50 protein-coding genes and 1 tRNA gene (1 of these 51 running past the window's edge) are annotated in these 56,864 nt (G+C 63.9%); 28 read left to right on the top strand and 23 right to left on the bottom strand.

Translation table 11 applies throughout. The features are described 5' to 3' along the window. Positions 1-462: 462 nt before the first annotated feature. A complete protein-coding gene (locus tag TSA1_RS15005; protein WP_100177034.1) occupies positions 463-1,248 on the bottom strand; it encodes an SDR family NAD(P)-dependent oxidoreductase in 786 nt (261 codons plus the stop codon). Positions 1,249-1,382: 134 nt separating this feature from the next. Here TSA1_RS15005 and TSA1_RS15000 point away from each other — a divergent pair, with 134 nt between their 5' ends. Next, positions 1,383-2,081, top strand: a complete 699-nt coding sequence (locus TSA1_RS15000) for a histidine phosphatase family protein (RefSeq protein ID WP_174718911.1) — start codon at positions 1,383-1,385, stop codon at positions 2,079-2,081. Between the two features lie 70 nt (positions 2,082-2,151). Further along, on the top strand, positions 2,152-2,919 hold the full coding sequence (locus TSA1_RS14995) for an SDR family NAD(P)-dependent oxidoreductase (RefSeq protein ID WP_100177032.1): 768 nt from the start codon (positions 2,152-2,154) through the stop codon (positions 2,917-2,919). A gap of 154 nt (positions 2,920-3,073) precedes the next feature. On the opposite strand, the gene TSA1_RS14990 is transcribed toward TSA1_RS14995, so the two are convergent. Beyond that, the gene (locus TSA1_RS14990; RefSeq protein ID WP_100177031.1) at positions 3,074-4,309 is read right to left on the bottom strand and encodes a serine hydrolase domain-containing protein; all 1,236 of its coding nucleotides are present in this window, start codon (positions 4,307-4,309) and stop codon (positions 3,074-3,076) included. Between the two features lie 152 nt (positions 4,310-4,461). On the opposite strand from TSA1_RS14990, the gene TSA1_RS14985 reads away from it, so the two are divergent. After that, positions 4,462-4,537: transfer RNA gene (locus tag TSA1_RS14985), tRNA-Trp, on the top strand. A gap of 137 nt (positions 4,538-4,674) precedes the next feature. Here TSA1_RS14985 and TSA1_RS14980 read toward each other — a convergent pair. The 3 genes from TSA1_RS14980 to TSA1_RS14970 form a co-directional block, all read right to left on the bottom strand. Continuing rightward, a complete protein-coding gene (locus TSA1_RS14980) occupies positions 4,675-5,436 on the bottom strand; it encodes a glycosyltransferase family 2 protein (RefSeq protein ID WP_100177030.1) in 762 nt (253 codons plus the stop codon). 144 nt (positions 5,437-5,580) lie between these two features. Then, positions 5,581-6,090, bottom strand: coding sequence for a hypothetical protein (locus TSA1_RS14975; protein WP_100177029.1), 510 nt, complete (start codon positions 6,088-6,090; stop codon positions 5,581-5,583). A gap of 9 nt (positions 6,091-6,099) precedes the next feature. After that, positions 6,100-6,606, bottom strand: a complete 507-nt coding sequence (locus tag TSA1_RS14970; RefSeq protein ID WP_100177028.1) for a hypothetical protein — start codon at positions 6,604-6,606, stop codon at positions 6,100-6,102. Positions 6,607-6,761: 155 nt separating this feature from the next. On the opposite strand from TSA1_RS14970, the gene TSA1_RS14965 reads away from it, so the two are divergent. After that, positions 6,762-8,423: a hypothetical protein gene (locus tag TSA1_RS14965; RefSeq protein WP_100177027.1), complete on the top strand. Its 1,662-nt coding sequence runs from the start codon at positions 6,762-6,764 to the stop codon at positions 8,421-8,423. Here TSA1_RS14965 and TSA1_RS14960 read toward each other — a convergent pair. From TSA1_RS14960 to TSA1_RS14875, 18 genes are all read right to left on the bottom strand, one after another. Continuing rightward, positions 8,413-9,447 (bottom strand): Gfo/Idh/MocA family protein, encoded by a 1,035-nt coding sequence (locus tag TSA1_RS14960; protein ID WP_100177026.1) that lies wholly within the window; start codon positions 9,445-9,447, stop codon positions 8,413-8,415. The two genes, TSA1_RS14965 and TSA1_RS14960, sit on opposite strands and share 11 nt — an antisense overlap. A 13-nt stretch (positions 9,448-9,460) precedes the next feature. Next, entirely contained in the window at positions 9,461-10,654 is a 1,194-nt protein-coding gene (locus tag TSA1_RS14955; RefSeq protein ID WP_100177025.1) for a class I SAM-dependent methyltransferase, read from the bottom strand. Further along, positions 10,647-11,864: a class I SAM-dependent methyltransferase gene (locus TSA1_RS14950; RefSeq protein WP_100177024.1), complete on the bottom strand. Its 1,218-nt coding sequence runs from the start codon at positions 11,862-11,864 to the stop codon at positions 10,647-10,649. Before TSA1_RS14950 ends, TSA1_RS14955 begins: the two co-directional genes overlap by 8 nt. Positions 11,865-12,074: 210 nt before the next feature. Continuing rightward, on the bottom strand, positions 12,075-14,363 hold the full coding sequence (locus TSA1_RS14945) for a hypothetical protein (RefSeq protein WP_245448259.1): 2,289 nt from the start codon (positions 14,361-14,363) through the stop codon (positions 12,075-12,077). A gap of 28 nt (positions 14,364-14,391) precedes the next feature. Beyond that, complete coding sequence (locus tag TSA1_RS14940) at positions 14,392-15,396, bottom strand: lysylphosphatidylglycerol synthase transmembrane domain-containing protein (RefSeq protein ID WP_245448257.1); 1,005 nt, start codon at positions 15,394-15,396, stop codon at positions 14,392-14,394. A gap of 36 nt (positions 15,397-15,432) precedes the next feature. Beyond that, positions 15,433-16,011 (bottom strand): WbuC family cupin fold metalloprotein, encoded by a 579-nt coding sequence (locus TSA1_RS14935; protein WP_100177022.1) that lies wholly within the window; start codon positions 16,009-16,011, stop codon positions 15,433-15,435. Beyond that, entirely contained in the window at positions 15,989-16,654 is a 666-nt protein-coding gene (locus TSA1_RS14930; RefSeq protein ID WP_100177021.1) for a class I SAM-dependent methyltransferase, read from the bottom strand. The genes TSA1_RS14935 and TSA1_RS14930 overlap by 23 nt, the downstream gene beginning before the upstream one ends. A 25-nt stretch (positions 16,655-16,679) precedes the next feature. After that, positions 16,680-17,072 (bottom strand): LIC12192 family sporadic carbohydrate cluster protein, encoded by a 393-nt coding sequence (locus TSA1_RS14925; RefSeq protein ID WP_100177020.1) that lies wholly within the window; start codon positions 17,070-17,072, stop codon positions 16,680-16,682. After that, complete coding sequence (locus TSA1_RS14920) at positions 17,065-17,871, bottom strand: sporadic carbohydrate cluster 2OG-Fe(II) oxygenase (RefSeq protein WP_100177019.1); 807 nt, start codon at positions 17,869-17,871, stop codon at positions 17,065-17,067. The genes TSA1_RS14925 and TSA1_RS14920 overlap by 8 nt, the downstream gene beginning before the upstream one ends. Then, entirely contained in the window at positions 17,868-18,986 is a 1,119-nt protein-coding gene (locus TSA1_RS14915) for a DegT/DnrJ/EryC1/StrS family aminotransferase (protein WP_100177018.1), read from the bottom strand. Before TSA1_RS14915 ends, TSA1_RS14920 begins: the two co-directional genes overlap by 4 nt. Next, the gene (locus tag TSA1_RS14910; protein ID WP_100177017.1) at positions 18,976-20,082 is read right to left on the bottom strand and encodes a DegT/DnrJ/EryC1/StrS family aminotransferase; all 1,107 of its coding nucleotides are present in this window, start codon (positions 20,080-20,082) and stop codon (positions 18,976-18,978) included. The genes TSA1_RS14915 and TSA1_RS14910 overlap by 11 nt, the downstream gene beginning before the upstream one ends. Before the next feature lie 8 nt (positions 20,083-20,090). Then, complete coding sequence (locus TSA1_RS14905) at positions 20,091-21,050, bottom strand: transketolase family protein (RefSeq protein ID WP_100177016.1); 960 nt, start codon at positions 21,048-21,050, stop codon at positions 20,091-20,093. 10 nt (positions 21,051-21,060) lie between these two features. Then, on the bottom strand, positions 21,061-21,909 hold the full coding sequence (locus tag TSA1_RS14900; protein WP_100177015.1) for a transketolase: 849 nt from the start codon (positions 21,907-21,909) through the stop codon (positions 21,061-21,063). Continuing rightward, the gene (locus TSA1_RS14895; protein ID WP_174718910.1) at positions 21,884-22,921 is read right to left on the bottom strand and encodes an aminoglycoside phosphotransferase family protein; all 1,038 of its coding nucleotides are present in this window, start codon (positions 22,919-22,921) and stop codon (positions 21,884-21,886) included. Before TSA1_RS14895 ends, TSA1_RS14900 begins: the two co-directional genes overlap by 26 nt. Beyond that, entirely contained in the window at positions 22,918-23,529 is a 612-nt protein-coding gene (locus TSA1_RS14890) for an HAD family hydrolase (protein WP_245448255.1), read from the bottom strand. Before TSA1_RS14890 ends, TSA1_RS14895 begins: the two co-directional genes overlap by 4 nt. Positions 23,530-23,534: 5 nt before the next feature. Further along, the gene (locus tag TSA1_RS14885) at positions 23,535-24,536 is read right to left on the bottom strand and encodes an NAD-dependent epimerase/dehydratase family protein (protein ID WP_100177013.1); all 1,002 of its coding nucleotides are present in this window, start codon (positions 24,534-24,536) and stop codon (positions 23,535-23,537) included. Between the two features lie 29 nt (positions 24,537-24,565). Beyond that, positions 24,566-26,131 (bottom strand): PfkB family carbohydrate kinase, encoded by a 1,566-nt coding sequence (locus TSA1_RS14880; protein WP_100177012.1) that lies wholly within the window; start codon positions 26,129-26,131, stop codon positions 24,566-24,568. A gap of 84 nt (positions 26,132-26,215) precedes the next feature. Continuing rightward, positions 26,216-27,232, bottom strand: coding sequence for an SDR family oxidoreductase (locus TSA1_RS14875; protein ID WP_100181129.1), 1,017 nt, complete (start codon positions 27,230-27,232; stop codon positions 26,216-26,218). Positions 27,233-27,397: 165 nt separating this feature from the next. Here TSA1_RS14875 and TSA1_RS14870 point away from each other — a divergent pair, with 165 nt between their 5' ends. The 24 genes from TSA1_RS14870 to rpsS all read left to right on the top strand — a co-directional run. Further along, positions 27,398-27,985, top strand: a complete 588-nt coding sequence (locus tag TSA1_RS14870; protein WP_245448253.1) for an SIS domain-containing protein — start codon at positions 27,398-27,400, stop codon at positions 27,983-27,985. 12 nt (positions 27,986-27,997) lie between these two features. Beyond that, positions 27,998-29,017: a lysylphosphatidylglycerol synthase transmembrane domain-containing protein gene (locus tag TSA1_RS14865; protein WP_100177010.1), complete on the top strand. Its 1,020-nt coding sequence runs from the start codon at positions 27,998-28,000 to the stop codon at positions 29,015-29,017. A gap of 85 nt (positions 29,018-29,102) precedes the next feature. After that, a complete protein-coding gene (locus TSA1_RS14860) occupies positions 29,103-30,371 on the top strand; it encodes a class I SAM-dependent methyltransferase (protein WP_100177009.1) in 1,269 nt (422 codons plus the stop codon). A gap of 356 nt (positions 30,372-30,727) precedes the next feature. Next, the gene (gene secE / locus TSA1_RS14855) at positions 30,728-30,919 is read left to right on the top strand and encodes a preprotein translocase subunit SecE (protein WP_026202711.1); all 192 of its coding nucleotides are present in this window, start codon (positions 30,728-30,730) and stop codon (positions 30,917-30,919) included. Further along, a complete protein-coding gene (gene nusG, locus TSA1_RS14850; protein ID WP_007602985.1) occupies positions 30,919-31,473 on the top strand; it encodes a transcription termination/antitermination protein NusG in 555 nt (184 codons plus the stop codon). The genes secE and nusG overlap by 1 nt, the downstream gene beginning before the upstream one ends. A 225-nt stretch (positions 31,474-31,698) precedes the next feature. Further along, a complete protein-coding gene (gene rplK / locus TSA1_RS14845; RefSeq protein ID WP_008136439.1) occupies positions 31,699-32,127 on the top strand; it encodes a 50S ribosomal protein L11 in 429 nt (142 codons plus the stop codon). 6 nt (positions 32,128-32,133) lie between these two features. After that, positions 32,134-32,826, top strand: coding sequence for a 50S ribosomal protein L1 (gene rplA / locus TSA1_RS14840; protein ID WP_097658732.1), 693 nt, complete (start codon positions 32,134-32,136; stop codon positions 32,824-32,826). 91 nt (positions 32,827-32,917) lie between these two features. After that, positions 32,918-33,871 carry a 2-hydroxyacid dehydrogenase gene (locus tag TSA1_RS14835; protein ID WP_100177008.1) on the top strand — a complete coding sequence of 318 codons (954 nt, stop codon included), beginning with the start codon at positions 32,918-32,920 and terminating at the stop codon, positions 33,869-33,871. A 587-nt stretch (positions 33,872-34,458) separates the two neighbouring features. Next, the gene (gene rplJ, locus TSA1_RS14830) at positions 34,459-34,977 is read left to right on the top strand and encodes a 50S ribosomal protein L10 (RefSeq protein ID WP_025037001.1); all 519 of its coding nucleotides are present in this window, start codon (positions 34,459-34,461) and stop codon (positions 34,975-34,977) included. Positions 34,978-35,031: 54 nt separating this feature from the next. Then, on the top strand, positions 35,032-35,409 hold the full coding sequence (rplL, locus tag TSA1_RS14825; RefSeq protein ID WP_100177007.1) for a 50S ribosomal protein L7/L12: 378 nt from the start codon (positions 35,032-35,034) through the stop codon (positions 35,407-35,409). A 472-nt stretch (positions 35,410-35,881) separates the two neighbouring features. After that, positions 35,882-40,000 (top strand): DNA-directed RNA polymerase subunit beta, encoded by a 4,119-nt coding sequence (gene rpoB, locus TSA1_RS14820; RefSeq protein WP_100177006.1) that lies wholly within the window; start codon positions 35,882-35,884, stop codon positions 39,998-40,000. 128 nt (positions 40,001-40,128) lie between these two features. Further along, entirely contained in the window at positions 40,129-44,325 is a 4,197-nt protein-coding gene (rpoC, locus tag TSA1_RS14815; protein WP_100177005.1) for a DNA-directed RNA polymerase subunit beta', read from the top strand. 193 nt (positions 44,326-44,518) lie between these two features. Further along, positions 44,519-46,579 (top strand): FAD-dependent oxidoreductase, encoded by a 2,061-nt coding sequence (locus TSA1_RS14810; protein WP_100177004.1) that lies wholly within the window; start codon positions 44,519-44,521, stop codon positions 46,577-46,579. A gap of 133 nt (positions 46,580-46,712) precedes the next feature. Beyond that, on the top strand, positions 46,713-48,761 hold the full coding sequence (locus TSA1_RS14805) for an ABC transporter ATP-binding protein (protein WP_100177003.1): 2,049 nt from the start codon (positions 46,713-46,715) through the stop codon (positions 48,759-48,761). Between the two features lie 879 nt (positions 48,762-49,640). Beyond that, positions 49,641-50,012, top strand: coding sequence for a 30S ribosomal protein S12 (gene rpsL, locus TSA1_RS14800; protein WP_007603006.1), 372 nt, complete (start codon positions 49,641-49,643; stop codon positions 50,010-50,012). A 15-nt stretch (positions 50,013-50,027) separates the two neighbouring features. Then, positions 50,028-50,498: a 30S ribosomal protein S7 gene (rpsG, locus tag TSA1_RS14795; protein WP_008136420.1), complete on the top strand. Its 471-nt coding sequence runs from the start codon at positions 50,028-50,030 to the stop codon at positions 50,496-50,498. A gap of 30 nt (positions 50,499-50,528) precedes the next feature. After that, positions 50,529-52,601 (top strand): elongation factor G, encoded by a 2,073-nt coding sequence (gene fusA / locus TSA1_RS14790; RefSeq protein WP_100177002.1) that lies wholly within the window; start codon positions 50,529-50,531, stop codon positions 52,599-52,601. A gap of 40 nt (positions 52,602-52,641) precedes the next feature. Beyond that, positions 52,642-53,832, top strand: a complete 1,191-nt coding sequence (gene tuf, locus TSA1_RS14785) for an elongation factor Tu (RefSeq protein WP_100177001.1) — start codon at positions 52,642-52,644, stop codon at positions 53,830-53,832. 83 nt (positions 53,833-53,915) lie between these two features. After that, positions 53,916-54,224: a 30S ribosomal protein S10 gene (gene rpsJ / locus TSA1_RS14780; protein ID WP_002712302.1), complete on the top strand. Its 309-nt coding sequence runs from the start codon at positions 53,916-53,918 to the stop codon at positions 54,222-54,224. A gap of 51 nt (positions 54,225-54,275) precedes the next feature. Continuing rightward, positions 54,276-54,989 carry a 50S ribosomal protein L3 gene (gene rplC, locus TSA1_RS14775; protein WP_027564407.1) on the top strand — a complete coding sequence of 238 codons (714 nt, stop codon included), beginning with the start codon at positions 54,276-54,278 and terminating at the stop codon, positions 54,987-54,989. A 1-nt stretch (position 54,990) separates the two neighbouring features. Beyond that, positions 54,991-55,611 carry a 50S ribosomal protein L4 gene (gene rplD / locus TSA1_RS14770; RefSeq protein WP_018647243.1) on the top strand — a complete coding sequence of 207 codons (621 nt, stop codon included), beginning with the start codon at positions 54,991-54,993 and terminating at the stop codon, positions 55,609-55,611. Beyond that, on the top strand, positions 55,608-55,910 hold the full coding sequence (locus TSA1_RS14765; RefSeq protein WP_007603019.1) for a 50S ribosomal protein L23: 303 nt from the start codon (positions 55,608-55,610) through the stop codon (positions 55,908-55,910). The genes rplD and TSA1_RS14765 overlap by 4 nt, the downstream gene beginning before the upstream one ends. 12 nt (positions 55,911-55,922) lie before the next feature. After that, complete coding sequence (rplB, locus tag TSA1_RS14760; protein WP_100177000.1) at positions 55,923-56,756, top strand: 50S ribosomal protein L2; 834 nt, start codon at positions 55,923-55,925, stop codon at positions 56,754-56,756. Between the two features lie 12 nt (positions 56,757-56,768). After that, positions 56,769-56,864: the beginning of a 30S ribosomal protein S19 gene (gene rpsS / locus TSA1_RS14755; protein WP_008136357.1), read on the top strand. 183 nt of this gene lie beyond the right edge of the window; 96 of the gene's 279 nt are visible here — the first part of the coding sequence; its start codon is at positions 56,769-56,771; its stop codon lies off the right edge, out of view.

Genomic DNA, 56,864 nt, shown 5'->3' with positions numbered 1-56,864 from the left:
GTGATGTGTATTGCTCAACCGGGCAAGCGCGTCAGCCATCCGCAAGGCGACGGGGGCAATAGTGCAACGCTCCCCGGGGAGATCACGACATAAGTCGTAAAGCCACTGCGCAGGGAAGGCCGGGATGTCCTGGCTACACCTGTATGCCGCTGTGCAGCTTCTCGTCACGCAGGATTCGCACAGTGGACCGCGGGTGCCAGCCGGCACCCGGTCTTCCCTGCGCCCTCTCCATTCAAGAGGGCGAAGAGACCAAGCAAAACTCGGGCGAGATGCGCCGCGAGGCTGATCAATCATGTGTATCGATGAACAACGGTCTCGTGCCCCGGACGCAGCGCAGCGCCTCTTTAGCGGTGCGCTGCAGAGCCGGGGCCCATGCGGCAACGCGTGCTGTGGCCCTGCTGGGTCCCGGCTCTGCGCAGCAGCGTAAGAACGCTGCAGCGCGTCCGGGACACGAGATTGCTGCTACACCGGCTTGCCCGTATACGGCATCGACGCCGTCAGGCCGCCATCAACCGGGAAGGCCTGCCCATTCACATACGAGGCTTCGTCGCTCGCCAAGAACAATCCCATCGCCGCGAGCTCGTGCGGCTGTCCGGGGCGCTTCAGCGGATTGAGCTGGCCGATCTTGTCCTGGGTGCCGCGCTCCTTGGCGCGGTCGAAGATCGGCTTTGTCATGCCGGTCTCGATCAGGCCCGGGCACACTGCGTTGATGCGCACGCCGGTGCCGGTGAGCGAATACGCGGTGGTCTGCACCAGGCTGATCACGCCGGCCTTGCTCGCGGCATAGGGATGTCCGCTGGCACCGGCCTTGAGGCCCGCGACGGAGGCGGTCAGCACGATGGCGCCGGACTGCTGCTTCACCATGTGGGGCATCGCGTGCTTCACCGCGAGGAACGGCCCGATCAGATTGATGCGCAAGATCTCCTGCCAATGTTCCACGGTCTGCTCGGGAATTGGAACAAGGCCGCCGGAGATGCCGGCATTGGCCCAGATCACGTCGAGCCGGCCATGTGTTGCGACGGCCTTCTCGATCACGGCGATGACGTCCTTTTCGGAGCCCGCATCGGCGATCATGGCTTCCGCGACGCCGCCGGCTTTTTTGATCTCTTCGACCGTCTCCTTCACCGCCTCGGTGCGATCGACCGCGATCAGCCTTGCGCCCTCCCTGGTGAACAGCAGCGCAGCCGCACGGCCGATGCCGCTGCCGGCGCCGGTGATGATGACGGATTTGCCTTGCAGACGGCCCATGCGTTTCTCCCTGTGGTGCCTCGCGCGACGCTTGCCGCGCGACGGAATTTCAAACAAGATTTCAAACGGTAAAGTGTCTTGAGACACGTTGCCTCCTGACGTACAGCGACATCAAACGGGATGGAAGGGTTTCGATGGCAGGCGCAGACAAGCCCAATGTGGTCACGACGCGGTGGTGGTGGGTCCGTCACGCGCCTGTGCGCAACGACGGCGGCAACATCTACGGGCAGAGCGATCTCGCCTGCGACACCAGCGACACCTACGTGTTCAATGCCGTTGCCAAGGTGCTGCCACGCAAGGCGGTCTGGTATTCGAGCAATCTGATGCGCACGCACCAGACCGCGGAAGCGATCTGGGCGGCCGGCTACCCGAAGCCTGCGTCGATGCCATGGGAAGCAGATCTCGCCGAGCAGAATCTCGGGAAGTGGCAGGGCATGAACCGCGCCGCATTCATCGCGAGCCGCCCCGTCGGCTCGAGCTGGTTTGCCGACATCAACGAGCCCGCGCCCGGCGGCGAAAGCTTCATGGATCTCTACAACCGCACGCGCCGCACCATCGAGCGCATCAACGGCGAGGCTGGTGGGCAGGACATCATCGCGGTCGCGCATGGCGGCACCATCAAGGCGGCGATCGGCCTCGCGCTCGACGGCCAGATCGAGCGGGCGCTGTCCTTCGACATCGACAATTGCTCGATCACGCGGCTCGATTATTTCGCAAGCCCTGAGCGCTCGGTCTGGCGGTTGCCGATGGTGAATCAGCAGCCCTGGATCGCGGACGATGCGCACGCGGCGATGCATCAGCTGGCCGGTCCGGAAGTCAAGAAGCTCGCCTGAGTAGCTCGCCATTCCGCGTTCGATGCTCTGCATCGCTCCGGAACATTAAAGATCAATCTGGGAGGAACACATGACCTTGTTCGACATGAAGGGGAAAGTCGCCGTCATCACGGGATCGACGCGCGGTATCGGGCTTGCGATCGCCGAGCGCATGGCCGAGCACGGCGCCAAGGTCGTGATCTCCTCGCGCAAGGCCGACGTCTGCGAGCAGGTCGCCAAGGGCATCAACGACAAGTTCGGCAAGGGCACCGCGGTCGCGATCGCCGCGAACATCTCCTCGAAGGAGAACCTGCAAAATCTCGTCGACGAGAGCAACCGCGCCTTCGGCAAGATCGACGTGCTGGTCTGCAACGCCGCCTCGAACCCGTATTACGGCCCGCTCGCCGGCATCTCCGACGATCAGTTCCGGAAGATCCTGGACAACAACATCGTCGCCAACAACTGGCTGATCTCGATGGTGGTGCCGCAGATGATCGAGCGCAAGGACGGCTCCATCATCATCGTCTCCTCGATCGGCGGCCTCAAGGGCTCGACCATCCTCGGCGCCTACGCGATCTCGAAGGCCGCCGACATGCAGCTCGCGCGCAACCTGGCTTGCGAATACGGCAAGCACAACATCCGCGTGAACTGCATCGCGCCCGGCCTGATCAAGACCGACTTTGCCAAGGCGCTGTGGGACAATCCGGAGAATCTGAAGGCCTCGACCGCGCGCTCGCCGCTCTTGCGCATCGGTATCCCCGACGAGATCGCAGGCGCGGCCGTGTTCCTGGGCTCGAAGGCCGGCGACTTCATGACCGGCCAGACCATGGTGATCGACGGCGGCGCGACGATCAGTTGATGGTCGCTCTCGTGTCCCGGACGCGGCGCAGCACGAAGTGCTGCTCCGCAGAGCCGGGACCCAGAAGGCCAAGCACGAGATCGTAGAGATATGGGTCCCGGCTCAGCGCCGCACCGCTACGCGCTGCGTCGCGTCCGGGGCACGAGAGCGGAGACTACTCCACCGCCGCGTAAACCAGATCCCGCACCAGGGTCCGCGTGTAGTCGCGCTGGCCCGGGCCCTGGCTCATGAACACCGCGAACAGATCCTCCTTCGGATCGATCCAGAAGAACGTGCCGGCGATGCCGCTCCAGAAATACTGGCCGACGCTGCCGGGGAAGGGCGCGATGCCGGCCTCGCGGCGCACGGCGAAGCCGAGACCGAAGCCGTGGCCGGGCGCGAGCAGGGTGCCGTTGATCTGAACCTGCGGCCCGAGATGATCGGATGCCATCAGCTCCAGCGTCTTGCGGCCGATGATCCTGTTGCCGTCGAGCGTGCCGCCGTTGCGCAGCATCAGGCAGAAGCGGGCATAGTCCATCGTCGTCGAAACGAGACCGCCGCCGCCGGACTCCATCACCGGCTGCTCGAGCATGTTGAACAGCGCGACCTTGTCGCCGGTCCAGGGATCGGCCGCGAACGGCTCGGCGAGCCTGCCCGCGTTGGCCTCGCTGGTCGAGAAGCCGGTCTCGGCCATCTGCAACGGTGCGAGCACGCGCTCGGTGAGGAACGTGCCGAGCGACTTGCCGCTGACGACTTCGATGATGCGGCCGAGGATGTCGGTGGAGCGGCTGTAGTTGAACTCCGCGCCGGGCTGGCAGACCAGCGGGAAGCTCGCCACCAATGCGGCATGCTCGGCATTGGTGATCTTACGGCTGCGGACGCGGGAGTCCTGGTAGAGCTTGTGCACGGGGCCGTCGCCCTGATGCTCGTAGGTGAGCCCCGAGGTGTGGCGGAGCAGGTCCTGCACGGTCATCGGCCGCGACGGCGGCACCAGGTCCAGCTTGCCGTCCTTCACGATTCCGACCTGCTGGGTCGCAAATTCCGGGATGAATTTTGCGACGGCGTCGCTGAGCAGGAGGTGGCCGTCCTCGACCAGCGCCATGATGGCGACCGAGACGATCGGCTTGGTCATCGAGAAGATCCGGAAGATCGAATCCCGCGTCATCGGCGCGTCGGCCGCCGGGCTCTGCTTGCCGAGCGCCTCGAACCAGCCGACCTGGCCGCCTCTTGCCACCAGCACGGTGGCGCCGGGAATGGTTCCCTTGTCGATCTCGCGCTTGAAGGCGTCCGACATGGCCTGAAGCCGCGGCCGCGACAGCCCGAGCGTCTCCGGGCGGGCCTCCGGCAGTGGTGGGGTGGACGGCGCGATCGTGGCCTGTGGGGCGGCTGGAGCGGTCGCTGTGGCGGTCATGGGCACTCCCTGTTGTTTTTGATTGTCGGCGACGGACTGTGGCCCAGAAACCCCGGTACAAACAAGCGAAGCGGGCGCGGTTCACCCTTGCAATCCGGCCGCCCCCTGTGCTTGAAAGCGGCCTGATCCGAAGCGGCGACGCAAGGGTCTGTAGGAGTGTAGCTCAATTGGTAGAGCACCGGTCTCCAAAACCGGGGGTCGCAGGTTCGAGCCCTGCCACTCCTGCCAGTAAAATCAACCACTTAAGTCAGATGCTGGCAGGATAGGGACGGGGCGTCCCGCGGACGAATCGCCACGCGTGGGCCATCTCACCAAGTGTGAGCCTATCCGCTCCAAGTCCGGGGTCGGCAGAGGCCGGGCGGCGCCTAGCGCGCCGGAGCCCGCTCCGCATCGTCGGGAATCTGGCTGAGATCGACGTGCCGGATGGGAACGCGGCGCAGCAGCGAGACGATGGTGCCGCCGAGCTCGAAATAGGTGCGCAGCCGCAGCGCACGGGAGGAGCCCTTCAGCTCCGCATTCAGGCTCACGGGCACCTGGACATAGGTGAGGCCGAGCTGGAGCAGGGAGATCAGGGCGCAGATCTGATAGCCATAGCCGTCGGCCTTGACCGCGATCTGGCGCAGCCATTTCACGGGGTAGACGATCATGCTGTGGTAGTCGGACAGCCAGAAGCCGAACAGGCAGTTCAGGATGAACCGCAGCGAGTGCGACTGCAACGAGCGGTTGACCGAGCGGTCCGACTGGTTGTCGCGATAGGTAATGACGAGATCCGCGGCGCCCGCCGCCTTGAACATCCGGGCAATACCCTCGTTCTGAAAGGCGTGATCGCCGGGAATGAGCGTGATGGCATCGAATTTCGCGCGCGAGAGGGCGTATTCGAAGCCGGCGCCGACACCGCGCCGCTCGGGGTTATGGTGCACGATGATGCGGGGCTCGCTGGCCGCGAACTCGTCCATGATCGCGCCGGTGGCATCGGTGCTGCCGTCGTCGATCAGGAAAATCTCGAAGTCGTCGAGCAGCTCGCGGGCGAGCGGCAGCACGCCGTCGATGGTGTCGGCGATCTTGTCCTGCTCGTTCAGTGCAGGGATGACGATCGTAAGCCGTTTTGCCGCCCTGGAAGGTGTCATTTCATGCCGCCCGCTGCAGGCCACTCTTTTACTGGTGGAACCCTGGCGCAACTCTAGGTCATCCGGGCTGAGCGAACAATAAGGGCCCCGCAGATATGCCCTGCACAACCAGCAGGAAACCGGCGATCTGTGTGTTTCCAGCAACTAGTCGGAGGAAAAATCGTAAAGACTGGTGTCGCCGATGCCGAAGGCGCGGCGCAACTGTCCGACGCGGCCTGCCATGGTCCGGCCCGCCGCTGTCGCGGCGAAGTGCGATCCGACCGGCTCGACCAGGCCGCTGTCGACCAGGCTTCCAATTCGTCCCTGGAACAGAGCTGGAACCTGCCGTTCGACGATGTCGGAAAGCGGAGCCTTCCGCTCGGACCGGCCGACGAGGCCAAGCAGAATGTCCAGCGAGACCGATTTGTACACAGCGCCAAAAGCGAAGACATAGCCCATGACGAAAAATCCGAAAATCGAAGCTGCGTCCCAATACTGAAATTGCGCGACGACCAAAACCCCGAGCATCACGCCGAGACCATGGGTGATGATCGCGGCGATCGCGAGCAGGGTCACGGGTGCAACGGTCCATCCGCGCGCGCGGGCCATCAGCTGCAAGGCGGGCGACAGCAGGGCGAAGGTGACGGCGGCGAGGAATCCGACAACGAAGGACATCGTGACCGCTCACCCGAGGCCGGTCGACAGACGAACGAATTTGACGAGACGCGCGACCGCCACGCCCTTCGTCGTCGGAGCCAGCTTGCCGTCTGCGATGGTCAACATCCCCGCGCCGACCAGGAGTTTCAGGCGATTGTGCGTGAATGTGCCGAGATCGCCGCCCTGCATGTAGGCCACGGCCCATTGCTCCAGGGTGAGGGGACGCCCGGCCTTGTCGAGGGCCGTGAGCAGCGTCAGGGTGAAGCCCCAGGCCAGCAGGCTGAACAGGATGTAGAAAAACATCATCGCCGTCGCCAGCAGGAACAGGCCGCCAATGACGTCGTCGAGATGGCGTTGACCGGGAAGCGCGATGCAGGCGATCGCGTAGAGGGTCATGAGGCTGGCGCAGGCGAGCCGGTAGCGGCGACCGGATCCGCCGGTGGCGGCGATACGCGCGTAGCACAGCAACAGCAGCGGCAGCACAGCGCTGAGACCAATCGCAGCGGCTTGCGCGGGGCCCGGTAGCATGTTCATTGCGGAAAATCGTCCCGGACGCCTCTCAGGCCCAGCCAGTGCAGGAGTCTATAGGAGGTCGCATTTTTCCGGTCAAGGGAGCCCGTCATGGGCGCTCTTGCGGACCTCAACCGGGCGTGCAAATCCTTGTCGGCGATGCCGTTCCTCCCTCCGAGATGTCTCCATTGCTGCGTGCGATCATCGTCCTCCTCGTCGTGCTGTTGGCTGCGCACGCACCGATGCTCCTCAACGACGGTCTCTTCATGGACGACTGGCTCGTGCTCAAGCCGCGTCCGGACTATTTCATCGACATCGATTTCCTGCTGAACGGCGCCGGTCATCCGATATTCTACAGCTACGACACGTTCGCGAACTGGACCGGTGCCCCGATCGCCGTGATGGTATCGCTCGCGGTTGCCGGAATTGTCCTTGGGGCAATATCGTTCGCGCTGACCGCAACGCGTCTCGGTCTGCTCGACCGCGCCGAGGCGGTCGGTTTGGCGCTGATCGTCTGGACCTATCCCGGCTACCAGCTCTGGGCGGGCAAGGCGAACGCGGTCTACGTCTTCAGCTTCGGACTGTTGTTCATCGGTGCCTGGCTATTGACGCTGGCCTTCGCCGCAAGCGGCCTGCAGCGCGTGCTGCTTCGCGTGGCCTGCGCCCTCGTGTTCCTGCTGAGCTTTGCGCTCAACTCGACGATCGTGCTCTATGCCTTCGTGATGCTCGGTCTGTTCGTTGCGATATGGCGGGGCGGCGACGCGTCGGACGGCTTCGTTCGCCGCACATGGCTCGCATCCTGGCGCTGTGCCCTCGGCTATCCGGAGTTGGTGCTGCTGCCTCTGATCTACTGGGGCTCGCTCAACATCTGGTTCAAGCGGATCGGCGTCTATGCACAGCATTATGACGCGCATTTCCCGACCTTGCGGGAGCTGGCTGGGGGATGGCAGGCATTCTTCGCCGCGGCTTACCGGGACGTCCTGGCCCATGCGGTGCGCGCGGCGATCACCGTCCCGACGATCTTCATTTTGGCGGCGGTGCTCGTCGGCATCGTCTTGCTGCTGCTGCGTTCCGACACCAAGCCGACCACGTCCAGGCTCGGGATCCTCGCGCCGCTCGCGCTCGCCGCAATCTTGTTTCTCGCATTGTCGTCGCCCTATCTGATCGCCGGCCTGCGGCCGTCGTCCACGCATTTCTACGAGAGCCGTCACCTGCTGATGTTCGGCGTGCCGTCGGCACTGGCGCTTCTCGCATTCAAGCGGCAGGCCGAACGCTGGACCGCTCCCGGCGTCGCCTTTGCGGTCGTGTTCGGAGCGGGCCTCATCCTGTCGATCGGCATGCTGTGGAGCGACTACGTCTTCATGCAGGCGAGAACGTTGAAGCAGGAGGCCCTGGAGCGCAATCTTGCCGGCCGGGTCCAGCCGGCAGCGACGGTCTACGCGCTCGACGACGGTTTCTTCGATTATCCGTCGCGGCATGTGCCGTTCGGTCTCGCCGAGGTCACCGGCATGCTGCGCCTCGCCTGGGGCAATCAGCCGTTCTTCGGATTTGCGCTGCGCGCCGAGCGGCCCGACATCCTGCGGAGAATGGACGAGGCGCGGAAGGCGCCGGGGAGTGCATTCCATCATTTCGATCCGACGGGGCCGCAGGCGACGATCTCGTTTCAGCCGGGACCCGGGGCCGCACCGAACCAGACCCTGGTGCGGAAGTACTACGCGTGCCGGCTGCTGGCGCGCTGCGATGTTGCAGAGTTCCTGGCTCAGCTTGCGCAGGTGACGATCAAGCTCGGACCGATCGCGGGCGTCCTGCCGATCGAAAAGGATGCAGCGCCTAGCCGCTAACCCGCCGTTGCCAGACGGCTTCCGCCAGCGCGATGTCGGTGACCGAATCCGCGCCGGAGGCCAGCGGGGCGCCTCGCGCGGTGACATCGGACACGAAGGCATCGGCCTGGCGCCGGAATGCCCAGCTCGTTTCACCGGTCAGGCGTGTGCTTTGACCATCGTGCTCGACAATGACCTCCGCCTCCTGCTCGGCAAAGGGGGGAGGCAATTCCAGCGTCACCGCGCCGCGCTCGAAGTCGATCGTCAGTCCCTCGCGCCAGGCACCGTCCGATCCGCTCACGAGATCCAGCGCGCAGGCGATGCCGTCGAAGTCGAGGATGATGCGCCCGGCACCCGAAGCCTCGATCTCGCTTTCGGCGACCGTCGGCGACGATCCCAGCAAATAGCGCGACAGATTGATGATGTGGCTGAAGACGTTCAGAAAGTTATCGTAGCCGGGACGCATCTCGCGCGGCATCCAGTCGGGACCATCCTGCCAGAGCTCGAGCCCGTCCGGACGCGCTTCGCCGGTCATCACGAAATTGTCCTGCGCGCGGCCCGTGTCGCCGCCGAAGCACCAGCCTCTTGCCCGGACGATGCGTCCGAGCGACTGGTCTTCGCGCAAGCGTGTCAGCACCTCCAGCGCCCGCGCCACACCGGCATCGTGACGCTTCATGTAGCCGATGCTGTAGACGAGGTCTTGCTGCCGCGCGGCGTCGACCAGCAATGCGGCCTGGGCCGTCGTGTAGGCCATCGGCTTTTCCGAGAGCACGTGCCGGCCGCTCTTCAGTGCGTCCAGCACGATCGGGCCGGTGGCACGGCGCTTGGTCACGACGACGACGGCGGACACCGCGCTGTCTGCCAGCAGCTCCCGGTGCGTGCCGTAAACCTTGGGAATGCCGAATTTCTGCGCCGCGGCGGCAGCCAAGTCCGGCCGGAGATCGGCGATCGCGACGACGCGGCAGGCGGGATTGGCAGCGAAATTGGCGAGGTGGCACATCTGGCCGACCATGCCCGTTCCGATGATGCCAATGCCTGGCCTCACTGGCTATGATCCCTCAGCGCTTCCGGACGACGAGGAAATGCGCCGGCTGTCCCCACGTGTTGATGAAGGCCGCATCCGACTGGGTGAGAGCGGTGACCGCGGCCGCGTCCCGCTGACCGATCGCGGCAAAGATGCGATGGAAACTGTCGAGCGTGGCGATGATGGCGTCGATGTCGGCAGCATCGTCGGCGAGAATGTCCGTGGACCGGATCGTCTCGCGCAGCGACGCGAGGCCCGCGATCACGCGCGGCAGGCTCTCGCCGAAGGGATTGTCGATCATGCCATCGACGTCGAGAACCAGCGCTTCGATCGATGCCGAGATCGCCTGGACTGCATCGGCCTTGCCGACGAGATAAAGCTTTCGACCGCCGAGGAAGCTCAGGCGGCTGCGGTCGAGATGGCGTGCGGCGCGCCGCAGCTTGTCGTCACCGGATAGCACCTTCTTGTGCCAGTAGATGTCCAGGCTGTCGCGGTAGGCGGGCCACGCCGAATGGACGTCGAAACCCTGGTCATGCGCCGCCGTGCACAACGCGGTTGCGTCGAGGAAGTAGCGATACCGGACGAACGGATTTTCCAGCACGTCCATCAGCCAGGATTCGAAACTGCGGGTGTGCGGAATGCTGTTCCACTTTGGCTCGAACAGCGCCTTCGCGTTGTCGAGCGGGGCGCGACCGGTCAAGGCCTTGCCGGCTGCATGGATCGCCTTGAGTGTGAGCTCGAAGAAGCCGCCATAGCGCTCGTAGTAGGACACGACGGCGTAACCGTCCTGATTGAGCAGGCGCTGGAAGATGCCGAGCCATTTTTCGCTCGGCTGCACGGTGTAGATGAAGCCCTCGGCATCGATGATGTCGAAGCGGCGATCGCTGCGGAAGCCCTCGACATCGGCCAAAGCGAGCTCGCGCAGACGCTGAGTGAGGCTGAAATGCGCGAAGTAGGCTTCGATCTTCGGGTGTGCGAGCCGGTTCGGCTCGGCGAGCGTCATGTTCGCCCCCCAGCCGGCAAACACCAGCGCGTTCTCGCCGGAATCGGGGCCGAACTCGAGCACCTCGGCATCGCGGAACAGCCTGGGCGGCAACACCAGCTTGTCCGAAAACAACTCGCGCCGCTGGCCGGCGTAGGCCTCGAGCTCGGCGGACGACTTGAAATTGCCGAACGTCGGCAGAACGTCCTGACGTTCGTAATAGTTGAAGAGCTTGTCCTCAGCCATGCCGCGACCTTAGCGACGCCTCGAGGCGATCGAGCTCGCTCCAGATATCGTTTGGCGCGAAGATCGAAACGATCTCGAGCGGACGCTTCACGCTCTCGCGCAGCCGGCTGGAGACCTTGGCCTCGTTCTCTTCGTTCACTGCCAGGAGACAGACGAGCGGCCCGGACTTGCCGGCGAGATCCTCTGGCGCGCGGATCGGAATGCCGGTGCCGGGCAGGAACAGCCCCTGGCGCTCCTTCTGGTCATCGACCGAGAGGTCGACGAGATCCGCGAGCTCATGGGCGTTGGTGAAGGTGCAGGCGCGGCAGCCGGCGCCGTAGATGGCGATCTCGGCACCGTTGGCGCGGGCCTTTGCCAGAACAGGCCGCAAGCGCGCGCCGTACTCACGCGCGCGCTGACCGAATTTCTCGCCGACGCCGGACGGCGCAGGTGGCGCCGTCACGGCGCCCTTGGCACGGCGGGCTGCGATCGCGAGGGTCCCGCCGCTGAAATTGTATTTCTTCACCGACACGGCCTCGAAGCCGTGGCGCGCCAGCAGCGCGAGCAGGGTCGGCTCGGTGAAATAGCTGACGTGCTCTTCCCAGAGGACGGAGAGGTCTCCCACCGCCGAGCCCGGGGCGAAATCGGGCACGTCGATGAACAGCAGTCCGTCGTCACTGAGCGCGATCTTCACGCAGTCGAAGAAGTTCTCGAAATCGACGATGTGCTCCAGCACCTGGCGCGATATGACGAGGTCGAACTTGCCGGACTGAGCGACAGCATCGTGGGCCATCTCCGGGCTCAGCATGTCGGCATAGACCTTGATGCCGCGCTCGCGGGCGATCTTGCCCGAGACCGGATTGGGCTCGACGCCGACCATGACCTTGGTGCCGCGCTCGCGCAGCTTGTCCATGAACAGGCCGTCGTTGCATCCGATCTCGAACACGGACTGATGCTTGGAGAATTTCGCGATGGTGTCGAGCTCGTCCGCCTGATGCGGCTCCGGCTTCCAGCTGCTGAAATTGTAGTTGAATTGCCGGTACAGAATCTCGGGATCGATCGGCTTGACGATCTGAGGCAGGCCGCAATCGCCGCAGGCCAGTACGTCGAACGGATAGCGTTCCTCCTGCTCGTTTCGGCTATGCCGAAGTCGATGCGCAATCGGCATCAGTCCGAGGTCGATGACCGGACGCAGGTTGGTCGAGTGGCAAAGGCGGCAATGGTCGGTCACGGTTTCAGCTCTTTGCAGGAAAACAGGGGAACGTCGGCGCCCCGAGGCGATACGCGGCGCAGTTGAAGCCTATATAGCCCCGCAGGCCGTGCCACAATTCTTAAGTTGGCCCGGGCAGGCCATTCACAAGCCTGGCGCCACTCTCGAGCTGGTACCCCTTGGCCTTCGTTTGGGCTCTTGCTTCCCGACATGCGCGGAACCGGCTAGGACCTAGTGACAGGTCATGAGCTGATCGAGGGCCGTGATGTCCGCTCGCTGGCCGTTGGGAGACAGGCGGTGCTTCACCACCTCGAACGGCTCGATCCCATAGGCCTGGCGATAGATGTCTTTCGATCTCGTCCGTAGCGCAGATATCCCGGCCTCGGCTTCGGGGCTCAGCGGCTGTCCGCCGTCCCTCCACGTCAACAGCCAGTAGTTCGGGGTCTCGCTATGCAAAGCGAACCGTTTCTCCAGCTCAGCGCTCTGAAAGACGTCGGAGAAGCCGTTGAGCCAGAAATCGCAATTCTGCTTCTGAACATAGAACAGCTTGACGCCAAGTGATCGAAGGGTGGCCTCGGCCGTATCGGCAGTCCCAAGTGCGATGTTCTTGAAATTGCGCGCGACGTCGCTCTGATAGGTATGGATGATCTTGCCGCGCGTGAGCAGCGGCGAGAAATAGCAGGGCACCATCGCGCGGTATCCGTTCAGCGCGAGAATCCGATCGGAGCCCGTGGATTGCTGCAGCTCGTCACAGCGCTGCCAGTTCAGGCTGACCCGGGGCATCTGGATGAGAGAGCGCCCGCCTGCAAAGGCGATGGCTCCGTCATCCCTGAAGCTCTGCCAGGGAAACCAGATCGTCATCCAGGCGCAAGCGGCAAGCAGCGCCAGGATAGCGACATTGGGTGCAAAGCGCCCGGCGAATATGGCCGGGACCAGCCGCCGCACGATGACCAGCCCCCAGCAGGCGATCGCGGCGGCCGCGAGCGGGAACAGCGCGTTGACGTGAATGGATAGCCTGATCAGGCTCGGAATGTTCAGCGTCATGTCCAGCAGCCGCACGCTGGCGACGTAGGCGATAACGATGAAGACGCCGGCGATACTGGGCAGGGGGCGCGATTTCGTGACGCTGGCGCGATCCGGAAACAACTTCGAATCGAGGAAAGAGATCGCGCAAGTCGTCGCCGCGATGAGAGCTGCAACCAGCACGACGGATTTGGCCTGCCTGATGAAGGCGACCACTCCCGACTTGCTGAGGAAATCGCTGACCTCCAGCGACTGCGCCAGCACGAAGAAATCAAGAATATCCAGGCTGCCGAACTGCGAGAAGCGCTCGACCGATGCGATCTTTCGAAAGAGCGAGTACGGGTTGGTCGCGGGGATTCCGAGATAGAGATAGTTGATGGAGAAGGCCAGGATGCACCCGGCAACCGCTCCACACCCGAGCAACAGGCTGGTGACGAGGCCGGATCGGTCGCGCTGAAGAACCTTGGTGAATACGCCCAGCGACGAAATCAGGAACACGAACGCCGCATAGAGCGGATAGGAGGCGGCGACGGCAAGGCCGCAAATGCCGGCGGCCAGCCGGTCGCGGGCTTGGGACGATCGAATGACGACCAGCAGGAAATAGACGAAGAATGCCGCCGTCTGCAGATGGTACTTGCCGAACTCCATGATGTAGAGGCCAGCCTTGACGCTCGGCATCGTGCGGGGCCAAGCAAGCCCGAGGATCGCCACGCCGAGCGCAATCGGTATCGCCGCGTCTTCCCAGCGGCGTCCGAGCGCCTGCAACGGCAGAACGAGGCGGGCGAGCTCGAAAATCACCGCGCCGATGCCGACGAAGTAGAGAAACGAAACGATCTGGGCGACATGGGGCGGCAGGAACGTCGCCATCAACAGATGCAGCCCGTTGCCATGGCCGATCTCGAAGTCGGAGAAGATGGGGTTGTCAGGCGCCAGCCAGATGCTGTGATTTCTCGCGACTTCTGCAAGATACGGGGCGTAGAGCTGCTGGACGTCGGTCGAGATGACGTCGGGTATGACCGCACGGTCGAGGAACACCGTCGCCAGTAGCCAAAGCCCCATCAGCGATGTTGCGACCAACGGCAGGGTCACCGCGGACTTCTGCGGCGTGCCGAAGCTGCGGCTATCCCACAGCAGCACCACGGTCGCACATCCGAGAACGATTTGCGGGTACAGGATCGAAAGTGCGCCGAAGCCAAATCCCGTCAGGATGAGCGCGGCTGCGCCGACAAAGAACTCGTCGACGCGCTGAGTGGGCTCGTGCTTGATGAGCGAGAACGTCAGGCGTCCGGTCGCCATGATGAGCCAGCCGAGATACGGCGTCAGGACGATCCAGGCGAGGACGTAAAATCGCGTCGTCCAACCGCCATCGAACAGCAGCGCACGGTAGGTCCCGGTTCGATTCACGAACCAGATGGAAAGCGCCGCGGGCACGAAGATGAGGACACGCGGCCACCACGTCTCGATGATGGCACGCAGACGCATCTCGCCGGCCGTCATCGTTTGATCTTGTCCAGAGGTGCTCATGCTAAACCGGCGCTGCATCCGTTCGTTCGGCGATGGCCCGCGCCTGGTCGGGGGTGAAGCCGGCGCGCTCGGGCGCGATCAGCCATACCAGCCCGCCGAACAGGCCGACGATCAGGCCGCCGAGGCCCAGCAAGACCGATATCGCGAGCGCCTTGTCGGATGCAATTCCAGCCAGACCAAGCGCGCCGACCATGGCGCCTTCGCGCACGCCCCAGCCTCCGATCGAGATCGGGACCGCGGAAGACAGGATGACGAGCGGAATCAGCACGAAGGCGCCGAGTGGGGAGAGTGGCGCTTGCAGTCCGACCGCAAGGACATAGCAGGTCGTGACGGTGATCAGGTGAACGACAATGGCCGATCCGATCAACGTGGCTCGCCCCTTCACCGCCAGCAACGGGGCTCTGACCAGGATCACGAATTGCACGACTTTGGCCGGCACGGCCGAGAGCAAGCGCGGTGGCCACCAATCCAGCGTCATGAGCGCGATTGCACCGAGGCACGCAGCGGCCAGAATGGTCACGATCGCGAAAAGGAGCGAGCTGTCCCGGACGAGAGGCAGCAGGAACGGCATTCCTGAGAGGACGATGAGGCCGAGGGCCAGCAGGGCCAAAAAGCGATCGGCCACGATGCTGCCGATCGTTTGCGACCATTGCACGCCCTGACGCCGCAGCATCCAGATCCGGACCGCATCGCCGCCCGCGGGCAATACCTGATTGAAAAAGGTGCTGACGATGAGAATGCGCCAGCCGGGCAGCCAACCGAGTGGCACGTTCATGGCGCGGAGGATCAGGATCCAGCGGTGGCAGAGGACGAAGGTCTGGGCGAACAGCAGCAGCACCGCAAGTGCCAGCACGCTCGGATCGACGGCAAGCAGATCCGTTTTCAGGGACGACAGGTCCTGGCTACGCAACAGCAACACCAGAATCCCGATCGACACCGCGAACTTGACCAGGGTAACCATTGCTTTTGCTGGCGGCTTCATCGGCTGGTGTTCGTCCTCGATCATTCACGGGTGGGATCGTCGAGCAGCGATAGGGGAAGTCTACGGTGTCGCCAGATGCTCCGCGGCGAGCGCGCCAGTCCTCGTGACGTAGTTCTGGACCTCGGCGGCGTCGCTGCCGTCCGGAGCCCAGTCGGGGAATGCCGTGCGCGAGGGATCGAACGGGCCGGCGGTGGTTTCGTGGAACACCAGCCACTCCGACGTGATCAGGATGGAATGAAAGACCTTCTCCGGCATGCGGTAGTAGCACCGCTTGCCCTGGCCGTAGGGCGCCATCTCGAGCACCTCGCGAATACGGCCGTCGTCCTCGAAGATCACGACCTGCGCAGTGCCCTCGATCACGTGGAACGATTCAGGTTTGCCGAGATGCTTGTGGGGGCGGACATAGGCCTCGCGGTGATGCACGATCAGCATCTCGTGCAGGCCGGACGAGGGATCGGGGTGCGTGCACAGCCGGCTGCGCAGGCGCGGGTTGCCGGCGGCGATGCGCTTCAGCTCCGCGATCGTGGCGTCATCCGCCGTGACGATGGGATCGTCGGAATAATAGACTTCCGGATTTTGCGCCCGCAGCGACGTCGTCCGGTGCGGGCCCGTCGCCTCATTCGAAGAAGATGAACCCATGGTCGCCCCGATAGCCGCATTTGTCGTAGATCCACGCCCAGGTTTCCGGGCCGTGGAAGCTCAGGCAGGTGAGCTGCCAGTAGAGGAGGTTCGCCTTCTCGCGCTCGTTGCGAAAGGATTCCACCATCAGATATTTCGAGGCACCGCGTCCGACGCGCTCGATCTCAGGCACCGCGCGGAACACGTCCTCGAGAGGAAGGTTGTGCAGCACACCGAGCGACACCACGAGGTCGAAGCTGTGATCGGGGTAGGGCAGCTTCACGGCGCTGCCGACCTCGAGCTGCGGCCGCACCTCCTCCTTGGCATTGGCGATGCCGTAGTCGGAGATGTCGATGCCGGCGATCGTGAGGTCGGGGACGAGCTGGGTGAACTCGTAGAGCAAATAGCCCTTGCCGCAGCCGACGTCGAGCACGCTCATGCCGGGCTTGATGCCGTAGCGGTCGATCAGGGTCTGGGCGAGGGGACGCCAGCGTCCGTCATAGCGATAGCCGCCATAGCCGTAGCGCCGGTCGCCATCCCAGTAGTCGCGCCCCCATTGCCGCGCGACGGTAGCGGATTCCGCCTTGTCGTGCTCGACCACGCGCTGAACGTAGTTCCGCCTGGTCGAGGCGTGCATCGATTGGAGCAGGTTGATCTCGCTCATGGGGCTCAACCGGTCCGCGGCATCGTCAAAGGATCGTCGCGTATTTGTTGACCAGCAGGATGTCTTCGATCGCCTGGATGTCTTTCGGCGACGACAGCGTGATTTCCTCGACGGCCGCGTGCAGGTCGCAGCCCTCGCGCAACACGCGGTCGTAGATCTCCCGTCGCCGTGCCTCGTCGGGCGGCAGCATGAAGATGCTGTAGAGGATCATGCCATTCAGGCGAGGCAGCTCGTCCAGGATGTCCTCGAGCACCATGTAGCTGCCGGGCATGATGTGCTCGACGGCGCTGAGCAGAAATTGCAGATTCTTCCGCCGCGCGTAGTCGCGGATCACGATGTTCTGGACATGCTGCGGGGTGCGGCTGCCGTTCAGCGGCCGCGCGCCGATATAGCCGCGATGGCCGGCTCGCTCAGCCATGGAAGCCTCCCGGCAGCTTGTATTGCATGCCGACCCGAGTCGCCGGACGCAGCAGGATCGGTTCGAAGAACTCGCCGAAGCGCTTGTCCGCGTAGGGCGACATGATGCTCTTGAACCGGCAGTTCATGCTCCAGCGCGTGCCGGGCTCTTCGTTGACGCGATTGCCGTGCATCAGGGTCTGGTTGAACAGCATCACGTGACCATAGGGAATCTCGATGAAGGTCGCGTGCGGCTTGATGGTGTTGTAGAGTTCCTCGGCGCTGCGCAGGTTCGCCATCCGGTCCTGCATCTCGCCGTTCAGCGACGGCGGCAGCAGATACATCGCCTTGGTGTGATGGACGTCCACCAGCGGCACCCACACCACGACCTCGAACGGCGAGTCGCCCGACCACACGTCGGAATGGGTGGCGAGCAGCGAGGAGCTGTCGCCGGGCATCTGGATGCTGAGATTGACGCGGCGCTGCATGCAGAGCTCGTTGCCGACGATGGTCTCGATCGTCGAGCGCGCGAGGCGGAAATAGGTCGGCCGGAACCACGCTTCGGCGTTGAGGCCGTTGAAGACGTGCAGCCGCAGGCCGTTGAGATCGTCGACGCTCACGCGGGTATGGATGCTGTCAAGCATCGCATAGGGATCGTTGCTGTGCGGCAGCTTGAGATAGTCCGCCGCGAGCTCGGCGGCGCGCCGCTGGATGCGGTCGAGGCCTGCGCGATCGTCGGCCGGCGTGGTGACGAAGCCGTTGTCGATAAAGCGCTGCGCCAGCGCCTGCTCATCGGCCTGAAGGAAGTCGGTATCCGTCATGCAAAATACTCCCGGGCGGTCGCGCAGATATGGCTGATGTCTGCGGCCGACAGGAACTGGTTGATGGGAAGCGTGAGGATCTGGTCCGCCTGCCGTTCCGTCACCGGGAACGCGCCGCGGCCCTGGCCGAGATGCGCCGCCGCCGGCTGCAGGTGGATCGGGACCGGATAGTGAATGGCGGTCTCGATGCCCTTGTCGGCAAGATATTTCTGGAAGTCGTTGCGGCGGTCGGTCTGCACCACGAAAGTGTGGAAGGTGTTGAACTCGATGTTGCGGCAGGGCGGAATGAACAGAGGGAGCCCGGCGAGCTCGGCGCGGTATTGCGCGGCGTTGCGTCGCCGGCGTTCGATCACCGAGGGCAAATGACGCAGGCGAATGCGCAGCACCTCGGCCTGCAGCGTGTCCAGCCGTGAGACGATGCCCCATTCCTGGACGTCGCTGCGGTTGATCAGACCGTGATTGCGCAGCCGGCGGATGCGGGCAGCCATCTCGGCGTCGGCGGTGACAAGGAAGCCGGCATCGCCCGCGGCGTTGAGATTTTTCAAGGGATGGGCGGAGAAGCAGCCGAACGTGCCGATGGTGCCGCTCATGCGGCCGTCATAGGTCGAGCCGATCGCCTGGGCGCTGTCCTCGATCACGGCGAGCGCATGCTTTTCCGCGATCGCCATCAGCGGGGTCATGTCGGCCATGCGCCCGGTCAGATGCACCGGCATGATCGCCTTGGTGCGCGGTGTGACGGCGGCCTCGACCGCGGCGGGGTCGATGTTCTGGTCGGGCAGCACGTCCGCAAAGACGGGCGTGGCGCCGACCGCGATGATCGCGGCGGTCGATGCCACGAACGAATTCGGCGGGGTGATCACCTCGTCGCCGGGACCGATGTCGAGCGCCCGCAAGGCGAGGATCAACGCGTCGGTGCCGGAATTCAGCGTCACGACATGGGGCGAGCCGAGATAGGCGGACAGCTCCTCCTCGAGCTTTCCGACCGCCGCGCCGCCGATGAAGTCGCCGCGCTGGAACACGCCCTCGACCGCCTGCATGATCTCGGCGCGCTCTTCCTCGAATTGCGCGGGAAGATTGACGTAACCGATGCGTCGGCGGCCGGTGTCAGCGTCCATGGCAGAACTTCCTGACGGTCTCGATGACGCGATCCTGCTGGGCGCGCGTCAGATGCTGGTCGACGGGGAAGCTGATGACTTCCTTGGCGTGGCGATCGGTGACCGGGAAGGTGCCGGGCGCGTAGCCGAGATGCTTGAGGCCTTCCTGCTGATACAGCGGGATCGGATAGTGGATCTTGGCCTCGATGCCGTTGTCCAGGCAGTATTTGTAGAGCTCGTCGCGGCGTTCGGCGAACACCATGTAGAGATGGTAGACGTGCTTCACGTTGGGTCGGCGCGGCGGGACGCGCAGGCCGGGAAGGCCGGCAAGGCCCGCGTCGTAATAGGCCGCGTTCTCGATCCGGCGCCGCGTGATCTCGCTGGTCTGGCCGATCAGCCAGTTGCCGACGACCGCCTGTAGCGAGTCGAGCCGCGAATTGCAGCCGAGGATGGAGATCTCGTCGCGGTTCTTCATGCCGTGGTTGCGGATCAGGCGGAGCTTCTCGTTCATGCCGTCGTCATTGGTGACGACCACGCCGGCATCGCCCCAGACGTTGAGGTTCTTGAGCGGATGCAGCGAGAAGCCGGCCGCGATGCCATGGGTGCCGGAGCGCTTGCCGGAAAACTCCGACAGGATGCCCTGGCAGGCGTCCTCGACCACGGGCAAATTGTGGCGCTGCGCGATCGGCATCAGCTTGCCCATGTCGGTGACCTCGCCGGTCAGCTGGACCGGCATGATCGCCTTGGTCTTCTTGGTGATGGCGGCTTCGACGTGGTCGACATTCATGCAGAAGGAATCGTCGCAGTCGACCAGCACGGGCGTTGCGCCGGTTTCCGCGATCGCGCCGACGGTGGCGATGAAGGTGTTGGCGGCGGTGATGACCTCGTCGCCGTGACCGATGCCGAGCGCCTTGAGCGGCAGCTTCAGCGCATCGGTGCCGGATCCGACGCCGATGGCGTGACGCACGCCGATCAGTTCGGCGAAGCGCTTCTCGAATTCGGCGACGGGCTTGCCAAGGGTGAAGTCACCGGTTGCAACCAGCCTGCCGATCTCGGCCAGGATCGGCGCGGGGTCGGAGAATTGCTCGAGCAGATAGGAATATCGAACGTCGTACATGTGACCCGTCAGGTGGAATGGAGTTGAGGAGAGGGAGTGGGCGAGGCGGCAAGCGTGCGCTCGATCGAGGTCGCGATGGCGCCGGCGGAAAGGCCGTGCTTCTTCAGCAGCGAGTCCTGCGAGCCGTAATTGTGCATGAAGCGGTCCGGCAGCGACAGCCGCAGCATCGCGGGCAGGCCCGAGCCGAGCTTGTCGATCAGCGTCTCGGCGACCGCGCTGCCGAGGCCGCCGGAGGGCACGTGCTCCTCCAGCGTCGCCAGCAGCTTGACGCCGCGGATCGCCTGCAGCAGCGCTTCGGTGTCGAGCGGCTTCACCGTGTGCATGTGCAGGATGCCGGCGCGAATGCCTTGCGCGGCCAAGAGGTCGGCTGCGGCCAGCGCCCGCTGCAGCATGATGCCGGTGGTCACCATGAGGACGTCGCCCGGGGGGCGCATCAGGATGGCCTTGCCGATCTCGAAGCCGTGCTCGGCCTTGGAGACGATGGCGTCGCCGCCCTTGCCGAGCCGAATGTAGATCGGGCCCTTCCAGTCCAGCGTGCGCTCCATCATGCGCGCCGCCTCGTCGGCGTCGCAGGGGCAGATCACCGTCATGTTCGGCAGTGCCCGCATGATGGCGATGTCTTCGATCGCCTGATGGGTGGGGCCAAGCGGCGCGTAGACGAGCCCGCCGCCATTGGCGATCAGCCGCACCGGCAGATTGTGCAGGCAGAGATCGACGGCGACCTGCTCGTAGCAGCGGCGGGTGAGGAAGGTCGCGATGGTGTTGACGTAGGGCACGAAGCCCTCCATCGCGAGCCCGGCCGACATGCCGATGATGTGGGCTTCCGAAATGCCCTCGATCAGATGGCGCTTGGGAAACTCCTTGCTCATCGCGCGCAGGGTGCCGGCGCCGGGATCGGAGCCGATGTAGAGCACTCGCTCGTCGCGCGCGGCGAGCTTGTGGACCATGTTCATCGCTGTGTTGCGCATGGGGAGCCGATCAAAAATCGCCGACGGCGACGCGGATGGCGTCGAGCTCGCTGTCGGACAGCTTGTTCTTGTGATGCCAATCCGCGTTGGATTCCGCAGCCGGCAGACCCTTGCCCTTGACGGTATGGCAGATCACCGCGGTGGGTTTGCCCGGAACGGCCGGGACCTGCTTCAGCACGGTGCGCAGGGCGCTGACGTCGTGGCCGTTGACCTCCTGCACGGCGAAGCCGAAGCTGCGCCATTTATCCGCGAGCGGCTCCAGCGGCAGCACGTAGTCGGTGGGCCCGTAGCTCTGCAGCTTGTTGTAGTCGATCATCGCGACGAGGTTGTCCAGGCCGTGCTTCGCCGCGCCCATCGCAGCCTCCCACACCGATCCCTCGTTGATCTCGCCGTCGCCGAGCAGGACGAAGGTCCGGTAGCTGCGGTCGCGCATGCGGGCGGCGAGCGCAAGGCCGACGCCGATCGACAGGCCGTGTCCGAGCGCGCCGGTCGAGGCCTCGACGCCCGGCACCATGCCGTATTCGGGATGTCCGCCCAAAATGCTGTCAGAGCCGCAGAAGCCGTCCAGCTCCGACAGCGGGAAGAAGCCGCGATCGGCGAGCAGCGCGTAGAGCGCGAGACAACCGTGTCCCTTGCTGAGGATGGCGCGGTCGCGATGGGGATCTTGCGGGTTCTGCGGGTCGATCCGCAGCACGTCGTCGTAGAGCACGCGGACCATCTCGATCAGCGACAAGGCGGGACCGACATGGCCGCGTCCGGCCGAGCGGACAGAACCGAGGACCAGGCGGCGCAAGTAAAGACTGCGCTCGTCCAGCGTGCAGGTGAGGGCGGCTTCAGCGTGGGGTGAGATCTGGATCACGTTGGCAAATCGTTTGATGGAGCCGGCGGGCTTTGTCGAGCTGGCCGGCAAGGCGGACCGTCAGATCGCCACCTTGCGCAGCCAGGGCGCGCCGGGAGCGGCTTTCCGGCAAATAAGCATTCAGGACAATCAGGCACCAAATCGCCCCGAACACAGGATACAGTACGTCCCGGCGGATCGCAAACGCGTCATCCCTAGCCGCGAAGGCTTGCGTGAGGCGTTCGATGAGGCGATTCGCGCTTGTTGCGGGCAGATCGCTGCCGGGGTGGATCGCGGTATCGGACAGCAGTTTGACCGGATCGTCCCAGCCGAAATATTCGAAGTCGATGAAGCGCAGCCGGCCGTCTTCGCCGCGCAGCGCGTTGTGCAGTCCGAAGTCGGACGGGCTCAATGCGCGATGTGCGGGCAAGAGGTCCGCGGCGGGATTCAGCCCCAGTTCCACATAGCGCTGGCGGAGCCGCCGAACTGCGGCGGCAGTGCTGGGAACCAGGCTGCCATCGATGAACGCACGCAGGTCCGGATGATCGCCCGAGGCCCGCCGCAATCCGTCGAGGCGCTGCTCATACTGGGCGATAGCTTCCTCGGGCGAAAAGATGCTGGCCGATGCGTTCCGCAAAGTCTGCGCGCCTTCGGCATCGCGCAGCTTCTGCAATTCGATCAGGAAATCGGCGAGCTGGTCGGCATCGCCGTCCTGGGGATGCAGTACCGCCGCTTCGCCGTCGAACCATTGATACAGCGCGCAGAACGCATCCGCGTCCTTCGCGATCGGCTGCGGCGTCGACAGGATGCCGTGGCGCGACAGAAACGACAGCGCGTCATATTCCTGCCCGAGGCGATCGCGCCCGTCGGAGGGATAGTGCTTGAGGGCGAGGGGCGGGCCCTCCGCCATCTCCAGACGAAACACCCTGTTGTTGCCGCCGGACCGCGCCGGTTGGGCGGCCGCGACCCGTGCTCCGGCCAGGCGGCTGCCGATCGAGATCGCATCCTGCGCGCTCAGGTCCGGCTCGCTCATGGCGCGAACACTCCGCGGCTTATATCGGCCCAGGTCGCGAGCGGCTCGCAATGAACGGGATGAGGGGGCCGCGATTGCGTGAACAGGATCGATCGCGTCGCCTTCGGAAAATGCGGCTGCTCGAAGACGTCGACGAGATCGTCGATGAAGATATCGAGATCGAGGCTCGCGAGCCGCTCGACCTTGGCGGCCATCGTGTCCTCGAAATAGACGTTGCCCGCGGCGACGGCCGCATCCGCGGCGTCGATCAGGCCGGCTCCCCGCAGCCAGCCGCGCGCGGCTTCGCGCAGGTCGGTGTGGTCGGGATCCTGGTGGCCGAACTGCGTCTTGTGGCTGACGATGTAGACGCTCGCGCCGGCCTTGCGGCAGCTTGCGAGAAACTCGCGCACGCCAGGATAGATCTCGGCGCCGCCGATGCCTTTGCCGTAGACGAAGCCTTGCAGCCCCTGCCAGGCCAGCTCGCCGCCGGGGCGGGATCGCAGGAAATCCCGAACGTCGGTCTTCAGCCCCGCCCAGCCCTCGGGCACCAGCCCACGCTGGTGCGCGACGGCGGCGAAGACCCTGTCGTAGCAGATGATCGTGTTGTCGAAATCGATGCCGATCCGCACGCCGCTCACTTCAGGCTGATGTTCTGCATCATCTTGATGTTGAAGTACCGGGGATCGTTCAGCGAGTTCGGCAGGCGGCCGGCCTTGAAGGCGTCCACGAGGCCGGAGACGGCCTGCTCGATCGTGTGCGTCGGCGCAAATCCGAGCTCGCGGCGGATCTTCTCCGAGGAGACGTGGTAGGAGCGGAGATCGTCGGTCGGCTCGACGGCGACCTCGACGTTGTTGCCGACCACCGACTTGACGATGTCGGCGATCTTCATCAGCGCGTGGTTTTCGTAGCCGATGTTGTAGGTCTTGCCGTCGATCTTGGCGTCGTCCTGCTGGAGCAGGAACAGATAGGCCGCCGACATGTCCTGGATGTGCAGGTTCGGCCGCTTCTGCGTTCCGCCGAACACACGGATGCGGCCGGTGTTGACCGCGAGGTTGGTCAGGATGTTGACGACGACGTCGAGCCGCTGCCGCGGAGCGTAGCCGCAGACCGTGGCGGGACGAACCGTGCAGGTGACGAAGCCGGAGGCGGCCTCGTCGGCGAGATCGGTCTCGCACATCGCCTTGTACTTCGAATAGTCCGTGAGCGGTTCGCAGGACAGCTCCTCGGTCACCTCGGCCTCGTCCTTGATGCCGTAGACGCTCGACGAGGAGGCGTAGATGAAGCGCTTGATGCCCGCCTTCTTGGCGGCGCGCACCATCGGGCGGAAGCAGTCGTAGTTGATGGACTTGCCGAGCCCCGGATCCAGCTCGAACGAGGGGTCGTTGGAGATGCAGGCGAGGTGGATCACCGCGTTGTTGCCGCGCAGCGCCTCGTTGATCGCGGCCTCATCGCGGATGTCGCCCTTGATCAGGCGAAGATTGGGATTGTCGCGGACGGCGTTGAAGACGTCCTCGCCGTACATGAAGAGGTCGAGCACGGTGACCTTGTGGCCCGCCGCCAGCAATTGCGGAACCAGCACGCTGCCGACATAGCCGGCGCCACCGGTGACCATCACGTTCCATTTCTGATCAATCACTGTCGTTCTCCAGATTTTTTCGGTCGCGCTTACTTCAACAACGCGGTGACAAACTTGACCAGCGGCGCCTTCTCGACCGAGCTGCGGTGACCGACGATGCCGACCTTGATCGCGCCCGCCGCGTTGCCGATGAAGGCGACGTCCTCGATGTTGCCGCCGGCCGCCACCAGCGGCGCCGTGATCGTCAGGAAGGCGTCGCCGGCGCCGACCGTGTCGACCACTGTCTTGGTGAAGGCGGGCACGCGCGCGACGCCGGTCTTCGACGAGAAGGGGTAGCAGCCGAACGAGCCGTGCGTGATGATCATGTTGTCGCAATCGATCTTGCGATGCAGGCCGTCCTCGATCACCGAGGCTATGTCGTTGAACTTGTCGGTGGCGGCGAGCCGCGCTTCCGGCGCGTCGATGCAGATGTAGTCGGCCTTTGGATACTTCGTGATCAGATTGTAGCCGTGGTTGCCGCTGTTGCTCTGGGCGTTGACCGCCAGGAACTTGGAGTTCGCGATCAGCGTCTCGATCGTGCTGGACGCGATCATGCCGTGACCGAAATCGGTGACGATGACGACGTCCGCGCCGCGCACGCGCTCGGCGGTGACGCGGTCGATCTCCTTGCGCGTGGTCTCCTCGAGCGGCGTGTCGTCCATCGTGTAGACTTCGAACAGCTTGTGCAGATAGCCCATCTCGACGTACCGCAATTTTCGGGTGGTCGGGCGGCCCTGGATGCGGATCGGCGTCAGCGTGACGTTCGGGCGGACATGCGCGCGGATGAACTCCTCGGGGTAGTCGTTGCCGCCGAGCGTCGTGACGATCTCGACCGACTTGCAGAAGCTCGCGACGTGGTTGGCCGCGGCGATCACGCCGCCGGCAAACTGCTCGCCGTTCTTGAGCAGGGTCGCGACGATGTTCTCCTTGGACGCCTTTCCGAGCGCCGTGACGTACTGGTATTCGTCGATGATGGTGTCGCCGACCAGCACGACGTGCATGTCCTGGATCTTGTCGATCAGCTTCAGCAGGCGGTCGGCGCCGCCGCCTTCGCGCACCTTCTGCAGGTAGTCGCGCAGGGGAGGATCGTAGATGTCGAAATAGCGGTTCAACAGCGACGACGAAGAGAAGGTCACGTCGCGCGTGAAGACGATGCGCCCGCCATGGCGCTCGACGGCCTCGCGCTCGACGGCGATCTTGCCGGTGACATCGTCCTCGGGGTTCTCATAGTCCGAGCCCTTCACGTAGATGTCGGGGCGCACGGTGTCGAGGACCGGCTCGGCGCTGGAGGTCAGGTTGATGCCGACCCAGTCGACCGTGCCGAGCGCGGCGAGCATCTCGGCGCGCATGTTCTCCGGAAAGATCGGCCGTCCCGGGCCCTTGTTGACGAAACGGTCGGCGGTGATGGTCACGATGACCACGTCGGCCTCGTTGCGCGCCGCCAGGATGTGCCGGACGTGGCCGAGATGCACCAGATCGAACACGCCGTGACAGAGCGCGACGGTCAGGCCCTTGGCCTGCGCGGCGCGCGCGATCTCGCCGAGCTCCTCGATCGTCCTGATCTTGTCGTGCGGGGCCGGATGGACGGCCGGCTTGTCTTTCGGAGCATTACCCATGTGAATTACCCAAAGCGCCGGTAGGTCTCAGATGGCCGCCCGGAAAATGATCGAATCGCAAGCAACGTTATCCGGCGAACCTGTTCAAGAGCTTGCCTTTTGCGGCGAGCCGTTGTCGTCACCGAGATATTTGAACCAGTCCTTGGTGGCGTCGGCGATCTTGTCGACCGTCCACAGCGGCGCGTCCTTGTACTGATCCATCGATTTCAGCATCGTCGCGACGCCGTCCTCGAATTTCACCTTCGGCGTCCAGTTCAGGACCCGCTTGATCTTGGTGATGTCGGCGTAGGTGCAATCGGGCTCGCCCGGACGCTTGGGAATATGGACCTTGTCGCCGCCGAGAAGCTCGACCAGCCGGTTGACGCTGTAGGTGTTGTCCGAGCCGACGTTGAGTATTTCGTGCGAGACATCGGAGCGGGCAGCGGTGACGAAGGCGTCGGCGACGTCGCTCACGAAGGTGAAGTCGCGCGTCTGCTCGCCGTCGCCGACCACCGTGAAGGGCTTGCCGGCGAGCTTCTGCGCCATGAACACGCCGAACACGGCGCCGTAGGTGCCGGTGGTCCGATGGCGCGGCCCATAGACGTTGAACAGGCGCAGCGCGACCGCAGGCAGCTTGTAGACCTGGCACCAGTGCATGACGCACTGCTCGCCGAGATTTTTGGTAAGCGCGTAGGGATACATCGGCCGGATCTCGGCGCTCTCCGGCGTCGGATAGACGTCGGGAATGCCGTAGCAGGACGAGGATGCGGCGTAGACGAAGCGCTTGGCGCCGGCGTGCCGCGCCGCCTCGAGAACGTTGACCGTGCCGTCGACATTGGCGCGATGATACGGGATCGGGGACTCGATCGAGGGAACGATGTCCGCGAGCGCGGCGAGGTGGAAAACCCAGTCGATCCCGTGGAAATACGGTTTGATCGATTCGAGGTCGGTGACGTCGGCCCGCACGACCTTCAGCTGGCTCGAATTGGCGCGCGAGGCCAGATTTTCGGGGCGGCCGATCACGAAATTATCGAGCGCGACCACTTCATGGCCATCGTCGAGGAGGCGGTCGACGAGGTGACTTCCGATGAAACCAGCGCCACCAGTAACAATGCATTTCATGGGGAACATCCGTGACGCGAATGCCCAGCGAAACAGGCCCGCCAATGTTAAGTGAAACCCGAAAGCCGACTATCAGCCGCTCGCCGACTTTGCAAGCATTATACCTTTGCAATCCCTAGTAATAGCCGGTATCAGGGCGTCATGTTGCAGCCGAGCCGCCAGCCCATGCCAGTCGAGTCCGTCGATCCCGATCACAAGGCTTTCCTCGACGACTATGTGGGGCGTCTCCATCGCGCGACGGCGATCGACGATCGCGTTTTCGCTCAGATCTCCGCCACCCGCGCGATCTGGTTGCGCGTGCGCGAGCAGGGCGGCCGCGTCATCTTCATCGGCAACGGCGGCTCCGCCGGCATCGCCTCGCATCTGGCGATCGATCTTGCGAAGAACGCATCGGTGCCCGCGCTCTGCTTCAGCGACGCGAGCATGATGTCGTGCCTTGCCAACGACTACGGGTTCGAGGATTGGATCGCGCACGCCGTGCGGCTGAACGCCCGTGCCGGGGACTGCCTCGTCGCGATCAGCTCGTCGGGGCGGTCGAAGAACATCCTCAATGCGGTTGCGCAGGCGCGCTCGATGAAGCTCGACGTGATCACGCTGTCGGGGATGAATGCGGACAATCCCCTGCGCAATCTCGGCGACGTCAATTTCTTCGTCGACAGCCGCAGCTACAACATTGTCGAGACCACGCACCAGTTCTGGATGATGGCCGCGATCGACCTCGTCATCGGTCGTGCGGAATATCCGGCGTCCTGAGGCGGGCATCCGATGCAGTCGCGATTCAAGCAGGCGGCCCTGTTTTCGGTAAAGCTGCTGCTGTCGATCGCGGTGCTGGTCTACATCGCGCGCGGTCTCGACCTGCAGCGGTTGCGGAGCCATCTGGTCTCGGTCGATCCTTTGCTGTTCGTCCTCGCGCTGGCGCTGATCTTCTTCCAGACCTTCTTGCTCAACGGCCGCTGGGAGCTGATCATGCGCGCGCTCGGCGTGTCGCTGGATTGGCTCGCGGGCTGGCGGATCCTGATGATCAGCCTCTGGTTCAATCAGGTGTTGCCGTCCTCGGTCGGCGGTGACGCGGTGCGGATGTGGCTGCTGCGCCAGCGCGGCGTGCAGTGGCCGGAGGCGGTCAAGGGCGTCGCGGCCGACCGGTTCACGGCGTTGATCGGGCTGATTGCGCTGATGGTGGCCGGATTGCCCTTCCTGTTGTCTCGCGTGTCCGATCAGGCCGCGATCCTGGCCATCGGTGGGCTGACGCTGGCCGGCGTCGCCGGCACCGTGGTTCTGTTGACGCTCGACCGGCTGCCCAAACGCCTCATCGCCCATCGGGCGATCGCAAGCTTCGTCCGGTTCGGGGCGCTGGTCCGGTTCCTTCTCTTGCAGTCCGAGCGCCGCGCTTTGCTGTTCGGGTCGGCGCTGCTCATCCATCTCGTGACCGCGGCGGCCTGCTTCGCCCTAGCGCGCGGTGTCGGAGCGCAGCTCTCGGTGGTGGATGCCGGCATCCTGATTCCGCCCGTGGTGCTGTTGACGGCGGTTCCGATCTCGATCAGCGGCTGGGGCGTTCGCGAGGGGGCGATGGTCGCCTGTCTCGGCCTGGCGGGTGTCCCTTCCGAGGAAGCGCTGTCGGTGTCGCTCCTGCTCGGCGCCATCAGCGTGATCATCGGGCTCGTCGGCGGCGCCATCTGGCTGGCAAGTCCGGAGCGCGGATCGTATTCAGCTGACAAGGCCGCCATGGCGGCGCAGGACGCCCCCAGCTACGACGGGCTGGGCAAGGAAGTTTCGAGTCACCCATGACCCGCTTCAGCTCGTTGCTGCCGGTCTGGACTTCACGGGGTGGGATTGCCTCACCCGATCGCGTATCTCATTTTTCGGTTCCACGATGAAAAACCTGTTCTACGTCCGCCATACCTGCCGCCTCTGTCACTCGGACAAACAAGAGCTGGTCGTCCCGATGGCCGGCATGCCCATCGGCACGCCGAACTTCCAGGTCCCGGACGCCAGCGTCGACGATCCCGTGTTCCGCGCCGCGGTGCCGATGGCGCTGCATCTGTGCAGGGATTGCGGCCATCTCCAGATTCTCCATGTCGGCAATCCCGAGGTCCAGTACCGCAACTACGTCTACACGACCTCGCTCTCGCTCGGCCTGCGCGAGCATTTCGCCGGCTATGCCAACGACGTTGTCAGCCGCTTCGGCATCGCGCCGGGCTCGCTGGTCGTCGAGCTCGGCAGCAACGACGGATCGTTGCTCGGCTTCTTCAAGGAGCGCGGCATGCGGGTGCTCGGTGTCGATCCCGCGGTCGATATCGCCAAGCGCGCGACCGAGGCGGGGATCGAGACGATCGGCGACTTCTTCACCGATGCGATCGGTCACCGCATCCTGCAGAGCCACGGTGCGGCAAGCGTCGTGATCGCCAACAACATGATCGCCAATGTCGACAATCTCGATCCGCTCGTGATCGGCGTCCGCGACGTGCTGGCGCCGGACGGCTTGTTCGTGTTCGAAACGCAATACGGCGTCGACGTCACCGAGAAGAACCTGCTCGACACGGTCTATCACGAGCATCTGTCCTATTTTAACATCAAGCCGCTGATCCGCTTCTTTGCCCGGCTCGGCATGGAGCTGATCGACGTCCAGCACATCTGGACCAAGGGCGGCTCGATCCGCGTGACCGTGCAGCGCGCCGGCGGTGCCAAGAAACCGTCGGCCGAGGTCGCGCGCTTCATCGCCGAGGAAGAGCGGCTCGGCGTCGATCAGCCAGCCTATTATGCGCCCTACGTGAAGCGGATCGCCGCCATCCGCGACGAACTGGTCGCGATGGCCGACGCCGCCCATGCGCGCGGTCAGCTGGTCGCCGGCTATGGCGTGTCCGTGGGCACCACGACGCTGCTGCCGCAGTTCGGCCTGGAGAACAAGATCGACTTCCTGGTGGACGACGACCCCAAGAAGGGGAACGTGATGGCGGGTCCCGGCTACGACATCCCGATCCTGCCGCCGGCGGCCCTGTACGAGCGCAAGCCGGCGTTCGTCGTGGTCTTCGCCTGGCGCTATGTCGACCCGATCCGGGCCAAGCACGCCCGCTATTTCGCTGAAGGCGGCAAGTTCGTGGTGCCGCTGCCGGGCATCTCCATGGTCGACCGGGCCGACTGACGGTCGCCCGGGGCCGCCGCCAGCACGAGGAGGGCGGCCCGGTCGGTTCGAACGTCAGGATCCCAGGCCGCCGGTGCGTTAAGCCGTTGATTCGCATGGGCTCTGGAGGAGGTCGCAGCGGATGGGGGGCGGTTTTGCCAGCGCGCCGCTGCCTTGACGTTTGGCCTCATCCGCAGTAGATACCCCGCACTCGCTGCCGGCCCGTTAGACGCGGATCTCCGGCGCGGCTTTGAAATCCCCGAACAATCGAGCCCGGATTCCGGCTCATCCTTCGAGACAGAGGGCTGGGCCAACGGCGGCTGTTCGGATCCCTGAAATTCATTCGCGTCTGTCGACGGACGTTGGACATCAAAACGATGGCAGTCAGCCCGTTCAAGTTCTTGCAGGAAGTGCGCTCGGAGACCGCCAAGGTCACCTGGCCGACCCGCCGCGAGACCACGATCACCACCATCATGGTGTTCGTGATGGTCGCCGTGGCCTCGATCTTCTTCTTCGCCGCCGACCAGATCATCCGTGTCCTCATCACCTACCTTCTGGGCATTCACTGATGGCAACCGCAACCGCTCAACTGTCCGACAAGCGCTGGTACATCGTCCACGCCTATTCGAACTTCGAGAAGAAGGTCGCCGAATCCATCCGCGAGCAGGCCAAGCAGCGCGGGCTCGAGGAGCTGTTCGAGCTGGTGCTGGTGCCGACCGAGAAGGTCACGGAAGTGCGCCGCGGTCGCAAGATCGACGCCGAGCGCAAGTTCTTCCCCGGCTACGTGCTGGTGAAGATGAAGCTCACCGACGAGGCGTTTCATCTGATCAAGAACACGCCGAAGGTCACGGGCTTCCTCGGCGCTGAAAACAAGCCGATGCCGATCTCGGAAGCCGAGGCCATGCGGATCCTGCACCAGGTGCAGGAGGGCGTGGAACGGCCGAAGGCGTCGGTGTCGTTCGAGATCGGCGAGAACGTGCGCGTGGCCGATGGCCCGTTTGCCTCGTTCTCGGGCGTTGTCGAGGAAATCGACGAGGCGCGTTCGCGCGTGAAGGTCGCGGTGTCGATCTTCGGCCGCGCAACGCCCGTCGAGCTGGAATTCGGTCAGGTCGAGAAGGTCTGATCCGATGCTGTCATTGCCGGGCTTGACCCGGCAATCCATCTGCTTCGTGACAAAGCACTTTACGAAGCGGGATGGATGCCCGGGGCAAGCCCGGGCGTGACGAGAGTGGAGGCGGCGACGTCTCTGAAGAGGCCGTGGGAGGACGAGGGCGGTTGCCAGCCGCCCGTTGATCCCGACCACGAACCTGAAACCGCCGGCGGCATGCCGGCACAACAGGAGTGATACATGGCAAAGAAAGTGACCGGATACCTGAAGCTTCAGGTCCCGGCCGGTGCGGCGAATCCTTCGCCCCCGATCGGTCCCGCGCTCGGTCAGCGCGGTCTCAACATCATGGAGTTCTGCAAGGCGTTCAACGCGCAGACCCAGAAGGAAGAGAAGAACACCCCGATTCCCGTCGTGATCACGATCTACGCCGATCGTTCGTTCACGTTCGAGATGAAGACCCCCCCGATGTCCTTCTTCCTCAAGCAGGCTGCCAAGATCCAGTCCGGCTCGAAGGCGCCGGGCCGTGACAAGGCCGGCAAGGTGACCAAGGCGCAGGTGCGCGAGATCGCCGAGAAGAAGATGAAGGATCTCAATTGCGACACCATCGAGTCGGCCATGAAGATGGTCGAGGGCTCTGCCCGTTCGATGGGTCTGGAAGTGGCGGGGTAAGCGGTCATGGCAATCGGAAAGCGTTTGAACAAAGCCCGCGAAGGTGTTGACCGCGAAAAGCTTTACCCGCTCGCGGAAGCCATCAAGATGGTCAAGGAACGCGCCAAGGCGAAGTTCGACGAGACCATCGAGGTCGCGATCAATCTCGGCGTCGATCCGCGTCACGCCGACCAGATGGTCCGCGGCGTCGTGACCCTGCCGAACGGCACCGGCCGTACGCTCCGCGTCGGCGTGTTCGCCCGTGGCGCCAAGGCCGACGAAGCCAAGGCCGCCGGTGCCGACGTCGTCGGCGCCGAGGATCTGGTCGAGAAGGTGCAGAACGGCTCGATCGATTTCGACCGCTGCATCGCCACTCCCGACATGATGCCGCTGGTCGGCCGCCTCGGTAAGGTGCTCGGCCCGCGCGGCCTGATGCCGAACCCGAAGATCGGCACCGTGACCATGGACGTCACCGGTGCGGTGAAGGGTGCCAAGGGCGGCTCGGTCGAGTTCCGCGTCGAGAAGGCCGGCATCCTGCAGGCCGGCGTCGGCAAGGCCTCGTTCACCGAGGAGAAGCTGGTTGAGAACATCAAGGCTCTGGCCGATGCGGTCTCGAAGGCAAAGCCCGCGGGCTCCAAGGGCACCTACATCCAGCGCGTTGCGGTGTCCTCGACGATGGGCCCCGGCGTGAAGGTCGAGCCGGGCACCATTCTCGGCTAAAGGTTTGGAAATTGCATGAGGCGAGGGGCGGAATCGGGCAACCGATTCCGCCCCTCGTCGTTTGTGGCGGCACTCACCGGAAACAAGAACAATGGCTGACAAGGTCCTGATCTATTCGCGCTTTCCCAAGACCATGATGGCGCGCTTCGCCGAGCGGTTCGATCTGCTCGACACCGGCGGCAAGCCTGCGCGCGACGTCTTTCCGGCGGACGAGCTCAGTGGCATCCGCGCGCTGCTGACCGGCGGCGCCCAGCCGCTCGGCGCGGAAGCGATGGACCAGTTTCCGAAGCTCGGCGCCATCGTCTGCTACGGCACCGGCTATGACGGTATCGACCTGAAGGCGGCAGCCAGCCGCAACATCGCGGTCGGTCACAGCCCCGGCGCCAATGCCGCCTCGGTCGCCGATATCGCGATGACCCTGATGCTGGCGACGACGCGGCGGATCCTGGTCGCCGACCAGTATGTCCGCAGCGGCGATTGGGCCGCCTCGAAGCAGTCGCCGATGATGCGGCCGCAGGCCGGCATGCCCGGCCGCCGCATCGGCGTCTACGGCATGGGCGAGATCGGCCGCAAGATCGCCGCGCGCTGCGCCGCTTTCGAGAGCGAGGTCGGCTATTTCACCCGCACCAAATACGATCTGCCGTATCAATATTTCCCGTCGCTGGAGGCGCTGGCCGATTGGTGCAGCGTGCTGATGATCGCGGTCAGGGCGGGGGCCGAGACCCAGCACGTCGTCAGTGCGGATATCCTGGGGCGCCTGGGCGCCGACGGCTACGTCGTCAACATCTCCCGCGGCTCTGTCATCGACGAGAAGGCCCTGGTCGCGGCGCTCTCCGACAAGACCATTGCCGGCGCCGGCCTCGACGTGTTCGAGAAGGAGCCGCACACCCCCGACGCCCTGACGGCGCTGCCGAACGTGGTGTTTGCCCCCCATATCGGCGGCCACACCCTCGAATCGCATGTCGCCATGCAGAACTGCGTGCTGGCGAACCTGACCGCGTTCTTCGAGGGCAAGCCGCTGCCTTACGCGGTCAAATCGGCCTGAATCGGCCCTTGTCAGCCGGCCTCAAGGCCCGCCGGCAACGGATTGGAACTGGTGTGAATTTTGCTCTTGGCAAGCAGGCAAGGAGCGGTTAAAGAACCGCTTCCGGACGTGCCGGCCTCGGCTGGCGCGTTCGTGCACGCATTCCGAAAACCCGATACGACAGGAGATCATTCCTTTTCAGGACGTCCGCGAGGATTTGCCCGAAAAGGAAGGAAAATCCGTCGGTTGGTGGGATGCGGGCAGAGGTCGGGCGGTTCGCCGTCTGACCTTGTCCTGTCCAAGACTGCAGGCGCTTGCGGGAAATTTCGATTTCTCAACGGCTTAATCGTATGGCCTGCATAGACGGGTGAAGACCGGATTTCACTTCGCGTCCAGCTTTAAGGGCTGGCTGCGCGAAACGGGTCTGGTTCGGACCTCGACACGCCGTGGGCCTTAGCGGGCTCCCGGAGGGCAGGCTTTGAATTGTCGTCTCGCCCGGCGCGTGTCCTTCAGGGTTTTGGCCCCGAGGTTCAGGTTTTGGGTGGGACGATGGGTGTAACCCGGCGGTCCCGCTTCTTGCGATGACCGCCAACCGGAGAGAGCTTGCTGTGGAACGAGCGGCAAAAAAAGAGGCGGTCGAACAGCTCAATGAGGTCTTCAAGACCACGAGCGTCGCGGTCGTTGCTCAATATTCCGGCCTCACCGTCGCCCAGATGCAGAAGCTGCGCCAGCAGATGAAGCAGGCGGGTGCCGCGGTGAAGGTCTCGAAGAACCGTCTCGCCAAAATTGCTCTTGAAGGCACTGACGTCGTTGCCATCGGCCCCATGCTGAAGGGACCGACCGTGATCGCCACTTCGAACGATCCGGTAGCGGCGCCAAAGGTCGCCATCGAATTCGCCAAGGCGAACGAAAAGTTCGTCATTGTCGGCGGCTCGATGGGGAAGACCGTCCTGAATGTCGACGGCGTGAAGGCTCTTGCCTCGCTGCCGTCACTTGACGAGCTGCGCGGCAAGATCGTCGGCCTCATCGTGGCCCCGGCGACCAAGCTGGCCCAGCTCGCCAACGCGCCCGCGGGCAAGCTCGCGCGCGTCATCCAGGCTCATGCCTCAAAGGGCGAAGCGGCCTGACGCCCTTCGCAAAACTCAAACCCGAACCAGACTTACACGTAAGGAAACTGAACAATGGCTGACCTGCAGAAGATCGTTGACGACCTCTCGAGCCTCACCGTGCTCGAAGCTGCTGAACTGGCGAAGCTCCTCGAAGAGAAGTGGGGCGTTTCGGCTGCCGCGGCTGTCGCCGTGGCTGGCCCGGCTGGCGGTGGCGCTGCTGCTGCTCCGGCGGAAGAGAAGACCGAGTTCACGGTCGTTCTCGCCTCGGCTGGCGACAAGAAGATCGAGGTCATCAAGGAAGTCCGCGCCATCACCGGTCTCGGCCTGAAGGAAGCAAAGGACCTCGTCGAGGGTGCTCCGAAGCCGCTGAAGGAAGGCGTGAACAAGGAAGAAGCCGACAAGATCAAGGCCCAGCTCGAGAAGGCTGGCGCCAAGGTCGAGCTCAAGTAAGCACTGCTTACTGGCGCGGGATCCCGGGCGGAAAGCCTGGGATCCCGGTCTCGCCCTCAAGCAGGGCAGATGCAAAAGGCGTGCGACGGAACGTCCCGACGCGAGCCGAACACGAAAAAGTGTGGGGATTTGCGGGCTTAACCCTCGAATCTGCACTATTGTCGCCCCATATCGGGTCGGCAGCACGAAAGCGCGGTGGGCAGGGAGGCCGGATTTCCCTGTAAGCCGTTGGGAGAGCAGGCTATTTCGGGCTTTTGCAGTCCGTGAAGACGATCGTTGTGACGGGCGGGCGCGCCTATGCGCCCCGCGCGTCGTTTTGCGTTTTGAAGGTCTGAAGAACAGATTCAGGACATTCCGGCCTGAAACTGAATTTCCGACCCCCAAAACGGGTTCGAAAAATTCAACCCGGGGAGCGGTGGCAACCGCGTTCCGGACGGCGCGCCCAGAGCGGGCGACGAAATGAGAGGCCACGATGGCGCAGCAGACATTCACCGGTCGCAAACGCGTTCGCAAGTTCTTCGGACACATCAAGGAAGTCGCCGAGATGCCGAACCTCATCGAGGTTCAGAAGGCGTCCTATGACCAGTTCCTGATGGTCGACGAGCCCGCGGGTGGTCGCCTCGACGAGGGCCTGCAGGCGGTGTTCCGCTCGGTGTTCCCGATCTCCGATTTCTCGGGCACCTCGATGCTGGAATTCGTCCGCTACGAGTTCGAGCAGCCGAAATACGACGTCGACGAGTGCCGCCAGCGCGGCATGACCTTCGCGGCCCCCCTCAAGGTGACGCTGCGCCTCATCGTGTTCGATATCGACGAGGAAACCGGCGCGAAGTCGGTGAAGGACATCAAGGAGCAGGACGTCTACATGGGCGACATCCCGCTCATGACGATGAACGGCACCTTCATCGTCAACGGCACCGAGCGCGTCATCGTCTCGCAGATGCACCGTTCGCCCGGCGTGTTCTTCGATCACGACAAGGGCAAGACCCATTCCTCGGGCAAGCTCCTGTTCGCCGCCCGCGTGATCCCGTATCGCGGCTCCTGGCTCGACATCGAGTTCGACGCCAAGGACATCGTCTATGCCCGTATCGACCGTCGCCGCAAGATTCCGGTGACGTCGCTGATGTTCGCCCTCGGCCTCGACGGCGAGGCGATCCTGTCGACGTTCTACAAGAAGATCCTCTACAAGCGGACCAAGGAAGGCTGGCGCGTTCCGTTCGACGCCAACCGCTTCCGCGGCTACTCGACCGTCAACGATTTGATCGACGCCGATACCGGCAAGGTCGTGCTCGAGGCTGGCAAGAAGCTCACCGTCCGCGCCGCGCGCCAGCTCCAGGAGAAGGGGCTGAAGGCGCTGCGCATGGCCGATGAGGAGCTGGTCGGCAATTACATCGCCGAGGACCTCGTCAACCCGAAGACCGGTGAGATCCACGCCGAAGCCGGTGAGGAAATCACCGACAAGTCGATGAAGGTGCTCAACGAGCACGGCTACAAGGAATTGCCGCTCCTCGACATCGACCACGTCAATGTCGGCCCCTACATCCGCAACACGCTCTCGGCCGACAAGAACATGACGCGTGAAGACGCGCTGTTCGACATCTACCGCGTGATGCGTCCGGGCGAGCCGCCGACGCTGGACTCGGCGCAGGCCATGTTCCAGTCGCTGTTCTTCGACGCCGAGCGTTACGACCTCTCCGCGGTCGGCCGCGTCAAGATGAACATGCGCCTCGACCTCGATGCGCCCGACACCCAGCGCACGCTGCGCAAGGAAGACATCCTCTCCGTCATCAAGACGCTGGTGGATTTGCGCGACGGCAAGGGCGAGATCGACGACATCGACCATCTCGGCAATCGCCGCGTGCGCTCGGTCGGCGAACTCATGGAGAACCAGTACCGCATCGGCCTGCTGCGCATGGAGCGCGCGATCAAGGAGCGCATGTCCTCGGTCGACATCGACACGGTTATGCCGCAGGACCTGATCAACGCCAAGCCGGCGGCCGCCGCCGTGCGCGAGTTCTTCGGCTCCTCGCAGCTCTCGCAGTTCATGGACCAGACCAACCCGCTCTCGGAGATCACCCACAAGCGCCGCCTGTCGGCCCTTGGACCGGGCGGTCTGACCCGCGAGCGCGCCGGCTTCGAAGTCCGCGACGTGCATCCGACCCATTACGGCCGCATCTGCCCGATCGAGACGCCGGAAGGTCCGAACATCGGTCTGATCAACTCGCTCGCGACCTTCGCGCGCGTGAACAAGTACGGCTTCGTCGAGACGCCGTACCGCAAGGTCAAGGACGGCCGCGTCACCGACGAGGTCGTGTACCTCTCGGCGATGGAGGAGGGCCGCTACACGGTCGCGCAGGCCAACGTGCCGCTCGACCCGAAGGGCCGCTTCACCGAAGACCTCGTGGTCTGCCGTCACGCCGGCGAAGTCTTGCCGGTGACGCCGGACAAGGTCGATTACATGGACGTGTCGCCGAAGCAGCTCGTTTCGGTCGCAGCGGCCCTGATCCCGTTCCTCGAGAACGACGACGCCAACCGCGCGCTGATGGGCTCGAACATGCAGCGCCAGGCGGTGCCGCTGGTTCGCGCCGAGGCGCCGTTCGTCGGTACGGGCATGGAAGGCGTGGTTGCGCGTGACTCGGGTGCCGCGATCGCGGCACGCCGTTCGGGCGTGATCGACCAGATCGACGCGACCCGCGTCGTCATCCGTGCGACGGAAGATCTCGATCCGACCAAGTCGGGCGTCGATATCTACCGTCTGATGAAGTACCAGCGCTCGAACCAGTCGACCTGCATCAACCAGCGTCCGCTGGTGAAGGTCGGCGACATCGTCAAGAAGGGCGACATCATCGCCGACGGTCCGTCGACCGATCTCGGTGAGCTCGCGCTCGGCCGTAACGTGCTCGTCGCGTTCATGCCGTGGAACGGCTACAACTTCGAAGACTCGATCCTGCTCTCCGAGCGGATCGTGAAGGAAGACGTCTTCACCTCGATCCACATCGAGGAGTTCGAGGTGATGGCCCGCGACACCAAGCTCGGGCCCGAGGAAATCACCCGCGACATTCCGAACGTCTCGGAAGAAGCGCTGAAGAACCTCGACGAAGCCGGTATCGTCTACATCGGCGCGGAAGTACGTGCGGGCGACATCCTGGTCGGCAAGATCACGCCGAAGGGCGAGAGCCCGATGACGCCGGAAGAAAAGCTCCTGCGCGCCATCTTCGGCGAGAAGGCGTCCGACGTTCGCGACACTTCGCTGCGCGTTCCCCCGGGCGTGCAGGGCACGATCGTGGAAGTGCGCGTGTTCAACCGTCACGGTGTCGACAAGGACGAGCGTGCGCTGGCGATCGAGCGGGAAGAGATCGAGCGTCTGGCCAAGGACCGCGACGACGAGCAGGCGATCCTGGACCGCAACGTCTACAACCGTCTTGCCGAGCTCCTCGAGGGGCGGCAGGGCATCGCCGGCCCCAAGGGCTTCAAGAAGGACACCAAGATCACCCGTGCGGTGCTCGAGGAGTACCCGAAGTCGCAGTGGTGGCTGTTCGCCTCGCCGAACGACAAGCTGATGGCCGAGATCGAGGCCATGCGGAAGCAGTACGACGAGTCGAAGAAGGGCCTCGAGCAGCGCTTCCTCGACAAGGTCGAGAAGCTGCAGCGCGGTGACGAATTGCCGCCCGGCGTGATGAAGATGGTCAAGGTCTTCGTCGCGGTGAAGCGCAAGATCCAGCCCGGCGACAAGATGGCCGGCCGCCACGGCAACAAGGGCGTGGTGTCGAAGATCGTGCCGATCGAGGACATGCCGTTCCTCGAAGACGGCACGCACGCCGACATCGTGCTCAATCCGCTCGGCGTGCCCTCGCGCATGAACGTCGGACAGATCCTCGAGACCCATCTCGGCTGGGCCTGCGCCGGCCTCGGCAAGCGTATCGGCCAGACGGTCGATGCCTATTTGTCGAAGCAGGACATCAAGCCGCTGAAGGAGACCTTGAAGAAGGTCTACGGCGAGGACGAGACCATCAAGTCGCTCAACGACAACGAGCTGCTCGAGCTCGGCCATAACCTCAGCCGCGGCGTGCCGATCGCGACGCCCGTGTTCGACGGCGCCAAGGAAGCCGACATCGAGGAGATGCTGAAGCTTGCCGGTCTCGACGCGTCGGGCCAGTCGACCGTCTATGACGGCCGCACTGGCGATGCCTTCGATCGCAAGGTGACGGTGGGCTACATCTACATGCTCAAGCTGCACCATCTGGTCGACGACAAGATCCATGCGCGTTCGATCGGTCCGTACTCGCTCGTCACCCAGCAGCCGCTGGGCGGCAAGGCGCAGTTCGGCGGCCAGCGCTTCGGCGAAATGGAGGTGTGGGCGCTCGAGGCTTACGGCGCGGCGTACACGCTCCAGGAAATGCTGACGGTGAAGTCGGACGACGTCGCCGGCCGCACCAAGGTGTACGAGGCGATCGTGCGCGGCGACGACACGTTCGAGGCCGGTATTCCGGAATCGTTCAACGTGCTGGTCAAGGAAATGCGCTCGCTCGGCCTCAACGTCGACCTGCACAACTCCAAGATGGGACCGGCGCCGACGTCGGAAGCTGCCGAGTAATTCGACCTGTCATGTCCGGCCTTCGCGGCCGGGCATTGGCGCCCCTCCTGATGCCTTGAGGGCAGGGCGCCCCACGAAGTGATTTTCGAATTTGCGGCCGGAGGCGACCGGCACGCGAGGAGAAGACGATGAACCAAGAAATTATGAATCTCTTCAACCCGACGACGCCGGCTCAGGTCTTCGACCAGATCCGGATCTCGATCGCGTCTCCAGAGAAGATTCTGTCCTGGTCCTACGGCGAGATCAAGAAGCCGGAGACCATCAACTACCGCACCTTCAAGCCCGAGCGCGACGGCCTGTTCTGCGCGCGCATTTTCGGGCCGATCAAGGATTACGAGTGCTTGTGCGGCAAGTACAAGCGCATGAAGTACAAGGGCATCATCTGCGAGAAGTGCTCGGTCGAGGTCACGCTGTCGCGCGTCCGGCGCGAGCGCATGGGCCATATCGAGCTCGCCGCCCCCGTCGCCCACATCTGGTTCCTGAAGTCGCTGCCCTCGCGCATCGGCCTTCTGCTGGACATGACGCTGAAGGATCTCGAGCGGATCCTCTACTTCGAATACTACGTCGTTCTCGAGCCGGGCCTCACCGCGCTCAAGGACCGTCAGCTGCTGTCTGAGGACGAGTACCTGAAGGCGCAGGACGAGTACGGCCAGGATAGCTTCACCGCCATGATCGGCGCCGAAGCCATTCGCGAGCTGCTCAAGGGCATGGACCTCGAGAAGCTCGAGGCGAGCTTGCGCGTCGAGATGCAGGAGACCGACTCCGACATCAAGCACAAGAAGCTCGCCAAGCGCCTGAAGATCGTGGAAGCGTTCCGCCACTCCGGCAACAAGCCGGAATGGATGATCATGACCGTGGTCCCGGTGATTCCGCCGGACCTGCGTCCGCTGGTGCCGCTCGACGGCGGCCGCTTCGCGACCTCGGATCTCAACGACCTCTACCGCCGCGTCATCAACCGCAACAACCGCTTGAAGCGGCTGATGGAGCTGCGCGCGCCGGACATCATCATCCGCAACGAGAAGCGCATGCTTCAGGAAGCGGTCGATGCGCTGTTCGACAACGGCCGCCGCGGCCGCGTCATCACGGGCGCCAACAAGCGCCCGCTGAAGTCGCTCGCCGACATGCTCAAGGGCAAGCAGGGCCGCTTCCGTCAGAACCTGCTCGGCAAGCGCGTCGACTATTCGGGCCGTTCGGTGATCGTGGTCGGTCCCGAGCTGCGCCTGCATCAGTGCGGCCTGCCGAAGAAGATGGCGCTCGAGCTGTTCAAGCCGTTCATCTATTCGCGGCTCGACGCCAAGGGCCTGTCCACCACGGTGAAGCAGGCCAAGAAGCTGGTCGAGAAGGAGCGGCCCGAGGTCTGGGACATCCTGGACGAGGTCATCCGCGAGCATCCGGTGCTGCTGAACCGCGCACCGACGCTGCATCGCCTCGGCATTCAGGCGTTCGAGCCCGTGCTGATCGAGGGCAAGGCGATCCAGCTGCATCCGCTGGTCTGCTCGGCATTCAACGCCGACTTCGACGGCGACCAGATGGCCGTGCACGTCCCGCTGTCGCTCGAAGCGCAGCTGGAAGCGCGCGTCCTGATGATGTCGACCAACAACATCCTGCATCCGGCCAACGGTCAGCCGATCATCGTGCCGTCGCAGGACATCGTGCTCGGTCTCTACTACGTTTCGATCATGCGCGAAGGTCTGCCCGGCGAGGGCAAGATCTTCGGCGACATGGCCGAGCTCGAGCACGCCCTGCACGCGAAGGTCATCCACCTCCACACCAAGATCAAGTACCGGTGGCAGGGCATGGACGAGACCGGCAAGGTCTCGACGCGCTGGATCGAGACCACCGCCGGCCGCGTCATGCTCGGCAATCTCTTGCCGAAGAACCCGCGGATTTCGTACGAGATCATCAACAAGCTGATGACCAAGCGCGAGATCTCGGGCGTCATCGACCAGGTCTACCGCCACTGCGGACAGAAGGAGACGGTGATCTTCTGCGACCGCATCATGGCGCTCGGCTTCTACAACGCGTTCAAGGCCGGCATCTCGTTCGGCAAGGACGACATGGTCGTGCCGCACGGCAAGTGGAAGATCGTCGACACCACCCGTACGCTGGCGAAGGATTTCGAGCAGCAGTACAACGACGGTCTGATCACCCACGGCGAGAAGTACAACAAGGTCGTCGACGCCTGGTCGAAGGCCACGGAAGAAATCGCCAAGGCGATGATGAAGGAGATCTCCTCGACCAAGAAGACGGCGAGCGGGGCCGACGCCGACATCAACTCGATCTACATGATGGCTCACTCCGGTGCCCGCGGTTCGCCGGCCCAGATGCGCCAGCTCGCCGGCATGCGCGGCCTGATGGCCAAGCCGTCGGGCGAGATCATCGAGACGCCGATCATCTCGAACTTCAAGGAAGGCCTCTCGGTGCTCGAGTACTTCAACTCGACCCACGGCGCCCGTAAGGGCCTCGCGGACACCGCGTTGAAGACCGCGAACTCGGGCTACCTGACCCGTCGTCTCGTCGACGTCGCGCAGGACTGCATCATCACGCAGAGCGACTGCGGCACCAAGCTCGGCATCAAGATGCGCGCCATCGTCGATGCCGGCACCGTGGTCGCTTCGCTCGGCTCGCGCATCCTCGGACGCACGGCCTGCGAAGACATCCGTGACAGCTCGGGCAAGGTGATCATCAAGCGCGACACGCTGATGGAAGAGAGCCACCTGGACGCCATCCAGCAGGGTGGTGTGCAGGAGGTGAAGATCCGCTCGGCGCTGACCTGCGAGCTCGTCAACGGCATCTGCGGCAAGTGCTACGGCCGCGACCTCGCCCGCGGCACGCCGGTCAACCACGGTGAAGCCGTCGGCGTCATCGCGGCGCAGTCGATCGGCGAGCCCGGCACCCAGCTGACCATGCGCACCTTCCACATCGGTGGTGCGGCGCAGCTCAACGAGCAGTCCTTCGTCGAAGCCAATTTCGACGGCAAGATCGTGATCCGGAACAAGGCCATCGCCCGCAACAGCGAGGGTCACCTGATCGCGATGGTGCGCAACATGGTGGTGGCGATCGTCGATGCCGACGGCACCGAGCGTGCGACGCACCGCGTCCAGTACGGCTCGCGCCTGCACGTCGACGAAGGCGACATGGTCAAGCGTGGCCAGCGCATCGTCGAGTGGGATCCCTACACCCGTCCGCTCCTCACCGAGGTCGAAGGCACGATCGGCTTCGAGGATCTGGTCGAGGGGCAGTCGATCTCGGAAACGCTCGACGAGGCAACCGGTATCGCCAAGCGCGTGGTCATCGACTGGCGCTCGACTCGCGGCGGCTCGGACCTGCGTCCGGCCATCGTGATCAAGGGCAAGGATGGCAAGGTGCTCAAGCTCGCCCGTGGCGGCGATGCCCGCTACATGCTGTCGGTCGATGCCATTCTCTCGGTCGACGTCGGAGCCAAGGTCAACCCGGGCGACATCCTCGCCCGTGTCTCGACCGAAAGCGCCAAGACGCGTGACATCACCGGCGGTCTGCCGCGGGTGGCGGAACTGTTCGAGGCACGGCGTCCGAAGGATGCGGCGATCATCGCCGAGATCGCGGGCACCATCCGGTTCGGGCGCGACTACAAGAACAAGCGTCGCATCTCGATCGAGCCGATGGACAAGACCGACGAGCCGCGCGAGTACCTGATCCCGAAGGGCAAGCACATCCACCTTCAGGACGGCGACGTCGTCGAAAAGGGCGACTTCATCGTCGAAGGCAACCCGGCGCCGCACGACATCCTTGCGGTCAAGGGCATCGAGGAGCTCGCGGCCTACCTGGTCAACGAAATCCAGGAGGTCTACCGGCTCCAGGGCGTGCTCATCAACGACAAGCACATCGAGGTGATTGTCCGTCAGATGCTCCAGAAGGTGGAAGTCACCGACCAGGGCGACACGGACATGATCTCCGGCGAGCAGGTCGACAAGATCGAGTTCGACGCGCTGAACGAGAAGGCCAAGGAAGAGGGCAAGAAGGTCGCCACGGGTACGCCGGTTCTGCTCGGCATCACCAAGGCGAGCCTCCAGACCCGTTCGTTCTTCTCGGCGGCCTCGTTCCAGGAGACCACCCGCGTCCTCACGGAAGCGGCGGTCAACGGCAAGATCGATCCGCTCGAAGGCCTCAAGGAGAACGTCATCGTCGGCCGGCTGATCCCGGCGGGCACCGGCGCCTCCATGGCCAAGATCCGCGAAGTCGCAATGAAGCGCGACAAGCTGATCCTGGACGAGCGCGAGAAGCAGGCGGCCGTCGTGTCGCCCGCGCCTGAGGCGGAGCTTCCTGCGCTGCCCCCCGCGGAATGATCGTTCATCCGTAGGAATACCGAGGACACTGAAAAGGCCGGCGCAAGCCGGCCTTTTTGCTGCTTTCTTTCCTTGCTGCGATGCGGGATCAACCTTTGTTCATCTTTCCTTCAGGCGCAAAAGCGCTTCTGCTAGGGGAGTTTAGGCCGGTGGATCCCGTGACGGGGGCAGGGCCGGAGACCACGGAACTCACATGCTTGATCTGGCAATCGTAGGCGGCGGCCCGGGCGGGCTGATGAGCGCCTGGTATTTGAAGCGCAAGCTTGGCGACCTCTGCCGCGTCACCATCTACGAGGCCTCCGACCGGCTCGGTGGCAAGGTGGTCACGCGCAAATTCGATTCGGCGCCAGCGATGTATGAAGCCGGCGTCGCCGAGATCTACGACTACTCGATGACCGGCCCCGATCCGCTGCGCGAGCTGATCCAGCATTTCGGGCTGCAGACCATTCCGATGGATGCCGAGCAGGTGCATCTCGGCGGCGAGCTCCTGAACGACGTTCCCGGCATGCGCCGCAGATACGGCGCCAAGACCGCCGCTGCGATCGAGGCGTTCCGCAAGCGCTGTACCGAGATGATGTCGCCAATCGAATATTACGAGGGCGTCGGCGCGCACGACAACGAGAATCCCTGGGCCTACAAGACCGCCGAGCAGGTGCTCGACGAGGAGGTCGACGACGAGATCGCCAAGCGCTTCTTCAAGGTGATGGCGCGTTCCGACATCGCGACCGAGAGCCACAACACCAACGGCCTCAACGCGCTCAAGAACTACCTGATGGATGTCGACGGCTATATCGGCCTCTATTCCATCCAGAACGGCAATGAGCAGCTGATCGAGTGCCTGCAGTCGGAGGTCAACGCCGACATCCAGCTCAATCACCGCGTCCTCGCCGTGGGCAAGGCGCCGACCGGCCGCTACCAGCTCAAGATGATGAACGGCAAGGGACCGGAGACGCGCGACTTCGATCTCGTGCTGGTCTGCCTGCCGCATTCCTGGCTCGCCACCATGGGGTGGGAAGGCGAGCAGCTGCGCAAGTCGATGGTCAAGCACGTCTCCTATTTCGACCGTCCCGCACATTACTTGCGCGTCTCGATCCTGTTCGACACCCCGTTCTGGGGCGAGAAGATTCCCGGCGCCTGGTTCATGTCGGAAGCCTTCGGCGGCTGCTGCGTCTACAACGAGGGCGCGCGCCATGACGTCGGTAAGCATGGCGTGCTGAACTGGCTGATTCCCGGCTCCGATGCGCTCGCGTTCGCCAACCTGTCGGACCAGGAGCTGATCGACGCCGCGCTGAAATCGCTGCCGGCTTCGCTTGGCGATGCGCGTGCGCATTTCATGGAAGGCAAGATCCACCGCTGGCTGTCGTCGGTGAACGCGATACCCGGCGGTCTGCCGGTGCGCGACGTCATGACCAACCACCGTCCCGAGCCGAAGGAGCATCCCGGCATCGTGGTGGTCGGCGACTATCTGTTCGACTCGACGCTGAACGGCCTGCTCGATTCCTCCGACGCCGCCACCGACATCATCCTGACCGAGATGATGCGCCTGCGCCGCGAACGCGCGCAGCAGGACAAGCCGCTCTCCGACAAGATCGACCGCGATTATTTCGAGAACTATCGCGGTCAGGGTCCCTATCACGAGGCGTGGCGCCACTTCACCGACCCCGATTATCTCACGAGCCTGCTCGGCATCGTCTGGGGCAGGACCAAGGGCGCCAAGCTGCTCGTCGCGGGCTCGGCCAGCGGCGAGCTGGTGGGCGCGCTGCGCGACCGCGGCATCGATGCCTACGGCATCGAGAACAACCGCGCCATCCACGCCAAGACGCCGAAGGCGCTGAGAAAGTACAACAAGCTCGGCTCGATCACCGACATGCCGTTCAAGGACGGCGCGTTCGATTTCGTGTTCGAGACCAGCCTCTGCCACGTTTCCCCGAAGCAGGTGGTCCGCGCGATCCGCGAGCTCAACCGCGTGGTGAAGACCGGCCTCGTATTCGGCTCGATCACCTCGGACATGGCGCCGGCGCTGATCGACCGCTACGACCTCTTGCGCGGGGTCAAGAAGCTCGGCACCTGGTGGGAATGGTCCGAACTGTTCTTCGGCAACGGTTTCGACCTCTCGATGCACCGCAAGGATTGCACCGATGCGCTCTGGGAGGCGACGCTCGCCGCCAACAAGGGGCCGGGGCAGTGGTACGCCGACGCCGACAGCTTGCGCTATTCCTTCTTCGACAAGGTCGAGGACGACGACGAGGACTAACCTCGGAACGTGCGTCGAATTCGCCAATTGTTTTGCCGAACTCATCCTGATCGCATAGAATCGGCGCAATAGCGGTTGCCGCTATGTCCTGCTTTCTCTGCGGTCATGCCGGCCGTCAGCATCGGTTGGTTTCATGGCATCCAAGCCTCTCTCGCCCGACGACAAGTCTCTTTCGCCCGACAAACAGAAGCTCGCCGAATCCAGGGCGGCCGAGCTCGACGACAAGCTCGCTGCGGCGGCCAAGCCGGACCTCGAGGATGAGGAGGACGACGAAGACGAGGCGGATGACGAGCTGGAGCTCGATGACGACGACGAGGACGAGGATCTCGTCGTCTTTACCGCCCGTGAAGCCGCCGGCGCGCTCGCGACCATCGTCGGCTTCGTCAAACCCTTTCTGTCGAACTACAAGCGGATGCTGTCATTCGTGGCGTTCGGCGTCTTCGTCGAGACGCTGTTCAACGTCATCATGCCGCTCAGCCTCAAGTTCCTGATCGACGATGCGCTCGGCGAGGAGGATTTTCAGGCGCTGTACAAGATTCTCGGCGTGCTTGCCGTCGCCGGAATCTTCACCTCCATCGTCGCCGTCTGGTACGAGCGTTGGGACGCGCGACTGGCGGCGTGCATCATCTCCGACGTCCGCAAGCGCCTGTTCGAGCACGTCCAGGACCTGCCTGCTGCCTATTTCGGCCGCACCAAGCGCGGCGAGATCCTGTCGCGCTTCTCGGTCGACCTCTCGGCCTTCGAAGGCTCGGTGAAGACCTTCGCCAACAGTGCTGCGCTGCCGTTCCTGGAATTGATCGCCGGCATCATCCTGATGGTATTTTTGAACTGGCAGCTCGCGGTGGTCGCGCTGCTGGTGTTCCCGATCACGCTGATCGGTCCGCGGATCCTGACGCCCAAGGCGGTGCAGGCCAATTACGAGCAGAAGCTCAACGAGAGCGCGCTGCTCGGCATGGTGCAGGAGAACGTGGCGGCGCAGGCCGTGATCAAGGCGTTCAGCCTGCAGCGCAAGATGTTCGGCTTCTTCACCTTCCGCAACGACGCGACGCGCGACAAGATCGCCTCGGCCGCGTTCCTGTCGACCATGGTGGAGCGGACGGTGACCATCTCGGTGCTGATGCTGCACCTCGTGGTGCTCGCGATCGGCGCGTATCTGGCGACCAAGGGCCAGATCACCATCGGCACCTTCGTCACCTTCGAGAGCGCGTTCTGGGAAGTCTCCTACAACATCGCCCACGTCATGCATTTCATCCCGGTGTCGATCTCCTCGGCCGCCGCGATCCGGCACATGCAGGAGCTGCTGGACGAGCCGACCCGCGCCGCCGATCGTCCCGGCGCGCCCGATTTGCCGCGCATCACCAACGACATCACCTTCGACCACGTCAGCTTCCAGTACGAGGGCAGCCAGACGCCGGTGCTGGACAATCTCAGTCTCAAGCTCAACGCGGGCAAGCGCATCGCGATCGTCGGCCCGAGCGGCTCCGGCAAGAGCACCTTGCTCAACCTGATCCTGCGGCTCTACGTGCCGGACGAGGGGCGCGTCACCATTGACGGCGTCGACGTCCGCAAGGTGACGCTGGATTCGCTGCGCCGGAGCATGGCGGTGGTGTTCCAGGAGAACATGCTGTTCAACATGTCGATCCGCGAGAACATCCGGCTCGGCAAGGAGGGCGCGACCGACGAGGAGGTGGAGGAGGCCGCCAAGAAGGCCGAGATCCACCGCTACATCATGAGTCTGCCGCAGCGCTACGACACGCCGGTCGGCGAGCGCGGCGACACGCTCTCGGGCGGCCAGCGCCAGCGCATCGCGATCGCGCGCGCGATCATCCGCAACCCCTCGGTGCTGCTGCTGGACGAGGCCACCTCGGCGCTGGACCAGACCACGGAAGCGGCGATCAACTGCACCCTGCTCAAGGTCGCCAAGGGCCGCACCATGATCTGGTCGACCCACCGCCTGACCTCGGTGGTCGAGATGGACGAGATCATCGTGATCTCAGGGGGCAGGGCGATCGAGCGCGGCTCGCATGCCCAGCTGCTCGCCAAGAACGGGACCTATCGCAAGCTCTGGAACGACCAGATCCACCAGCCGCATGGCGCGGGGGCTCTTGCCGACGAAGGCCCGGACGAGGACGATGAAGACGACCTCGAGGACGATGAGGACGAGGACGACGACGAGGAGTGAGAGGCCGCGCTGATTCTGCGAATCCCGTCATCGGCCTCGTGCCGTCAGCGCGTCAGGGCTTCGATTCCAAGACCTAAGCCGGATCGCTCTCATGCGGATTGGCCGGGACCGGGCAGGGCGGGTGTCGGTCGCGTCGGATGGCCCGCCGTCTGTTGTGGTGAAATCCCGGTCGCCAATTTCGGCCGAAGTGAAGAGATTAATGCGCCTTAACGAATTGAGAGCGCAAAAAGGCCCATCCAAGCATCATAAAGTATCTTTTTATCCGGGCACAAATTGCCGGCGCGCTAGCGAAATGCGATGCATGTACCCATATGGAGGAGGTGCGGTGAGGGTGGCAAACAGCTATTTCGACAGGCGCCTGAAGCGCTTCGTGACTGTCGTTTCGCCTTGACTTGAGCGATTCCCACTTATAGAAAGCGCCTCACTTAACGACAGGCGGTGAGCATCGCCAGCGTCGGAACGGGCCACCCGTTAGACCTCCAAAGACTAGAGCCGCAAGGACTAGATCCACGAGGGTCGCTCAAGACGGGCACCAACCTCGACGAATGCCGCTCAAACGCTGTCGATCATAGCTAGGCAATGCCAGTGCGATTCTAGTTCTCTTGAGCTCATTCTCTTGAGATCGAATTCGGATGCATGACCTCGGTGCGCGGGCCACAGCTTTACGCTGATTGGCCTGAAAACTGCGGTCCTCTGTGGCGTCGTAACGCTTTCCGCTCGGTGATGGAGCGGTTGGCGCAATTTCGCTTTGTGCGGATTGTTCCGTGCGAGGCGGCCTCGTCGGGCGGGTGGCTCGAAACGAATTGCGGTTCCGGCAACGGGCCGCGGCAAGACAGCGGTCCCGCAAGGGACCGCGGCAGAACAAAGGGTAAGGCCAGGATGCCGACGATCAACCAGCTGATCGCTCAACCGCGTGAAGTGCAGAAGTCGCGCAAGAAGGTGCCGGCGCTGCAGCAGTCGCCGCAGAAGCGTGGTGTTTGCACCCGCGTCTACACCACGACCCCGAAGAAGCCGAACTCGGCACTTCGTAAGGTCGCCAAGGTGCGCCTGACCAACGGCTTCGAGGTGATCGGCTACATTCCCGGTGAAGGCCATAACCTCCAGGAGCACTCGGTGGTCATGATCCGCGGCGGTCGCGTCAAGGACTTGCCCGGCGTGCGCTACCACATCCTCCGCGGCGTTCTGGATACCCAGGGCGTCAAGAACCGTAAGCAGCGTCGTTCGAAGTACGGCGCGAAGCGTCCGAAGTAAGCGGGAACCAGCTCCATGTCTCGTCGCCACTCAGCGGAAAAGCGCGAAGTTCTTCCCGATCCGAAGTTCGGGAACATCATCGTCACGAAGTTCATGAACTCGGTGATGTACGCCGGCAAGAAGTCGGTCGCGGAAGGCATCGTCTACGGTGCGTTCGGCATCATCGAATCCAAGACCAAGCAGAACCCGCTCGGTGTGTTCGAGCAGGCGCTCGAGAACGTCATGCCGACGATCGAGGTTCGCTCCCGCCGCGTCGGCGGCGCCACCTACCAGGTTCCGGTCGAAGTTCGTTCGACCCGCCGTCAGGCGCTGGGCATTCGCTGGCTGATCTCGGCCGCGCGCGAGCGCAACGAGAAGACCATGACCGAGCGGCTCTCGGCCGAGTTGCTGGATGCCTCGAACAACCGTGGCAATGCCGTCAAGAAGCGTGAAGACGTGCACCGGATGGCGGAAGCCAACCGTGCCTTCTCGCACTATCGCTGGTAACGGCGAAACACGGAATCTAAGGAACATCCAATGCCCCGCGTTCATGCCATAGAGAATTACCGCAACTTCGGTATCATGGCGCATATTGATGCCGGCAAGACCACGACGACCGAGCGCATCCTCTATTACACCGGCAAGAGCCACAAGATCGGCGAAGTGCACGAAGGTGCCGCGACGATGGACTGGATGGAGCAGGAGCAGGAGCGTGGCATCACGATCACCTCGGCTGCGACCACCGCCTTCTGGGCCGGCAAGCGCCTGAACATCATCGACACCCCCGGCCACGTCGACTTCACCATCGAGGTCGAGCGTTCGTTGCGCGTGCTCGACGGCGCCGTCTGCGTGCTCGACTCCAACCAGGGCGTCGAACCCCAGACCGAGACCGTCTGGCGCCAGGGCGACAAGTACAAGGTTCCGCGCATCGTCTTCGCCAACAAGATGGACAAGACCGGTGCCGACTTCTTCAAATGTCTGTCCGACATCGTCGACCGCCTCGGCGCCAAGCCGATCGCGATCCAGCTTCCGATCGGTGCCGAGAACAACTTCAGGGGTCTCGTCGACCTCGTGAAGATGCAGGGCATCATCTGGAACGATGAATCGCTCGGCGCGAAGTTCGACTATGTCGACATCCCGGAAGATCTGGTCGAGCAGGCCAAGGAATATCGCGAGAAGATGGTGGAAGCCGCCGTCGAGCTCGACGACGACGCCATGGCCGCCTATCTCGACGGCAAGGAGCCGGACGAAGAGACGCTGAAGCGCCTGATCCGCAAGGCGGTGCTGACCGGTGCGTTCTATCCCGTGCTGTGCGGCTCGGCCTTCAAGAACAAGGGCGTGCAGCCCCTGCTCGACGCCGTCGTCGACTATCTGCCGTCGCCGATCGACGTGCCCGCGATCAAGGGCACCGACGATCGCGGCAACGAGGTCGTGCGCAAGGCGGACGACAAGGAGCCGCTCGCGCTGCTCGCGTTCAAGATCATGGACGACCCGTTCGTCGGCACCATCACCTTCTGCCGCATCTACTCCGGCGTCCTGCAGAGCGGCACCGGCGTCGTGAACTCGACGCGCGAGAAGAAGGAGCGCATCGGGCGCATGCTGTTGATGCATGCGAACAACCGCGAGGACATCAAGGAAGCCTATGCCGGCGACATCGTCGCGCTGGCCGGCCTGAAGGAAGCGCGCACCGGTGACACGCTGTGCGATCCCGACAAGCAGGTGATCCTGGAGAAGATGGAATTCCCCGAGCCGGTCATCGAGATCGCGATCGAGCCGAAGTCCAAGGCCGACCAGGAGAAGCTGGGCGTGGCGCTGGCCAAGCTGGCTGCGGAGGATCCGTCCTTCCGCGTGTCGACCGACCAGGAGTCCGGCCAGACCATCCTCAAGGGCATGGGCGAGCTCCATCTCGACATCAAGGTCGACATCCTCAAGCGGACCTACAAGGTCGACGCCAACATCGGCGCGCCCCAGGTTGCGTTCCGTGAGCGCGTCACCAAGAAGGCCGAGGTCAAGTACACCCACAAGAAGCAGACCGGCGGTACCGGTCAGTTCGCGGAAGTGTCGATCGTGGTCGAGCCGAACGAGCCCGGCAAGGGTTACGAGTTCGAGTCCAAGATCGTCGGCGGTGCGGTTCCGAAGGAATACATCCCCGGCGTCGAAAAGGGCCTCAACAGCGTGATGAGCTCTGGCGTGGTCGCGGGCTTCCCGGTGGTCGACGTCAAGGTTCAGCTCGTCGACGGCAAGTATCACGACGTCGACTCGTCGGCGCTCGCCTTCGAAATCGCAGCGCGCGCGGCGTTCCGCGAAGCGCTGCAGAAGGGCAAGTCCGTTCTGCTCGAGCCGATCATGAAGGTCGAGGTCGTGACCCCGGAAGACTACACCGGTTCGGTCATCGGCGACCTGAATTCGCGGCGCGGTCAGATCCAGGGTCAGGACATGCGCGGCAACGCCAACGTCATCAACGCGATGGTGCCGCTCATGAACATGTTTGGTTACGTGAATAACCTGCGCTCGATGAGCCAGGGGCGCGCGACCTTCACCATGCAGTTCGACCACTACGCAGAAGCGCCGGCCAACGTGTCGGCAGAAGTCCAGAAGAAGTTTGCCTGATTGTCGTCGGTCTCAAGCTGACGATTGAACGGAGAGTCAAATGGCCAAAGCAAAGTTTGAACGTACCAAGCCGCACTGCAACATCGGCACCATCGGTCACGTCGACCATGGCAAGACGTCGCTGACGGCGGCGATCACCAAGGTCCTCGCCGAAGCCGGCGGCGCGACGTTCACCGCGTACGACCAGATCGACAAGGCGCCGGAAGAGAAGGCGCGCGGCATCACCATCTCGACCGCGCACGTCGAGTACGAGACGCCGAACCGCCACTACGCCCACGTCGACTGCCCCGGCCACGCCGACTACGTCAAGAACATGATCACCGGCGCCGCCCAGATGGACGGTGCGATCCTGGTCGTGTCGGCCGCTGACGGCCCGATGCCGCAGACCCGCGAGCACATCCTGCTCGCCCGCCAGGTCGGCGTGCCTGCGCTGGTCGTGTTCCTGAACAAGTGCGACATGGTCGACGATCCGGAACTGCTCGAGCTCGTCGAGCTCGAAGTCCGCGAGCTGCTCTCGAAGTACGACTTCCCGGGCGACAAGATCCCGATCATCAAGGGTTCGGCGCTCGCCGCTCTCGAAGATTCCGACAAGAAGCTCGGCCACGACGCCATCCTCGAGCTGATGAAGAACGTCGACGAGTACATCCCGCAGCCGGAGCGTCCGATCGACCAGCCGTTCCTGATGCCGGTTGAAGACGTGTTCTCGATCTCGGGCCGCGGCACCGTCGTGACCGGCCGTGTCGAGCGCGGCATCGTCAAGGTCGGCGAGGAAATCGAGATCGTCGGTCTGCGCGCCACGCAGAAGACCACGGTCACCGGCGTCGAGATGTTCCGCAAGCTGCTCGATCAGGGCCAGGCTGGCGACAACATCGGTGCGCTGCTCCGCGGCACCAAGCGCGAGGACGTCGAGCGCGGCCAGGTGCTGTGCAAGCCGGGTTCGGTCAAGCCGCACACCAAGTTCAAGGCTGAGGCTTACATCCTCACCAAGGAAGAGGGCGGTCGCCACACCCCGTTCTTCACCAACTACCGTCCGCAGTTCTACTTCCGCACCACCGACGTGACCGGTGTCGTGCACCTGCCGGAAGGCACCGAGATGGTGATGCCGGGCGACAACATCGCGATGGAAGTGCACCTGATCGTGCCGATCGCGATGGAAGAGAAGCTCCGCTTCGCGATCCGCGAAGGTGGCCGCACCGTCGGCGCCGGCGTCGTCGCCTCGATCATCGAGTAACAAGCGAATAGGGAATGGTGAGTGGCGAATAGGGATTTCTATTCGCTACTCGCTACTCGCCACTCACTAGAGAAAGCACGGCAATGAACGGCCAAAACATTCGTATCCGTCTCAAGGCGTTCGACCATCGTATCCTCGATACGTCGACCCGCGAGATCGTGAACACGGCGAAGCGCACCGGCGCGCAGGTCCGCGGACCCATTCCGCTGCCCACCCGCATCGAGAAGTTCACCGTCAACCGTTCGCCCCACGTCGACAAGAAGAGCCGCGAGCAGTTCGAGATGCGCACTCACAAGCGCCTGCTCGACATCGTCGATCCGACCCCGCAGACCGTCGATGCTTTGATGAAGCTCGACTTGGCCGCCGGTGTCGACGTCGAGATCAAGCTCTAAGATTTTGGATCCCGTTCGCGTGAGCGGACAGAAAGAACAGGAAGCAAGCCGATGCGCTCCGGAGTGATCGCACAAAAGGTCGGGATGACGCGGGTCTTCACGGAGGCCGGCGAACATATCCCCGTGACCGTGCTGAAGCTCGGCAATTGCCAGGTCGTAGGCCACCGCACCGAAGAGAAGAACGGTTACGTCGCGCTCCAGCTCGGTTCTGGTGCCCGCAAGACCGTTTACATGCCCAAGGCGGAGCGCGGCCAGTTCGCGGTCGCCAAGGTCGAGCCGAAGCGCCGGGTCGAGGAATTCCGCGTCACCGCGGATGCCATGATCCCCGTCGGCGCCGAGATCCAGGCCGATCACTTCGTCGTCGGCCAGTTCGTCGACGTCACCGGCACCTCGGTCGGTAAGGGCTTCGCCGGCGGCATGAAGCGCTGGAACTTCGGCGGTCTGCGTGCCACGCACGGTGTGTCGATCTCGCACCGTTCGATCGGTTCGACCGGTGGTCGTCAGGACCCCGGCAAGACCTGGAAGAACAAGAAGATGCCCGGCCACATGGGTGTCGACCGCATCACCACGCTCAACCTTCGCGTCGTCCAGACCGATGTCGAGCGCGGCCTGATCCTCGTCGAGGGCGCCGTTCCCGGCTCCAAGGGCGGCTGGATCCGCGTGCGCGACGCCGTCAAGAAGCCGCTGCCGAAGGAAGCTCCGAAGCCCGGCAAGTTCAAGGTTGCTGGCGACGCGGAAGCCGCTCCGGCTGCGCAGGAGGCTTGAGATGGAATTGAAGGTCACCACCCTCGAAGGTAAGGAAGCGGGCTCCGTCCAGCTCTCCGACGCCATTTTCGGCCTCGAGCCGCGCGAAGACATCATCGCGCGCTGCGTGCAGTGGCAGCTCAACAAGCGCCAGGCCGGCACGCACAAGGCCAAGGGCCGCGCCGAGATCTGGCGCACCGGCAAGAAGATGTACAAGCAGAAGGGCACCGGCGGTGCTCGTCACGGCTCGGCCCGCGTGCCGCAGTTCCGCGGCGGCGGCCGTGCCTTCGGTCCGGTGGTGCGTTCGCACGCCACCGACCTGCCGAAGAAGGTCCGCGCGCTCGCTCTGAAGCATGCGCTCTCGGCCAAGGCCAAGGACGGCGATCTCGTCGTGATCGAGAAGGCAGCGCTGGAAGCCGCCAAGACCAAGGCGCTGCTCGGCCATTTCTCGGGTCTGGGCTTGACCAACGCGCTGATCATCGACGGCGCCGAGCTCAACAACGGCTTTGCCGCTGCGGCCCGCAACATCCCGAACATGGACGTGCTGCCGATCCAGGGCATCAACGTCTATGACATCCTGCGCCGTCAGAAGCTCGTTCTGACCAAGGCCGCCATCGATGCGCTGGAGGCGCGCTTCAAATGACGAAGAACATCGAGCCTCGCCACTACGACGTGATCCTGTCGCCGGTCGTGACCGAAAAGGCCACGATCGCCTCCGAGCACAACAAGGTGCTGTTCAAGGTGGCCGCGAAGGCGACCAAGCCGCAGATCAAGGAAGCGATCGAGAAGCTGTTCGACGTCAAGGTCAAGAGCGTCAACACGCTGGTCCGCAAGGGCAAGACCAAGATCTTCCGCGGCAATCTCGGTTCGCAGTCGAACTCCAAGCGCGCGATCGTGACTCTCGAAGAGGGTCACCGGATCGACGTGACCACCGGTCTGTAAGGTCGTACGACGATGGCACTGAAGACATTCAACCCCACGACGCCGGGCCAGCGCCAGCTGGTCATGGTCGATCGTTCGGCCCTGTACAAGGGCAAGCCGGTCAAGGCGCTCACCGAGGGCAAGCACTCCTCGGGCGGCCGCAACAACACCGGTCGCATCACCGTGCGTTTCCGCGGCGGCGGTCACAAGCGGACGCTGCGCACCGTGGATTTCAAGCGCGAGAAGACCGACGTCCCCGCGACCGTCGAGCGTCTCGAGTACGATCCGAACCGCACCGGCTTCATCGCGCTGATCAAGTATCAGGACGGCGAGCAGGCCTATATCCTGGCGCCGCAGCGCCTGGCCGTGGGTGACACCATCGTTGCCGGCAATTACGTCGACGTGAAGCCGGGCAACGTCATGCCGCTCGGCAACATGCCGGTCGGCACGATCATCCACAACATCGAGGTCAAGATCGGGAAGGGCGGCCAGCTCGCCCGTTCCGCCGGCACCTACGCCCAGCTGGTCGGCCGCGACCAGGACTACGTCATCATCCGCCTGAACTCGGGCGAGCAGCGCCTGGTGCACGGCCGTTGCCGCGGCACGATCGGCGCTGTGTCGAACCCGGATCACATGAACACCTCGATCGGCAAGGCCGGTCGCAAGCGTTGGATGGGTCGTCGCCCGCACAACCGCGGTGTCGCGATGAACCCGATCGACCATCCGCACGGCGGTGGTGAAGGTCGTACCTCGGGCGGTCGTCACCCGGTCACTCCGTGGGGCAAGCCGACCAAGGGCAAGAAGACCCGCACCAACAAGTCGACCAACAAATTCATTCTCCTAAGCCGCCACAAGCGGAAGAAGTAAGGAACGACGGACATGGTTCGTTCAGTCTGGAAAGGCCCGTTCGTCGAGGGTTCTCTGCTCAAGAAGGCAGATGCCGCGCGCGCGTCCGGCCGTCACGACGTCATCAAG

The organism is Bradyrhizobium nitroreducens, from assembly GCF_002776695.1.
Lineage (GTDB): Bacteria > Pseudomonadota > Alphaproteobacteria > Rhizobiales > Xanthobacteraceae > Bradyrhizobium > Bradyrhizobium nitroreducens.
This window is presented reverse-complemented; position numbering and strand designations above follow the sequence as displayed.

Coding starts and splice junctions, on each gene's coding strand:
- TSA1_RS15005 (WP_100177034.1), bottom strand. CDS start 1,248: ATGGGCCGTCTGCAAGGCAAATCCGTCATCATCACCGGCGCCGGCAGC.
- TSA1_RS15000 (WP_174718911.1), top strand. CDS start 1,383: ATGGCAGGCGCAGACAAGCCCAATGTGGTCACGACGCGGTGGTGGTGG.
- TSA1_RS14995 (WP_100177032.1), top strand. CDS start 2,152: ATGACCTTGTTCGACATGAAGGGGAAAGTCGCCGTCATCACGGGATCG.
- TSA1_RS14990 (WP_100177031.1), bottom strand. CDS start 4,309: ATGACCGCCACAGCGACCGCTCCAGCCGCCCCACAGGCCACGATCGCG.
- TSA1_RS14980 (WP_100177030.1), bottom strand. CDS start 5,436: ATGACACCTTCCAGGGCGGCAAAACGGCTTACGATCGTCATCCCTGCA.
- TSA1_RS14975 (WP_100177029.1), bottom strand. CDS start 6,090: ATGTCCTTCGTTGTCGGATTCCTCGCCGCCGTCACCTTCGCCCTGCTG.
- TSA1_RS14970 (WP_100177028.1), bottom strand. CDS start 6,606: ATGAACATGCTACCGGGCCCCGCGCAAGCCGCTGCGATTGGTCTCAGC.
- TSA1_RS14965 (WP_100177027.1), top strand. CDS start 6,762: ATGTCTCCATTGCTGCGTGCGATCATCGTCCTCCTCGTCGTGCTGTTG.
- TSA1_RS14955 (WP_100177025.1), bottom strand. CDS start 10,654: ATGGCTGAGGACAAGCTCTTCAACTATTACGAACGTCAGGACGTTCTG.
- TSA1_RS14945 (WP_245448259.1), bottom strand. CDS start 14,363: ATGACGGCCGGCGAGATGCGTCTGCGTGCCATCATCGAGACGTGGTGG.
- TSA1_RS14940 (WP_245448257.1), bottom strand. CDS start 15,396: ATGATCGAGGACGAACACCAGCCGATGAAGCCGCCAGCAAAAGCAATG.
- TSA1_RS14935 (WP_100177022.1), bottom strand. CDS start 16,011: ATGGGTTCATCTTCTTCGAATGAGGCGACGGGCCCGCACCGGACGACG.
- TSA1_RS14930 (WP_100177021.1), bottom strand. CDS start 16,654: ATGAGCGAGATCAACCTGCTCCAATCGATGCACGCCTCGACCAGGCGG.
- TSA1_RS14925 (WP_100177020.1), bottom strand. CDS start 17,072: ATGGCTGAGCGAGCCGGCCATCGCGGCTATATCGGCGCGCGGCCGCTG.
- TSA1_RS14920 (WP_100177019.1), bottom strand. CDS start 17,871: ATGACGGATACCGACTTCCTTCAGGCCGATGAGCAGGCGCTGGCGCAG.
- TSA1_RS14915 (WP_100177018.1), bottom strand. CDS start 18,986: ATGGACGCTGACACCGGCCGCCGACGCATCGGTTACGTCAATCTTCCC.
- TSA1_RS14910 (WP_100177017.1), bottom strand. CDS start 20,082: ATGTACGACGTTCGATATTCCTATCTGCTCGAGCAATTCTCCGACCCC.
- TSA1_RS14905 (WP_100177016.1), bottom strand. CDS start 21,050: ATGCGCAACACAGCGATGAACATGGTCCACAAGCTCGCCGCGCGCGAC.
- TSA1_RS14895 (WP_174718910.1), bottom strand. CDS start 22,921: ATGAGCGAGCCGGACCTGAGCGCGCAGGATGCGATCTCGATCGGCAGC.
- TSA1_RS14880 (WP_100177012.1), bottom strand. CDS start 26,131: ATGGGTAATGCTCCGAAAGACAAGCCGGCCGTCCATCCGGCCCCGCAC.
- TSA1_RS14875 (WP_100181129.1), bottom strand. CDS start 27,232: ATGAAATGCATTGTTACTGGTGGCGCTGGTTTCATCGGAAGTCACCTC.
- TSA1_RS14870 (WP_245448253.1), top strand. CDS start 27,398: ATGCCAGTCGAGTCCGTCGATCCCGATCACAAGGCTTTCCTCGACGAC.
- TSA1_RS14865 (WP_100177010.1), top strand. CDS start 27,998: ATGCAGTCGCGATTCAAGCAGGCGGCCCTGTTTTCGGTAAAGCTGCTG.
- TSA1_RS14860 (WP_100177009.1), top strand. CDS start 29,103: ATGAAAAACCTGTTCTACGTCCGCCATACCTGCCGCCTCTGTCACTCG.
- secE (WP_026202711.1), top strand. CDS start 30,728: ATGGCAGTCAGCCCGTTCAAGTTCTTGCAGGAAGTGCGCTCGGAGACC.
- nusG (WP_007602985.1), top strand. CDS start 30,919: ATGGCAACCGCAACCGCTCAACTGTCCGACAAGCGCTGGTACATCGTC.
- rplK (WP_008136439.1), top strand. CDS start 31,699: ATGGCAAAGAAAGTGACCGGATACCTGAAGCTTCAGGTCCCGGCCGGT.
- rplA (WP_097658732.1), top strand. CDS start 32,134: ATGGCAATCGGAAAGCGTTTGAACAAAGCCCGCGAAGGTGTTGACCGC.
- TSA1_RS14835 (WP_100177008.1), top strand. CDS start 32,918: ATGGCTGACAAGGTCCTGATCTATTCGCGCTTTCCCAAGACCATGATG.
- rplL (WP_100177007.1), top strand. CDS start 35,032: ATGGCTGACCTGCAGAAGATCGTTGACGACCTCTCGAGCCTCACCGTG.
- rpoB (WP_100177006.1), top strand. CDS start 35,882: ATGGCGCAGCAGACATTCACCGGTCGCAAACGCGTTCGCAAGTTCTTC.
- rpoC (WP_100177005.1), top strand. CDS start 40,129: ATGAACCAAGAAATTATGAATCTCTTCAACCCGACGACGCCGGCTCAG.
- TSA1_RS14810 (WP_100177004.1), top strand. CDS start 44,519: ATGCTTGATCTGGCAATCGTAGGCGGCGGCCCGGGCGGGCTGATGAGC.
- TSA1_RS14805 (WP_100177003.1), top strand. CDS start 46,713: ATGGCATCCAAGCCTCTCTCGCCCGACGACAAGTCTCTTTCGCCCGAC.
- rpsL (WP_007603006.1), top strand. CDS start 49,641: ATGCCGACGATCAACCAGCTGATCGCTCAACCGCGTGAAGTGCAGAAG.
- rpsG (WP_008136420.1), top strand. CDS start 50,028: ATGTCTCGTCGCCACTCAGCGGAAAAGCGCGAAGTTCTTCCCGATCCG.
- fusA (WP_100177002.1), top strand. CDS start 50,529: ATGCCCCGCGTTCATGCCATAGAGAATTACCGCAACTTCGGTATCATG.
- tuf (WP_100177001.1), top strand. CDS start 52,642: ATGGCCAAAGCAAAGTTTGAACGTACCAAGCCGCACTGCAACATCGGC.
- rpsJ (WP_002712302.1), top strand. CDS start 53,916: ATGAACGGCCAAAACATTCGTATCCGTCTCAAGGCGTTCGACCATCGT.
- rplC (WP_027564407.1), top strand. CDS start 54,276: ATGCGCTCCGGAGTGATCGCACAAAAGGTCGGGATGACGCGGGTCTTC.
- rplD (WP_018647243.1), top strand. CDS start 54,991: ATGGAATTGAAGGTCACCACCCTCGAAGGTAAGGAAGCGGGCTCCGTC.
- TSA1_RS14765 (WP_007603019.1), top strand. CDS start 55,608: ATGACGAAGAACATCGAGCCTCGCCACTACGACGTGATCCTGTCGCCG.
- rplB (WP_100177000.1), top strand. CDS start 55,923: ATGGCACTGAAGACATTCAACCCCACGACGCCGGGCCAGCGCCAGCTG.